The organism is Roseateles terrae (assembly GCF_014192155.1).
Lineage (GTDB): Bacteria > Pseudomonadota > Gammaproteobacteria > Burkholderiales > Burkholderiaceae_C > Roseateles > Roseateles terrae.
In genome coordinates, this window is sequence record NZ_JACHXO010000001.1 from 227,838 (window position 1) to 285,508 (window position 57,671).

At 65.7% G+C, this 57,671-nt stretch carries 45 protein-coding genes, 2 tRNA genes and 3 pseudogenes (2 of these 50 cut by a window edge); 33 read left to right on the forward strand and 17 right to left on the reverse strand.

What is annotated here, in order from left to right; genetic code table 11:
- The 3 genes in view from FHS28_RS01005 to FHS28_RS01015 are tightly spaced (each overlapping or abutting the next) and all read left to right on the forward strand, a layout consistent with a single transcriptional unit that may run on beyond the window.
- On the forward strand, nt 1–274 hold the 3' portion of the coding sequence (locus FHS28_RS01005; protein WP_088449490.1) for a LamB/YcsF family protein. Its footprint begins 491 nt before the window's first position; the window shows 274 of its 765 coding nt (coding positions 492–765); its start codon lies off the left edge, out of view; the stop codon is at nt 272–274.
- Nucleotides 271–1,920, forward strand: coding sequence for a 5-oxoprolinase subunit B/C family protein (locus FHS28_RS01010; protein WP_088449489.1), 1,650 nt, complete (start codon nt 271–273; stop codon nt 1,918–1,920). Before FHS28_RS01005 ends, FHS28_RS01010 begins: the two co-directional genes overlap by 4 nt.
- Nucleotides 1,917–3,683 (forward strand): acetyl/propionyl/methylcrotonyl-CoA carboxylase subunit alpha, encoded by a 1,767-nt coding sequence (locus FHS28_RS01015; RefSeq protein WP_088449762.1) that lies wholly within the window; start codon nt 1,917–1,919, stop codon nt 3,681–3,683. The genes FHS28_RS01010 and FHS28_RS01015 overlap by 4 nt, the downstream gene beginning before the upstream one ends.
- Nucleotides 3,684–3,743: 60 nt before the next feature.
- Here the strand turns inward: FHS28_RS01015 and FHS28_RS01020 are convergent, their stop codons facing one another.
- The 5 genes from FHS28_RS01020 to FHS28_RS01040 form a co-directional block, all read right to left on the reverse strand.
- Nucleotides 3,744–4,157 (reverse strand): VOC family protein, encoded by a 414-nt coding sequence (locus FHS28_RS01020; protein WP_088449488.1) that lies wholly within the window; start codon nt 4,155–4,157, stop codon nt 3,744–3,746.
- Nucleotides 4,158–4,295: 138 nt separating this feature from the next.
- Nucleotides 4,296–5,594, reverse strand: a complete 1,299-nt coding sequence (locus FHS28_RS01025) for a TRAP transporter large permease (protein ID WP_088449487.1) — start codon at nt 5,592–5,594, stop codon at nt 4,296–4,298.
- A complete protein-coding gene (locus tag FHS28_RS01030; protein ID WP_221193654.1) occupies nt 5,585–6,085 on the reverse strand; it encodes a TRAP transporter small permease in 501 nt (166 codons plus the stop codon). Before FHS28_RS01030 ends, FHS28_RS01025 begins: the two co-directional genes overlap by 10 nt.
- A gap of 8 nt (nt 6,086–6,093) precedes the next feature.
- Entirely contained in the window at nt 6,094–7,014 is a 921-nt protein-coding gene (locus tag FHS28_RS01035; protein WP_221193741.1) for a TRAP transporter substrate-binding protein, read from the reverse strand.
- A gap of 195 nt (nt 7,015–7,209) precedes the next feature.
- Nucleotides 7,210–8,079: an NAD-dependent epimerase/dehydratase family protein gene (locus FHS28_RS01040; protein ID WP_088449484.1), complete on the reverse strand. Its 870-nt coding sequence runs from the start codon at nt 8,077–8,079 to the stop codon at nt 7,210–7,212.
- Between the two features lie 294 nt (nt 8,080–8,373).
- Between FHS28_RS01040 and FHS28_RS01045 the strand changes: the two genes are divergently transcribed.
- The 3 genes and pseudogenes from FHS28_RS01045 to FHS28_RS01055 all read left to right on the forward strand — a co-directional run.
- Nucleotides 8,374–10,359: an OPT family oligopeptide transporter gene (locus tag FHS28_RS01045; protein WP_088449483.1), complete on the forward strand. Its 1,986-nt coding sequence runs from the start codon at nt 8,374–8,376 to the stop codon at nt 10,357–10,359.
- Nucleotides 10,360–10,470: 111 nt separating this feature from the next.
- A tRNA-Arg gene (locus FHS28_RS01050) sits at nt 10,471–10,547 on the forward strand.
- 428 nt (nt 10,548–10,975) lie between these two features.
- Nucleotides 10,976–11,152, forward strand: a pseudogene (locus FHS28_RS01055) (IS3 family transposase); the annotation flags it as partial.
- A gap of 120 nt (nt 11,153–11,272) precedes the next feature.
- Here the strand turns inward: FHS28_RS01055 and FHS28_RS01060 are convergent.
- From FHS28_RS01060 to FHS28_RS01070, 3 genes are all read right to left on the reverse strand, one after another.
- A complete protein-coding gene (locus FHS28_RS01060) occupies nt 11,273–11,809 on the reverse strand; it encodes a hypothetical protein (RefSeq protein WP_184293962.1) in 537 nt (178 codons plus the stop codon).
- Nucleotides 11,810–12,437: 628 nt separating this feature from the next.
- Entirely contained in the window at nt 12,438–13,436 is a 999-nt protein-coding gene (locus FHS28_RS01065; protein ID WP_184293963.1) for a hypothetical protein, read from the reverse strand.
- Nucleotides 13,437–13,994 carry a hypothetical protein gene (locus FHS28_RS01070; protein WP_184293965.1) on the reverse strand — a complete coding sequence of 186 codons (558 nt, stop codon included), beginning with the start codon at nt 13,992–13,994 and terminating at the stop codon, nt 13,437–13,439. It abuts the gene before it with no gap.
- Between the two features lie 830 nt (nt 13,995–14,824).
- Here FHS28_RS01070 and FHS28_RS01075 point away from each other — a divergent pair.
- Nucleotides 14,825–17,056 (forward strand): type I secretion system permease/ATPase, encoded by a 2,232-nt coding sequence (locus tag FHS28_RS01075; RefSeq protein WP_088449482.1) that lies wholly within the window; start codon nt 14,825–14,827, stop codon nt 17,054–17,056.
- Nucleotides 17,053–18,555, forward strand: a complete 1,503-nt coding sequence (locus tag FHS28_RS01080; protein ID WP_246409391.1) for an HlyD family type I secretion periplasmic adaptor subunit — start codon at nt 17,053–17,055, stop codon at nt 18,553–18,555. Before FHS28_RS01075 ends, FHS28_RS01080 begins: the two co-directional genes overlap by 4 nt.
- A 44-nt stretch (nt 18,556–18,599) precedes the next feature.
- Here the strand turns inward: FHS28_RS01080 and FHS28_RS01085 are convergent.
- The 5 genes and pseudogenes from FHS28_RS01085 to FHS28_RS24515 all read right to left on the reverse strand — a co-directional run.
- A pseudogene (locus tag FHS28_RS01085) lies at nt 18,600–18,836 on the reverse strand (IS3 family transposase); the annotation flags it as partial.
- A gap of 68 nt (nt 18,837–18,904) precedes the next feature.
- Nucleotides 18,905–19,521 (reverse strand): annotated as a pseudogene (locus FHS28_RS01090) (integrase core domain-containing protein); the annotation flags it as partial.
- A 310-nt stretch (nt 19,522–19,831) separates the two neighbouring features.
- The gene (locus FHS28_RS01095) at nt 19,832–20,854 is read right to left on the reverse strand and encodes a tyrosine-type recombinase/integrase (protein ID WP_246409393.1); all 1,023 of its coding nucleotides are present in this window, start codon (nt 20,852–20,854) and stop codon (nt 19,832–19,834) included.
- 339 nt (nt 20,855–21,193) lie between these two features.
- Nucleotides 21,194–24,487, reverse strand: coding sequence for a di-heme oxidoredictase family protein (locus FHS28_RS01100; RefSeq protein WP_246409395.1), 3,294 nt, complete (start codon nt 24,485–24,487; stop codon nt 21,194–21,196).
- 483 nt (nt 24,488–24,970) lie between these two features.
- A complete protein-coding gene (locus tag FHS28_RS24515) occupies nt 24,971–26,821 on the reverse strand; it encodes a methyl-accepting chemotaxis protein (RefSeq protein WP_088449480.1) in 1,851 nt (616 codons plus the stop codon).
- A 233-nt stretch (nt 26,822–27,054) separates the two neighbouring features.
- On the opposite strand from FHS28_RS24515, the gene FHS28_RS01110 reads away from it, so the two are divergent.
- Nucleotides 27,055–27,879, forward strand: a complete 825-nt coding sequence (locus FHS28_RS01110) for an SOS response-associated peptidase family protein (protein ID WP_184293967.1) — start codon at nt 27,055–27,057, stop codon at nt 27,877–27,879.
- Here the strand turns inward: FHS28_RS01110 and FHS28_RS01115 are convergent.
- Complete coding sequence (locus FHS28_RS01115; protein ID WP_088449479.1) at nt 27,870–29,384, reverse strand: TIGR01777 family oxidoreductase; 1,515 nt, start codon at nt 29,382–29,384, stop codon at nt 27,870–27,872. The genes FHS28_RS01110 and FHS28_RS01115 overlap by 10 nt on opposite strands.
- 1 nt (nt 29,385) lies before the next feature.
- On the reverse strand, nt 29,386–30,030 hold the full coding sequence (locus tag FHS28_RS01120) for a DUF4166 domain-containing protein (protein WP_088449478.1): 645 nt from the start codon (nt 30,028–30,030) through the stop codon (nt 29,386–29,388).
- Between the two features lie 141 nt (nt 30,031–30,171).
- Here FHS28_RS01120 and FHS28_RS01125 point away from each other — a divergent pair, with 141 nt between their 5' ends.
- From FHS28_RS01125 to FHS28_RS01235, 23 genes are all read left to right on the forward strand, one after another.
- On the forward strand, nt 30,172–32,130 hold the full coding sequence (locus FHS28_RS01125; RefSeq protein ID WP_088449477.1) for a sensor histidine kinase: 1,959 nt from the start codon (nt 30,172–30,174) through the stop codon (nt 32,128–32,130).
- A 20-nt stretch (nt 32,131–32,150) separates the two neighbouring features.
- Entirely contained in the window at nt 32,151–33,566 is a 1,416-nt protein-coding gene (locus FHS28_RS01130; protein WP_246409397.1) for a sigma-54-dependent transcriptional regulator, read from the forward strand.
- Between the two features lie 310 nt (nt 33,567–33,876).
- Nucleotides 33,877–34,080, forward strand: coding sequence for a thiocillin family RiPP (locus FHS28_RS01135; protein ID WP_088449475.1), 204 nt, complete (start codon nt 33,877–33,879; stop codon nt 34,078–34,080).
- A 70-nt stretch (nt 34,081–34,150) separates the two neighbouring features.
- Nucleotides 34,151–34,366 carry a thiocillin family RiPP gene (locus FHS28_RS01140; RefSeq protein ID WP_088449474.1) on the forward strand — a complete coding sequence of 72 codons (216 nt, stop codon included), beginning with the start codon at nt 34,151–34,153 and terminating at the stop codon, nt 34,364–34,366.
- Nucleotides 34,367–34,456: 90 nt separating this feature from the next.
- Nucleotides 34,457–34,527 (forward strand) — tRNA-Gly (locus FHS28_RS01145).
- 34 nt (nt 34,528–34,561) lie between these two features.
- Nucleotides 34,562–35,278, forward strand: coding sequence for a hypothetical protein (locus tag FHS28_RS01150; RefSeq protein ID WP_088449473.1), 717 nt, complete (start codon nt 34,562–34,564; stop codon nt 35,276–35,278).
- Nucleotides 35,275–36,618, forward strand: coding sequence for a YcaO-like family protein (locus FHS28_RS01155; protein ID WP_088449472.1), 1,344 nt, complete (start codon nt 35,275–35,277; stop codon nt 36,616–36,618). The genes FHS28_RS01150 and FHS28_RS01155 overlap by 4 nt, the downstream gene beginning before the upstream one ends.
- A gap of 5 nt (nt 36,619–36,623) precedes the next feature.
- Nucleotides 36,624–37,541 (forward strand): TOMM precursor leader peptide-binding protein, encoded by a 918-nt coding sequence (locus FHS28_RS01160; protein WP_088449471.1) that lies wholly within the window; start codon nt 36,624–36,626, stop codon nt 37,539–37,541.
- Between the two features lie 2 nt (nt 37,542–37,543).
- Nucleotides 37,544–39,334 carry a nitroreductase family protein gene (locus tag FHS28_RS01165; RefSeq protein WP_088449470.1) on the forward strand — a complete coding sequence of 597 codons (1,791 nt, stop codon included), beginning with the start codon at nt 37,544–37,546 and terminating at the stop codon, nt 39,332–39,334.
- A gap of 47 nt (nt 39,335–39,381) precedes the next feature.
- Nucleotides 39,382–40,215: a SagB family peptide dehydrogenase gene (locus tag FHS28_RS01170; RefSeq protein ID WP_088449469.1), complete on the forward strand. Its 834-nt coding sequence runs from the start codon at nt 39,382–39,384 to the stop codon at nt 40,213–40,215.
- Nucleotides 40,212–41,450 (forward strand): site-2 protease family protein, encoded by a 1,239-nt coding sequence (locus FHS28_RS01175; RefSeq protein ID WP_088449468.1) that lies wholly within the window; start codon nt 40,212–40,214, stop codon nt 41,448–41,450. Before FHS28_RS01170 ends, FHS28_RS01175 begins: the two co-directional genes overlap by 4 nt.
- Before the next feature lie 19 nt (nt 41,451–41,469).
- Complete coding sequence (locus tag FHS28_RS01180) at nt 41,470–44,115, forward strand: lantibiotic dehydratase (protein WP_088449467.1); 2,646 nt, start codon at nt 41,470–41,472, stop codon at nt 44,113–44,115.
- Nucleotides 44,112–45,131 (forward strand): lantibiotic dehydratase C-terminal domain-containing protein, encoded by a 1,020-nt coding sequence (locus tag FHS28_RS01185; RefSeq protein WP_184293969.1) that lies wholly within the window; start codon nt 44,112–44,114, stop codon nt 45,129–45,131. The genes FHS28_RS01180 and FHS28_RS01185 overlap by 4 nt, the downstream gene beginning before the upstream one ends.
- Nucleotides 45,112–46,236 (forward strand): thiopeptide-type bacteriocin biosynthesis protein, encoded by a 1,125-nt coding sequence (locus FHS28_RS01190; RefSeq protein WP_184293971.1) that lies wholly within the window; start codon nt 45,112–45,114, stop codon nt 46,234–46,236. Before FHS28_RS01185 ends, FHS28_RS01190 begins: the two co-directional genes overlap by 20 nt.
- 9 nt (nt 46,237–46,245) lie before the next feature.
- Entirely contained in the window at nt 46,246–48,147 is a 1,902-nt protein-coding gene (locus FHS28_RS01195; protein WP_088449464.1) for a nitroreductase family protein, read from the forward strand.
- A gap of 91 nt (nt 48,148–48,238) precedes the next feature.
- The gene (locus FHS28_RS01200) at nt 48,239–49,264 is read left to right on the forward strand and encodes a lantibiotic dehydratase C-terminal domain-containing protein (protein ID WP_088449463.1); all 1,026 of its coding nucleotides are present in this window, start codon (nt 48,239–48,241) and stop codon (nt 49,262–49,264) included.
- Nucleotides 49,265–49,278: 14 nt separating this feature from the next.
- On the forward strand, nt 49,279–49,476 hold the full coding sequence (locus FHS28_RS01205) for a hypothetical protein (protein ID WP_088449462.1): 198 nt from the start codon (nt 49,279–49,281) through the stop codon (nt 49,474–49,476).
- Nucleotides 49,473–50,216: a YIP1 family protein gene (locus FHS28_RS01210; protein ID WP_088449461.1), complete on the forward strand. Its 744-nt coding sequence runs from the start codon at nt 49,473–49,475 to the stop codon at nt 50,214–50,216. Before FHS28_RS01205 ends, FHS28_RS01210 begins: the two co-directional genes overlap by 4 nt.
- On the forward strand, nt 50,213–51,469 hold the full coding sequence (locus FHS28_RS01215; protein WP_088449460.1) for an efflux RND transporter periplasmic adaptor subunit: 1,257 nt from the start codon (nt 50,213–50,215) through the stop codon (nt 51,467–51,469). The genes FHS28_RS01210 and FHS28_RS01215 overlap by 4 nt, the downstream gene beginning before the upstream one ends.
- Entirely contained in the window at nt 51,466–52,143 is a 678-nt protein-coding gene (locus FHS28_RS01220) for an ABC transporter ATP-binding protein (RefSeq protein WP_088449459.1), read from the forward strand. The genes FHS28_RS01215 and FHS28_RS01220 overlap by 4 nt, the downstream gene beginning before the upstream one ends.
- Complete coding sequence (locus tag FHS28_RS01225) at nt 52,140–53,360, forward strand: ABC transporter permease (protein ID WP_088449458.1); 1,221 nt, start codon at nt 52,140–52,142, stop codon at nt 53,358–53,360. The genes FHS28_RS01220 and FHS28_RS01225 overlap by 4 nt, the downstream gene beginning before the upstream one ends.
- Nucleotides 53,361–53,519: 159 nt before the next feature.
- Nucleotides 53,520–54,197 carry an acyl-homoserine-lactone synthase gene (locus FHS28_RS01230; protein ID WP_184293973.1) on the forward strand — a complete coding sequence of 226 codons (678 nt, stop codon included), beginning with the start codon at nt 53,520–53,522 and terminating at the stop codon, nt 54,195–54,197.
- Between the two features lie 91 nt (nt 54,198–54,288).
- Nucleotides 54,289–54,675 carry a DUF4902 domain-containing protein gene (locus tag FHS28_RS01235; RefSeq protein WP_184293975.1) on the forward strand — a complete coding sequence of 129 codons (387 nt, stop codon included), beginning with the start codon at nt 54,289–54,291 and terminating at the stop codon, nt 54,673–54,675.
- 3 nt (nt 54,676–54,678) lie between these two features.
- Here FHS28_RS01235 and FHS28_RS24520 read toward each other — a convergent pair whose 3' ends face one another.
- Entirely contained in the window at nt 54,679–55,374 is a 696-nt protein-coding gene (locus FHS28_RS24520; protein ID WP_088449455.1) for an autoinducer binding domain-containing protein, read from the reverse strand.
- 185 nt (nt 55,375–55,559) lie between these two features.
- Nucleotides 55,560–57,116, reverse strand: coding sequence for a methyl-accepting chemotaxis protein (locus tag FHS28_RS01245; protein ID WP_088449454.1), 1,557 nt, complete (start codon nt 57,114–57,116; stop codon nt 55,560–55,562).
- Between the two features lie 291 nt (nt 57,117–57,407).
- Here FHS28_RS01245 and FHS28_RS01250 point away from each other — a divergent pair, with 291 nt between their 5' ends.
- Nucleotides 57,408–57,671: the 5' portion of a hypothetical protein gene (locus FHS28_RS01250; RefSeq protein ID WP_088449453.1), read on the forward strand. The gene runs 141 nt beyond the window's last position; 264 of the gene's 405 nt are visible here — the first part of the coding sequence; it begins with the start codon at nt 57,408–57,410; the stop codon falls past the right edge of the window.

The window sequence follows — 57,671 nt, forward strand, 5'->3', positions numbered from 1 at the left end:
CTTTGCTGACCGGGGTTATCGTGCCGATGGCAGCCTCGTGCCGCGGAATCAACCGGGCGCTGTGCTGCACGACCCGGAGGCCGTGGCGGCCCGCATGCTGCAACTGGCCCGGGATGGCACGGTCACTGCAGTGGACGGCAGCGTGGTGCGCGTCGCTGCGGACTCCATCTGCGTCCACGGCGACAGCCCAGGCGCCGTCACCATGGCGCAGCGTGTGCGGGAACGGCTCACCGCCGATGGCATCACCATCCGCTCCTTCATGGACGCCGCATGACCTCGCCGCCGGACACGTTCCAGCCCCGACTGCTGCCCGCGGGAGAGGCGGTGCTGGTGGAGCTGGCGGATCTGCCGCAGACGCTGGCGCTGCTGGCCTCCCTGCAGGCGGAGCCCATCGTCGGCGTCCAGGAGATCGTGCCGGGCGCGCGCACCTTGCTGCTGACGCTCGACGAGCAGCAGCTCAGCCGCGAAGCGCTGGCGGACGCGCTGGCGGGGCGGTCGCTGACGCTGCGTCCCACTGAAGACGGTGCGAGGGTGGAGATCCCCGTTCACTACGACGGCGAAGACCTCGCCGAGGTGGCAGCGCTGCTGAAGATCACGCCGGATGAAGTGGTGCGCCGCCACACAGGCAGCGACTGGTTCGTCGCGTTTACCGGCTTCGCGCCGGGCTTTGCGTATCTGAGCGGGGGCGATGAGCTGCTGCGCACCTTGCCTCGACGCAGCGCGCCGCGGACCCGCATTCCACCCGGCGCGGTGGCAGCAGCTGGCGGCTTCAGCGGCGTGTATCCGAAAGCGAGCCCGGGCGGCTGGCAGTTGCTGGGCCAGACCTTGACGCCGATGTGGGACCTGCAGCGCGATCCGCCGGCGCTGTTGCAGCCCGGGCAGCGGGTGCGTTTTGTGGACGCGGGTCCGCGAGTTGCGACGGCTGCCAATGACGTGTCGGACGCGTCAGCGGTGGACGCAGCGCCACCTGCACGAGTCGATGCGAGCGCCGTCGAGATCCGCCATCCAGGCCTTCAGGCCTTGCTCCAGGATCTGGGGCGCCCAGGTCAGGCGGGGCAGGGCGTCTCCGCGTCTGGGGCCATGGACCGCGGCTCGCTCAAGCACGCCAACCGGCTGGTCGGCAATGACGACGCGCAGGCGTGTATCGAAGTGGTCCTCGGCGGCTTTGAACTCATCAGCCACGCGGACATCACCGTCGCGGTCACCGGTGCGGATGGCCCGCTCACCCTCATCGACCCGAACGGACGCGCGCACGCCGTAGACCGTGGCACGCCCCTCGCGCTGTCGGCCGGCGACTGCCTGCGCATCGGCGCACCGATCGCCGGCGTGCGCAGCTATGTGGCGCTGCGCGGCGGCGTGGACATTGCGCCCGTCCTCGGCAGCCGCTCTTACGATTCCCTCGCCGACGTGGGCCCCGCGCCGCTGAAGGCGGGTGATCGCCTGACGCTCCGTCCGGCCCGCACCGGCGCGGCGGTGGGCCATCCGCAGGCCTCGCCTGCACGCTGGCCTCAGCCGGGCGACGAAGTGATCCTCGACCTTCGCCTCGGTCCCCGCACCGATTGGTTCACCGCAGAGGCATTGACCACGCTCACCTCTCAGCCGTGGACCGTCACGCCCCAATCCAATCGCGTCGGCCTGCGCCTGCACGGCGAGGCGCCGCTGTCCCGGTCCATCACCGCGGAGCTGCCCAGCGAAGGAACCTCCCTCGGCGCGTTGCAGGTGCCGGCCAATGGCCAGCCCGTGCTGTTCCTCGCCGATCACCCACTCACGGGCGGATATCCCGTCGTTGCCTGCGTGGCGCCCTGGCACCTGGACCTTGCGGGTCAGTTGCCGGGCGGCACCCGGCTGCGTTTTCAGGTGGTCAGCGGTTTTGAGCCGCGGGTCGTCGACATGAATCAGGAGTCTCGTCCATGCCCATGAAGAAGGTTCTGATCGCCAACCGCGGTGAGATCGCGGTGCGCGTCATCCGTGCCTGCGCCGATTACGGCGTCCGTTCGGTGGCGGTGTATGCCGACCCGGACATGGACGCCTTGCATGCCCGTCTGGCGGATGAGGCCTACGGCCTGAACGGTCACCGTCCCGCCGACACCTACCTGAGCATCGACAAGCTGCTGGATGCGGCGCGCCGCAGTGGCGCCGATGCGGTGCATCCCGGCTACGGCTTCCTGTCGGAGAACGCGGCCTTTGCGCGTGCCGTGCTGGACGCGGGGCTCATCTGGATTGGCCCACCGCCGTCCGCCATCGAACAACTGGGCGACAAGGTCTCGGCCCGCCGACTGGCCATGGAAGCGGGCGCACCGCTGGTGGCGGGCACGCCCGGGCCGGTGGCCAGTGCGGAAGAAGTGCTGGCCTTTGCCCGTGAACATGGACTGCCCATCGCCATCAAGGCCGCATTTGGCGGGGGCGGCCGCGGCATGAAGGTCGTGTGGAAGATGGAGGATGTGGCGGAATCCTTTGATTCCGCGGTGCGCGAAGCCACTGCTGCCTTCGGGCGTGGCGAGTGTTTCGTCGAGCAGTTCCTGGACCGTCCGCGCCATGTGGAGGCGCAGGTCATGGCCGACACCCTCGGCCAGGTGGTCGTGCTGGGCACGCGGGACTGCTCGCTGCAGCGTCGCAACCAGAAGCTGGTGGAAGAAGCGCCCGCACCGTTCCTCAGCGATGAGCAGCGCGATCGCATCCACAGCGCGGCGCGCGATGTCTGCCAGCGCGCCGGATATGTTGGCGCGGGGACGGTGGAGTTTCTGCTGAGCAGCACCGGCGCCATCTCCTTCCTGGAGGTGAATACGCGGCTGCAGGTGGAGCATCCCGTGACCGAAGAGACCTGTGGATTGGACCTCGTGGTGGAGCAGCTGCGCGTGGCCGATGGCCTGCCGCTGACGCTGACGGAGACGCCAGTGCCGCGTGGACATGCCATCGAATTCCGCATCAATGCGGAAGATGTAGGGCGCGGCTTTCTGCCGGCGCCTGGGCCGGTGAAGGTGTTCGATGCGCCGTCCGGACCCGGTGTGCGGGTGGACAGCGGGGTGATGTCCGGCTCGGTGATCCCGCCCGCATTCGATTCGCTGATGGCCAAGCTGATCGTCACCGGGGCGACGCGGGGTCAAGCCGTGGCCCGCGCCCGACGCGCTCTGGCGGAGTTCCGGATTGAGGGCGTGCCGACGGTGTTGCCGTTCCACCGAGAGGTGCTGCGCCAAGCCGACTTCGCCGCGTCGAACGGCTTCAAGGTGCATACGCGCTGGATCGAGACCGACTTCGCGGCGGACCTGGCGGCGGCCACACGTGTTGAACCGGTGACCGCCCCGCCGCTGCAGCACCTGACCATTGAGCTCGACGGTCGACGTGTGCGGCTGGGGCTGCCGCCCGATCTGCTGCGCGGTCTGGCGGCCGGCGCTGCAGCGGGTGGGCTGGGCGGGGAAGGCTCGTCGCCGGGGGCGGGGGCGGATGCCTCGCCCGGTGCACCGCCTGCAGCCGACCCCGCCGTTGTCGAATCCCCCATGAGCGGCCTGCTGCAGGCCTGGAAGGTGGAGGAGGGCGCCGAGGTGGAAGCGGGGCAGCTGATCGCCATCCTGGAGGCGATGAAGATGGAAACGCAGGTGCTGGCACACCGCAGTGGGCGGGTGTCGCGGCTGGCCGCTACGGGCACCGCAGTGACGGCGCAGCAGGCGCTGGCGCGAATCGTCTGAATCGCCGGTCGCAGCTGCTGGCGCCGGCGGGCCTCTGCCGTGACGCCACCACGCTGGCATTCACTGCGGCGCGTCGACGTTGACCATCCAAGGCACGCCGAACTTGTCGACGAGCGTGCCAAAGCCTGGGCTCCAGAAGGTCGATTGGAAGGGCATGCGCACTTCGCCGCCCTCGCTCAAGGCCTTGAAAACGGCTTCGCCGGAAGCCAGGTCCTTGGGGCTGAGGCTCAGGCTCACGCCTTTGTAGCCCTGGAAGGGTTCCGGTCCCCCATCGGAGCCCATCAGCATGCCGCCGTCCGGAAAGCCCACCCGGCCATGCATGACCCAATGCGGCGGCACGGTCGGCACGCCGACGGTGGACGGCGCATCACTGTAGAGCGCCATCATGAGCACTTTGCCCCCCAGCGCCTGTGCGTAGAAGGTCAAGGCTTCGGCGCATCGGCCGTCGAACTGCAGGTAAGAGATCGGGGTCATCGGGGCTCCTGGGTCAAAGACAACGCGTTGGATGGGACATGTGGCTGCCATCATCCATGGGTGGCAGCGCGTCGCCACCCCTAGTTCCCCTGGTTCCGTTCCCGCGCCGTATCGAGCGAGTTGGCGGCTCGAGCCGCTTCAGGAGGCCGGGTTGAACAGACTCGGCAACCAGAGCGAGAGCGCCGGCACGTAAGTCACCAGCATCAGGGTCGCCCCCAGCGCGCCGTAGAACGGCAGGATGGACCGCATCACCTGCCCGACGGAGACCCCGCCGATGGCACACCCGACGAACTGAGTCACACCCACCGGCGGGGTGTTAAGCCCCAGTGCGCAGTTGATCAACATGACGATGCCGAACTGCACCGGGTCCATCCCGAACTGCGCCGCAATCGGCAGGAAGATCGGTGTGCAGATCAGGATGGTGGCCGCCATGTCCAGGAAGGTGCCCAGCACAAACAGCAGCACGTTGATCATCAGGAAGATCACCCACGGCTCGCTGCTTACCGCCTTCATCAGCTCGCCGGTCTTCTGCGGCACCTCGTACAGCGCCATGAAGTAACCAAAGGCGGATGAGATGCCGATGAGGAACAGCACCACCCCCGTCGTCTTGCAGGCTTTGGCGCAGGCCTTCAGAAAGTCCGGCCAGTTGAGGCTGCGATACGCCAGCACGGTCACCAGCAGCGCCCAGAACACCGCGGTGGCGGCGGACTCGGTGGCCGTGAAGATGCCGGAGAGGATGCCGGCCAGGATGATCACCACCACCAGCAACCCGGGCAGCGCGCCCAGCAGGGCCACCAGCACTTCCCGCCAGCCGGGAAAGCGGCCATGCGTGCTGTAGCCGCGCTTGACCGCCACGTAATAGGCGGCGGCCAGATTGCAGATCGTCAGCAACAGGGCGGGAATCACGCCGGCCAAAATCAGGCTGAAGACGCTGACCGAGGCAATGCCGGTGGTCGCCAGCGTGAAGATGATCAGGTTGTGGGAGGTGGGCATCAACGCGCCCACCAGCGCGGCATGGGTGGTGACGTTGACCGCATAGTCCGCGTCGTAGCCTTCCTTCTTCATCAGCGGAATCATCACCGAGCCCATCGCCGACACATCGGCCAGCGGCGATCCGGCCACGCCGCCGAACAGCGTGCAGCCCACCACGTTGCTCATGCCCAGTCCGCCGCGCACATGGCCCACCAACGAATTGGCGAAGCGCACGATGCGGTCGGCAATGCCGCCATACAGCATCAGCTCCCCGGCGAAGACAAAGAACGGAATCGCCAGGAAGGAGAAGATCTGCATGCCGCCGACCATCTTCTGGAACACCACCGCCACGGGAAGGCCGGCGTAGAGGATGGTGGCGATGGACGAGAGGCCGATGGAGAAGGCCACCGGCACACCCAGCAGCAGCAGCACCGAAAAACTCACCAGCAGGACGGTCAGTTCCATGATGGGATCACTTCCTCATGACGGATCAGCGCCACGATGTGTTCAATCGAGAACAGCACGATGAGCACGCCGGCAATCACCAGCGCCAGATAGTCCAGGCCGACCGGCAGGCCCAGCATCGGATCCCGCTCGTCCCACTTGAGCCGGGTCCAGAGCCATCCGCTCCAGGTCATCATGCCGCCGAAGAGGGCCACCAGCGCGTGGATCAGCACCTCCAGCTTCATGCGCCAGGCATCCGGCAGCAAGGCCACCAGCGATTCCAGGCCGATGTGACCGGCGTCCCGCACCCCCACGGCGACACCCAGCGCGGTGACATACAGCACCAGCTGCAGCGCCAGACCCTCGGCCCAGGTGGGCGTGTCGTTGAAGACGTAGCGCCCCACGACCTGGACCTGCACCGCCACGATGATGGCGATGAGCATGGCCACTGCCGCCATGAGGCTCAAGCGCGAGAGCCGGGCGCAGATGCGCGTATAGAGATGGGCTTGCATGGCCAGGCTCATTGGGTGTCCTGCACGGCCTTCACCAGGCGCTGCAGGTCGGGCGTATTGATGAAGCGCGCATACACCGGGGACATCGCCGCCTTGAACGCGGCCTTATCGACATCGGTCACGATCTGCGAGCCGGCCTTGACCACCATGTCGCGGTCTTTGGCCTCCTGATCGTCCCACTTCTTGCGCTGGAAGGCGACCGAGTCGCGCGCCGCGGCGCGGAACAGGTCCTGGTCGGCCTTGGAGAGCTTGTCCCAGACCAGCTTGGACATCAGCAGCACCTCGGGCGCCATCGAGTGCTCGGTCAGGGAGAAGACCTTCACCGCTTCATAGTGCTTGAAGCCGGCGTAGGAGGGGATGTTGTTTTCCGCAGCGTCGATCAGGCCGGTCTTGAGCGCGGTGTAGATCTCGCTGGTGGGCATTGGCGTGGCATTGGCGCCGATGGCCGAGACAATCGCCACCCACAGCTCAGACTGCTGCACCCGGATCTTCAAACCTTTGGCGTCCGCCGGCGACCGCACCGGCTTCTTGGCATAGATCGAGCGCGAGCCGCTGTCATAGAAGGCCAGGCCGATCATGCCCTGGGACTCGCAGCCCTTGAGAATCTCTTCGCCCACCGGGCCGTCCAGCACCTTGCGCATGTGGCTGACCGAGTGGAAGAGGAAGGGCATGGTGGGCACCAGGCTCTTCGGGCAGAGTGAATTCAGCGAGCTGATGTTGACCCGGTTCATCTCCAGCGCGCCGATCTTGAGCTGGTCCAGCGTTTCCTTCTCGGTGCCCAGGGCGCTTTTGTTGAAGACCTTGATCTTGTACTTGCCGCCGCTGCGCTGGGCCAGCAGGTCACTCATGTGCCGGACGGCCGCGACGGTGGGGTAGTCGTCGCTGTTGTGCACGTCTGCGGAGCGGAACTCCACCGCCAGTGCGGGCATGGCTGCCGTGCAGGCCAGGGCCAGGGTCAGGCCGCCGCGCCACAGGCGCTTCAGCGGGGTACTTGGCGGGGTAGCTAGCAGGGCGGGGCGGCGGTCGGTTCCAGTCGAATGCATCGTGCTTGTCTCCACAGGGTCTTGTCAGTTGTCAGGAATGCGGGATGCGGGATCGAGCCCTCTGGCCGAGGACCGGCGCAGTCAATCCGGTGGGTCGGAGGGGACAATCGGGCCAGGCGAGCCAAGGGCACCAGGCGCGCCGAACGGGCCCATGCCAAGGAAGCTGCCCCCTTGCAGGCGGGCCATCGGGCTGCCTTCGGGGAAGACGCGGTCACCGACCTGGTCGCGCCAGGGCTCGGCGCTGTCCTGCGGCTGGTAGCCGAGCTGGGCCCAGCCGCTGTCGCTCCACCACCGTGCCGGGTTGTCGGAGACGGCGTAGGTGATGAGACACCCCACCTCCGGTGTCTTCAAGGAGGCGGCGACGAGGCTGAACAGGTCCCGCGGGCTGATCCAGGTGGACAGGGCGCGACGGTCCGGCGGCTCCGGCGTGCAGGTGCCAATGCGCAGGCAGACCGACTCGACGCCATAGCGATACCAATACAGCTGCGCCATGCCTTCGCCGAAGAGCTTGGTGACGCCGTAGTAGCCGTCCGGCCGCGCGGGGTCGGTCGGTTCCAGCCATTGACCTTGTGGATAGCAGCCGGTGACGTGGTTGGAGCTGGCAAACACCACCCGGCGGGTGCCGGCGAGCCGCGCGGCTTCATAGAGGTGAAAGACGCCATCGAGATTTGCCCGGGCCAACTGCTCGAACGGCGCCTCGACCGAATAGGCCCCCAGGTGCACCACCGCATCGACCCCTTCGAGCAGGCGCTGCACGGCGCTTCGATCGGTGAGGTCACACGGCCGGTCCTCTTCGTTCGCCGCCAACGGTCCGGCCGTCGCCTTCAAATCGCTCAGGATCAATCGACGGCAGAGGCTGCCCAGCGGGCCCCGCAGCATGCGCCCGACGGTGCCGGCGGCGCCGGTGAGCAGCAAGGTGTCCACCCGGGGGGAGTCGATCGCAGATGACATGACGAATCGTTTTCGAAACAGCGTTTCGGGAAAGTGTCGTGCATTTTGCGGATGGGGTCCAGCACGATCGGGGGTCACGTGTGAACAAACGTGGCCGGCCCGTGTCGACGGGTGAGCCGACCTCCCGTCCTCGCACATGGAGGCGATGAACGCTCTGTTTTTAAGGGGAAACCCTCGCTGTGGGGCGATGTCAGGCGGATGACGGACTGGGACAATGCGCGCTGTTTTTTTGTTTCGAAAGAGCGTCCTATCTGGTCACGAGCCTGACATGGGGCGCAACGAAGGATCCAGCAGATGGCGCTACAGCACTTGACCGACGAGCAGGTTCGCACCTGGACGCGGGCCCAAAAAGACGAGTGGTGGTTCAAGAACGTCTTCCGGGGGGACATGGCACAGCTGACGCTGCGGTCCGGCCTCACCGGTTTCATCCTCGGCGGCATTCTGGCGGCCACCTCCCTCTACATCGGCGCCAAGACCGGCATCAGCGTGGGCGTGGGGCTCACCTCGGTGATCCTGGCCTTTGCGATGTTCCGTCTGCTCAACCAGATGGGCTGGGCCGATGACTACACCATTCTGGAAAACAACTGCACCCAGTCGATCGCCACGGCGGCCGGTTATGTGGTCACGCCGCTGATCTCCAGCCTGGTGGCCTACATGCTGGTGGTGGACCGCATCATCCCGTGGTGGCAGATGATGATCTGGATGATCCTGATCTCGATCACCGGCGTGCTGGTGGCCTTCCCGATGAAGCGCCGCTTCATCAATGAAGACCAGCTGCCATTCCCCGAAGGCCGCGCCTGCGGCGTGGTGCTGGATTCGCTCTACACGGGGCAGGGCGGCGAGGGTCTGTACAAGGCGGCGCTGCTGGCCAAGGTGGCCGGTTTTGCCGCGTTCTACCAGGCCATCGTCAGCGATGGCTGGATGAAGCTGATCCAGTTCAAGCTGCTGCGCATGGACAAGTGGGCCGGCATGACCGAGCCCTGGGTCTTCCATGACCGCCTGGACGAGTACTACTACAGCTGGGCGGTGAAGGCCGATGCCTGGATCCCGAAGATCATGGGCGTGGACTTCCGCGTGCTGGGCCTGCGCCTGACGCTGGACGTGGCCATGCTGGGTGTGGGCGGCCTGATGGGCATCGCCGTGGCCACCAGCTGCCTGCTGGGCGCCTTTGTGAACTTCGCGGTGCTGGCGCCGATCATGATCAACGCGGGCGACATCGTCCAGCGCGTGGGTCCGAACGGCAACATGATCCCGATCTCGCGTGTGGAGATCGTGAACCAGTGGTCGATGTGGTGGGGCGTGGCCATGATGGTGGCCGGTTCGGTGACCAGCCTGCTGGCCAAGCCGGACATCTTCACCAGCGCATTCAAGTCGATCACCAATCGCAAGAAAAATCAGGACAAGGGTCCGGACCTGCTGGCGCACATTGAAGTGCCGCTGTGGGTGTCCTACATCGGCGTGCCGGTGTTCGGTTTCCTGTCGGCCTGGACGGGTCACCTGTTCTTCGGCGTGCCGATGATGCTGGCGCTGGTGTCGCTGCCGCTGATCTTTGTGCTGACGGTGATCTGCACCAATTCGATGGCGCTGACCTCGTGGACGCCGACGGGTGCGCTGTCCAAGATCACCCAGTTCACGATGGGCGCGATCGACCGCAGCAACCCGGCGTCCAACCTGGTGCCGGCGGGCATGACGGCGGAGATTGCCTCGAATGCAGCCAACCTGCTGTCGGACATCAAGCCGGGCTACATGCTGGGCGGCAAGCCGCGTCACCAGGCCGTGGGTCACGTGATCGGCATCCTGGCCGGCGTGCTGGCCTGCGTGCCGCTGTTCTTCCTGCTGTTTGTGCCGAAGAATGCCGATGGCGTGCGCACGACGGCCAGCATCATTTCCGACCAGTTCGCCATGCCGGCGGCGGTGCAGTGGAAGGGTGTGGCGGAGATCATTGCGAACGGTCTGCACAGCCTGCCGGCGTCGGCGCTGATCACGATGGGTCTGGCGGCTGCGGCGGCCGTGATCATCGAGGTGCTGCGTCTGGTGACGCGTGGCAAGTTCCCGCTGTCGTCGGTGTCGATCGGCCTGGGCGTGGTGCTGCCGCCGGAATCGACCTTTGCGATGTGGGTGGGCGCGATGATCTTCTTCGTGGCCGCCAAGGTCTACAAGACGCCGGGTTCGGCCGGCTGGCGCCGGTGGGTGGATGGCTGCGAGCCGATCTGCGCGGGACTGATCTCCGGCGCGGCGCTGATGGGCATCGGCAACGCGATCGTCAATGTGCTGATCTGATGTCCGGCCGCCCCAGCGGCGGCATGGCACAATTCGGGCCCTCTGTGGACATGGGAATGTCGGCAGAGGGCCCGCTGCTTTGGCGGGGTGTTTGAGAGTTTCTGAGATTGTCTGCCCGTAGCTCAACTGGATAGAGCAGCTGCCTTCTAAGCAGCAGGTCGGGGGTTCGAGTCCCTCCGGGCAGGCCAAGAAGTTCATTTGAAAACAAGGACTTAGTAGAATAAATCATTTGGCGAGCTTTGGTCGGTGTTGGTGGGATTTGGTGCGATGACTGCACCAAGGCTGCACCAGTTTTCGAGGCGGAAGTGGCCACAACGTTTGGTACATTGACATTGGCCCTTAATGCCACTCGGCCAAAGGATTTGATAGACTTTGGTTCGGTTGGACCGTTCGTACGAACTCGACGGTTGATGCAGGCCCAAGGGCCATAGGTCCAACGTAGCTGCCCCGAAGGGCATCGAGTTCGCGAAGTCAGGGTGGAAGCAGCCATCGGCCGGTTTACTCCAAACGGCCGACCTCCCGACGGAAGACGCACAGCACATTGGCAGCGTGAGAGCCCTAGGAATAGCCTGGGGCGGGACGGTAGCCCGGTCCCACACCCAGCAGGCAATTCTGTCTGCATCGCCGGGCTCCGTGGAAGACCAAGGAGTCTGTGGAGTTCGCGACGCTCGAGTGGGTCTCCTGGTTTAACCACCATCGCCTGCTTGCGCCCATCGGCCACATCCCGCCCGCTGAGGCCGAGGCAAACTACTATCGGCAACTCGCCAGTCAGAACTCCGCCGTAATGGCCTGACTTAAACCAAACAGCCTCCGCGGAAACCGGGTTGATTCACCTCCGGTTTCATCTTCCACCTTAACAGCGTGTCTTTGAAACCGGCAGCAGCCCAAGCCGCCCGATGCCTGGAGCAGAGAGCTAGACGCGGAGTTCGCGCTCGGCGCTGTACCTCAAGTCCTTCAGGTACGTGTACGCGACCGGGTTCAGCAGGTGCTCGTCGTTGGCCTTGTGATTAGCCCAGTCGATGTAGCTCACGACGCCATAGTTCACCGAGAAGAACTGCTGACACCTCATGCTTCCGTACATGAGCGTCGCCCTAGCCGGTTCCAGCGTCTGGTTGAGGTGCGCGCGTAGCCGTCCGAAATGGAACACCAAACAAACCTTGCCGTGCTCGCTGCCGTTGGCGTACTCCGACCAGATGTGGTCGGAGTTATCCAGCGAGAAGCAGCACGCGTATGTTCGCCGGCGCGCCCGGTCGTAATAGTCTGCTGCTGAGAAGTGGGGCGTCTTCTGAAATCGGGCACCCGCGTTACCGGGCCTGTCGTGTTGGAGTTGAGCGCCATCGTTGGCGTCCGCGCCTGGAAAGTCTGCGTACCGGTCGACGCGGTTGAAGTGCAAATAGCTGCCATCGATGGAGGCCAGCAGGTGCTCGACCTTCATCACCTTGAACAGCATTTGGTCCGCAGGCGGCGCCGTCAACATAGCGGCGTGCGGCTCAATGGCGCCGAGAGGCGTGGGCGCAGCGCCCACACCGGAGCCAGTCGCACCGTCAGCGACATGACATCTGGCCCAGCCGGCGAGTCTGCTAAGAATTCGGTGCATAGATAACTGGAATTATCTATGCGCGAAAAACCGCCGCTTCTCAAGCGGCTCCCGGCAAGTAGTTGATTTGCAAGCGTCCGAGAGTCCCATCTTTGCGCCTCCGCGCGTCAAATCACCGGCACTGCTTTGTGATGGAGGCGGGTGATGCTGTCGGCTTGCAGTCCCTGTGGGTCCGGGGTCTTTCAACTAGCGCTCATATTGCGCTCATATTCATCACGAACGATATGCGGGTCGTCTCGAGGGCGTTCTCCGTCCCCTTGCGCCGGTCTTCCACCTAACTCCCAATCTCTGATAGGTGTAGGTCATAGGCTGGCTCGGCAGGCCTCGGAAACGCTGGTGCTGTTCTGGATGACATCCAACGGTACCGCCGTCTTGCTCGAGGCCGTCCGACGCTTGGTTTTCTCGCCATCGTACGCATCCGTGCTAGCACTTAGGAGCAGGGGGGCAGCTCATTGGATGCAAGGAGGTGCAAGGTACTCGGTCAGACCGAATCGAATACTAAGAAACTATTCGAAGTCGTTGAGCTTCTCGCCACCAATCCTCCAGTGTCAGCTTGAGCAGAAAAACCTGACATCGCTTGAATGAGACGCGTTGATGCCGCCTCTACAGAATCAAACCCTGTGGCGGTGTTAAGCGTTAAATAATCGCTGGAATCAATGGGAGGGGTGCTAGTCAAATAGCTGTTGTATCGAGGCAGGCCGCCTCCGCCAGCATTCGCAACGAAGACGTCGCCTGTAACGGAGTTAAAGCTAAATCCGTATGATTGAAGGCTGGAACGAATCATTGCGTCCATCGTGATCTGTGTAGAGAGAAACGCTTCTGTCCACGCCGGCGATCCGGTAAGCACCCGTATCGTTGCGGCAAATTCGTCCATCGACATTGTGTCGATCCCTGCAGGCGCTGAGGGGGCCTTGCAATTTCGGACATAGTCATCCCCCGTTGACGCTCTTGAAAGTTCACTCGAGTAGAGAGTGATCATCTGATTAAACGTTTGATTGCCAGCCTCCATTATGGAGAACTGCGTGGTCCAATCATTGCCATTGGTCGCATACTGGCCGCCCGGGCCAAACGTCATAATGTTGCCACCCGCTGCTTGCACATCTTTTGCCACGAGGTAGGAGAAGTAGCCGGCTTGTCCCTCTCTAAGGAGGCAAGCTTGAGTGTAAGCTTGGCCTTTGAGGCCGGCCAGCTCTTTCACATTTGTACTATTCCAAAGGGCATGGCCGAGTTCATGCACGAAGACGCTGAGTCGCAGATCGTTTGATAATCCCGGATCCAACGTAATTCTGCCTGCATCTTTTGTGCTTCCATTAAAGAAGCTTCCAGCACCTGCGGTTCCCGACGCGACTACCCCATTAGCTCCGATGAACCATGTAAGGGTTCCCTTAAGGTTTTCCGAGCGGTTTATATTTGCAAGGTCGGCGGCCGTGAAGCTCGAGTTAATTTTTTGTAACTGTGCTAACGTGAGTTCATTTGCCATTTAGTTGCTCCGGCCATCAATGGTTAACTGCTTCAAACAATTTCTGTCTTGCGCCGCCCGCGCGAAGACTTCATAACCCTCGTCCGCGTCGGGCAGCATTCCGCGATATGTCGTCAGCTGAGTTTCGCAAACAAAGTTTGGTACACAATGTGCAACGGGTTGTGGAATAAGAAAAGTGAATTTTGTCACCAAGTCGGATTCAAGTTGTCTGATCGTGTAGCACTCTTCGGATTTATTATCAATAGTTAAACCCGCACGACCTAAAATTCGTTTTTCTTTGTCCATAGTAAGACGTAGTGAGATTTCTCCCCGGCCCTTCGGAGCGTTGTCGCTATGATTCGAGGTGAACTCACAACCGGCGCCTCTACAATCCCATAGACCTTCAACGCCTAAAGATTCTGGCAATGTTGCTAACCGTCGCTGGCCAACAGCAGTCCGCACTTTTTCGATCATTTCACCCCAGCCGTTCAGCGGCCTTGCTACTGCGCTGGTAAATGGCGATATCGCCGAAAAGCAGCAGATCGTCGTGAGGAAAAAACGCAGCGGTAAACGTTTCATGGATTTTCCGTCGCCTCAAGTTATAACGAGCGCAATAGTTGTGTTTTGCCATTGTACTGTTGCCGGCCAGTAAGCACCTTTTGGCTGAAAGGGTTCGGGCGCGACTGAGCGAATCCTTGGCAAGAACTCATTTGACGATATTAATTCAGTACAACGCTGGACGTTGGCGATATTTCATCCGGCGCCTTGCACTAAGCAATCCGCTGCTACTTGACTGCCGGAATGCGATTCCAATCTAAAAGCGTTAACGCGCCTTGCGGGTAAACCATAGTTTACAAGCCGTGCTGCGGCACTCGTCGACTCCTAAGGTGTTCTCCGGCACTGCAAGCGAATGCCCGGCGTTGCGAGTAACCGACAACGTTGGCTATCTGTTGGCTCCGAGTAGAACCGCTATTCGCACTAAAGTAAATAGATGTCACCTAGTGGCGCGACGATGGACGATTCAATGCAACCACGTGAACTGTCGCCCCGCCCTTGGAAAGGGTCGAACTACCGTCGCGAGTGCGCGGACATTCAATCGATCGGCCGTCACCTTGTGGATGCCCATCTCGCACCTGCACGGCCGGCTGAACACGCCGCGGCAGCAACTCCTAAGAGCTTAAGACGGAGGCAACGGCATCATCTTGTCAGCGCGGCCCGCTAACACCCGAATAAGAACGAGTCTGCAGGTCCCGGCATCGCACGTTTCTCGACGCGTTTAACTGTGATGAAGCTCTGTTCTCCACTTGCCCTCCAAATTTCTTGGATACCACTCGGAGGTGGGGTATCGCGTCCTGTTGCACGCCCGTAGCATCACGTCAACTTAACAAAGCCGCGAAGTTGCCAACAACATGTCTAGACACGAGGGAGTGGTGGACGCGCTAAAGCAAGCGTCCGATCCGGCCGCTGTATCGGTGACCGGTGAAGGGGGTAAACCACTCCCTACTGTTGATCTCGACGGGTCGTTGCGAGCGTTATGCGTCGTGGCTCGCATGCACCACGTGCCGGCTGATGCGCCGTCGCTGCGACATAGTCTCGGCCTCGGTGCAAGCGATGCGCCGTCGACGCAGGACTTGCTAATGGCCGCGAAGCGGCTTGGTTTGAAGGCCAAACAGTCGCTGACAAGTATTGATCGGCTAGGCCGCGCGGCTCTTCCCGCCCTAGCGCAGTTGCGCAACGGGCGGACGGTGGTGCTGGCTCAGTTCGACGGTAAGCGCGTGCTGTTCTTGGATCCCACCGGAGATGAGCAGAACGCCCGTCCCACCATCCAACCTGTCGAAAAGTTCGCCGCGGAATGGACCGGCATGCTAATGCTAGTCACCAGCCGCGCGAGTCTGGCCGGCGAATTGGCAAGATTCGACTTCTCGTGGTTTATACCGAGCATGGTTAAGTATCGCCGGCTGTTGGGCGAGGTGTTGGCGATCTCGCTGTTTTTGCAATTGTTTGCGCTCGTCAGTCCGCTGTTCTTCCAGGTGGTTATGGACAAGGTGCTGGTGCACCGCGGCCTCACGACGCTCGACGTGCTGGTAGTTGGATTGGTAATAATTATGGCTTTCGAAAGCGCGCTGAACATCCTGCGCTCCTATGTCTTTGGGCACACCACCAGCAGAATCGACGTCGAGCTAGGCTCACGTCTCTTCCGGCATCTGCTAAGCCTCCCGCTGGCCTACTTTCAGGCAAGGCGTGTGGGCGACTCAGTGGCACGGGTGCGCGAACTTGAGAATATTCGCCAATTTTTAACCGGCAATGCTTTGACGCTCTTGCTTGACGTGCTGTTCTCGGTCATTTTTATCGCGGTCATGTTCACCTACAGCGCGGTGCTTACGCTAATCGTGCTGGCCTCGTTACCGCTTTACGTGGTCCTGAGCCTGTCCATAGTGCCAGTACTACGCGGGCGGCTCAACGAAAAGTTCGCTCGCGGCGCGGAAAACCAAAGCCTACTTGTGGAAACCGTGACCGGCATCCAGACCGTGAAAGCTAGCGCGCTGGAACCACAGATGGCGCGCAAGTGGGACGAGCAGTTGGCGGCTTATGTATCGGCGTCCTTCCGGACACAGACGCTGGCACAGTATGGCAACGAGTGCGTCAACCTAATCGGCAAGCTAGTGAATGGCGCGACGCTGTGGTGGGGTGCGCAACTCGTGATAGGGGGCGACTTAAGTGTCGGCCAGTTTATCGCTTTTAACATGTTTGCCAGTAGGGTGGCGCTGCCCATTATGCGGATCGCGCAGATGTGGACGGAATTCCAGCAGACGGCCATCTCGATGGCGCGACTAGGCGACGTGCTTAACACGCGCACTGAGCTACGCTCGCAGAGCGGAACCACCATGCCTCGCGTAAGAGGCGATGTGACGCTGGAGAACGTTACCTTCCGGTATCGACCCGACGCGCAACCGGTGTTACACGGTGTGGACCTTTCGGTACAAGCTGGGGAGGTGATCGGTATCGTCGGGCGCAGTGGATCGGGCAAGAGTACACTGACCAAGTTGTTACAGCGGCTGTACGTTCCAGAGGCGGGCCGAGTGCTAGTCGACGGGCAAGACATTGCAATTTACGACGCAACGCAGCTCCGTCGGCAGGTGGGAGTAGTGCTTCAGGAAAACCTACTGTTCAACCGCTCTGTGCGCGAAAACATCGCCATCGCCGATCCAGCCGCCCCTTTAGAGGCAGTAATGCTAGCGGCTAACCTCGCGGGCGCTCACGACTTTATTGCGCAGCTGCCCGAGGGTTACGACACGATGGTCGGGGAGCAGGGCGCGAGTCTGTCGGGGGGGCAGCGACAGCGCATCGCGATAGCGCGGGCACTGTTCGGGCAGCCGCGAGTGTTGATCTTTGACGAGGCGACGAGTGCGCTCGACTACGAAAGCGAGTCCGTCATTCAAAAGAACATGCGGGCGATCTGCCAGGGGCGCACGGTATTCATCATCGCTCACCGGCTGAGTGCTGTACGCAATGCCGATCGGATCATTGTGATGGAGAAGGGGCGTATCGCCGAGATGGGTTGTCACGAAGAGCTAATCGCGATGCCGCAAGGGCTGTACGCGCATCTTTGGCGTATGCAGGGCAAAGGAGTCGCGGAATGAGCGCCAAAGTGGTTGAGGAGCCGAGAATGGCGGAGATGCGGGGGGCTGCGAGCCGGGAGTCGCAACAACCCGTCTACGTGCCACATCATCCGGTGCGTGAGCTGCTGGATCGATATGCTGCGGTGTTCGTGGCAGCCTGGGAACGACGCAAGGAACTGGCCGGACCCAACCGCACGGCAGACGAGCTGGCCTTCCTACCTGCCGCGCTGGAACTGCAGGATACGCCGCCTCATCCGGCTCCGCGCCGCGCTGCAATCGCGATCTGCGCCCTTTTCGTAATCGTTTTGCTGTGGGCCTCCATCGGGAAGATCGACGTTGTTGCGGTGGCGCAGGGGCGAGTGATCGTCAGCGGCCGCAGCAAGACCCTCCAGCCGTTGGAGACCAGCGTGGTGCGCGAGGTCTTCGTCAAGGAAGGCGACAAAGTGAAGGCGGGACAGCTACTAATCGCGCTGGACTCGACAATGACGGAGGCGGACATCCACCGCGTTGAAACGGAGCGAGTGGCTGCGCTGTCGGAGGTCCTGCGAGCGAGGGCTCTCCTGCAGGCATTGATAGGAGGTGGCGTACCGCAGTTTACGGAGGGTGCTGTGAACTCTTTGCCGCGGGGAGATGCTAGCAGCGCGCGCTTCCTGCTGCAGAGCGAATGGGCGGACATTTCCGCGAAGCTGGCGAAGCTGCAGGCGGAGCTTGAGCGCCGTACCGCGGAGATTGCAACGGCCAAGCAGGTGGTCGAGAAATTGCAGAGCACAGTACCGATTGCGCAGCAGCGCGAGCGAGACTACAAGACACTGAGCGACCAGGGCTTCGTTGCGGGCCATGCGGGGCAGGACCGCACGCGAGAGCGTATCGAGCAGGAGAAGGACTTGAGCACGGCGATTGCGCGCGAGCGCGAGGCGCAGGCAGCGCTTGCAGAATCGCGTGGGGAGACGGCATCGTTTCGTGCATCTACGCTGAAGATGTTGCGGGATCGGGAAGCGCAGGCGGATCTGAAGCTCAAGCAACTCGCCGATGAAAGTGCGAAGTCAAACAAGCGCAATCAGCTGACGAAGTTGACCGCCCCATTGGATGGCACGGTGCAGCAGCTAGTCGTGCACACTGCGGGCGGTGTCGTGACAGAAGCGCAGGTGCTACTAGTGCTGGTTCCCGATGAGGCCGACGTGACCGCCGAGGTTGTGCTAGAGAATAAGGACATCGGCTTCGTTCGAGTTGGTCAGCAGGCGGAGATCAAGCTCGAGACCTTTCCATACACGCGCTACGGCACGGTGGCTGCGACGGTGAAGAGCATCAGCGCGGATGCTGTCAATGACGAGAAGCGCGGAGCGATATTTCCTGCGACACTAGTGCTAGGGAAAGGCGTTATCGATGTGGATGGAAAGCTGGTGCGTTTGGCTCCTGGAATGAATATCACGGCTGAGATCAAGACCTCTCAACGCCGCGTAATTCGGTATCTGTTTGATCCTGTGAAGCGGCGTCTGGACGAAAGTATGAAGGAGAGGTGACATAACGGATCAGGTCACACGAACGGGTGTTCGATGTGGTCACTGCCATCGTGGCGACGACTCGACGCCCTTCGTTTCGGTGCTTTGGGGAGAGGCAAGGCGCGTTCAGCCATCACCCGGTACACGCGCTTGGCGTTGACCCGCACAAGCGACGCAACCTTGCGTTGCCGATTCACCAGAGCGCATGCCCGCCGGTATCCATAAATCGGAAGATCTGCAATCTGCGCCTTGATCTCACTGCCCAACGCCTCGTCCTCTCTCGGCATACGGCCGTTACGGCCGCCTTCTACAAGTGCGGCCGGCTACGCGGCGCTTGAACATGTGACTTGCGTACGTAATTTGTAGCCGCTCAGGCGGTGAGTCTCGGGGTGATGTTATCGATGTCGGACCATTCGCGGCGAACCGCGGCGGGCGGACGGCCTCGATCAGTACCTTGGCCTCGGCCAGTGTGCGGAACTACTCTCGGTTGAGCAACTCGTCGCGCAGCTTGCCGTTGAAGCTTTCCACAAAGCCGTTCTGCTAGGGCTTGCCCGGCGCGATGAAGGCTGGGCCAATGCCTTCGTCGCGCACGGAGCACGCGTTGAACTCCGCGCCGTTGTCGCTGCGGATGTGCTCGGGCTTACCGTACAGGCGCATCAGCCTCGCCAGCGTCAGGATCACATCCTGCGAGCGCAGTCGGCTGGCCGGCACGATGGCCCGACACTCCCGCGTGTGCTCTTCCGGGACGCACAGCATCTTCAGGACGCGCCCGTCCACGAACTGGTCGTGCACGAAGTCGTAGCTCCAGACGCTGTTGGGTCGCACCGCACCGGGCAGGCGCATCTCGCAGCCGCTGCGCCGCCGGCGCGGACGCTTGCGCGGCTGATGCAGACCCGGGCTTCGCCACAGCCGCCGCACCCGGGGCTCGCCCACGTCCAGCCAGGCCGCCATGCGGCGGTAGCCGAAGCGCGGAACGTCTTGGATGGCGCCTCGAAACTACGGCTGGCCGCGGCACATAGCTCTGCTCTTGGCGCGGTGGATGTCGGGGGTATTACCAGTTCATCGCTTTGGCGGAAACCATCGTGTCCGCCTCAGCGCGCCGGTTCAAGGGGAGTTCGCCGACCGCGTACGGTGGTATGTCTTACTTTTTTCGATCACTTGTAAGGGTGAGGCGTGCGGCCGAGCTTGGCAATGGTTTATGGTGTCGATGAACTCATCGACTTTGACGTTGTATCGGTGTCGGCGACCGCCCAATTTATCCCAACTTGGCAGCGACCCTCGACGCCTCCACGTGCGTTTATCGCTTGAGCATCTGCATGCTCTTGTGACCTGTCATGGAAGCGACCTCCATCGGGTTTAGGCCCTTCTCGAACAGCCGACTTGTAGCCTCGTGCCGCAGGTCGTGGAAGCGGACGTCGGCGAGGAACCCGGCCAGGGGCCTCATGTTGCCCTCGACACAATCAGCCTTGTAGAGGGCGATGGCACGCTTCACACAGCGGCGGAAGGGATGCGACACACTGTCGCTTCGCGTCCAGTCGAACACTTTGCCGTCGAGCGTCTGGACCTTTTTTCCGTTTCTTAGCGCCTGCAACGCCGCAGCGGCCTTCGATGACAAAGCCACAGTTCGTGCCTCGCCGTTCTTTGTTTTCGGCAGATGCGCCGTGCGATTCTTGAAGTCGACGTGCTTCCAGTCGAGGCCAATAAGTTCGCCCAACCGCATACTGCTCTCCACAGCTAGAGTGATGAGCGAAGAAAGTCCGCGAGCCGGCGCCTCGTCCGGCCGGTCAGGCGGGGTGTAGGTGGACGCGTGCAACAGGTACTCGAGCTCAAGCTCGGCAATTCGGCGGTCGCGCCCTTTGGCGGTTACGGGCTTCTTCACATCGCGGACGACGTTTCGCAGGCCTTCGACGCCCCATTCGCTCACGGCGTGTCCCAACAGCTTCGACAGCGTGTTTAGGTCATGCCGCACGGTGCCAACCGACGCACCTTCCTTCAGGCGCGCATCCCGCCACTTGGCAACGTCCTGGGCGGTGAGCATCGGCACCGTCAGCTTGCCGAGCGCGTCTTTGATGCGCGCCAGACGCGGTTTTTCGCTCTTGGCCTGACCGCGAGAGGGCAGAACGTCGATCACGTACTTGTCGACCAGGTCGGCGATGGAGCCGCCAAGTTTGTCTCCAGTAGCTGTAAGGCGACGAACTTCGGCTAGGTCGCGGCGTCCAATGGCGGCCTCGACGTCCGTCGCCCAAGCCTGCGCGTCGCGCTGGCGCTCGAAGGTGCGGCTGTAGGTTGGGAACCCCTGCGGCGGACCATGGCGCGCCATTGGTATTCGCCGCGATTCTGAATCATTGCCATGTATGCTCCCAGGGGACTCAAACCGCCGACTTTGCCACCGTCTCAAAAGCATATTGTACCAAGTCGGTACCATAAACTAGCCGTGGCATTGAGGGCGCTAGTGCTCATGGGAGCTTGCGGTCGACTTGCATTTGCCTTCTAAGCAGCAGGTCGGGGGTTCGAGTCCCTCCGGGCAGGCCAAGCCGTTTCATTGGCGTGTTGTCCGCCGTCGATCCCGAGCCTTATCGCTTTTTCCATCCTCCGCAGCCGCCGACAGCGCTGTGACCCAGGATGAAAAAAGGGGCGCCTCGCGCCCCTGTTCACCTCATCACAAGGTCCTCAACCACGCCAGCAGCGCCTCCCGGTCCGCCTTGGACAGCTGCTCAAACCGCTGACGCGACTTCTCGCCTTCGCCGCCGTGCCACAGGATGGCTTCCGTCAGCGTCCGCGCGCGGCCGTCGTGCAGGTAGCCCACCGCCTGACCCTGGGCCACCTTCTCGGTATACCCAATGCCCCACAGCGGCGTCGTCCGCCACATCGCGCCAGTCGCCTGGCCTTCCGGCAGCGTATCTGCCAACGCAGCACCCATGTCGTGCAGCAGCAGGTCGGTGAACGGACGGATCGTCTGTTCACGCAGTTCTGCAAACGGGTGGTTCTTGCCCGTCTTCATCTCCGCCGTGTGGCAGGCCGCGCAGCGCAGCGCATCAAACACCTTGCGGCCATTGGCCACCTGGGCGGCGTCCACGCGATGCTCATCCAGCGGTGCCACGCCCTTCGGGAATCCGCTCGGGATGCTCCGCTGTGCGGGCACTGCCAGCAGCTGCATGTACTGCGTCAGCGCCGTCAGATCGCTTTCCTGGATGCCCTTTTGCGCCGGCGCCGTGCGGCACCCTTGCGGGTCGCTCGCGCAGCTGCGGTTCGGATACACCGGCGAGGTCACCGACATGTCATTGAGCAGCGCATTGGCCACCTGATGACGGATGCTCACCTTGCTGCCCTTCGCGCCGAAGCGGCCCAGGCGCGTGGCGCCCGTCTCCGGATCGAAGGCGAAGTTGGCCTTGCCCAGCACCCCGTCCTGGTCCGGCGTGGTGCGAACGCGGGCGAGGATGTCGGCTTCTGGCACGGCTTCGAGCAGACCCACCCCCAGCAGTGGCAGGGCGGCGCGGGCCGACCACAGTTGCGGCGTCGGGCCGTCAAACCCGAAGGTGGGCTTGCGCAGTTCCACCTTGGTGCCGTCACCCAGCGTCACGCTGGACGTCTCGAAGCCCATCACCTTCACCGCGTTGCCCCAATCCTGAGGCGCGCCGGTCGCCGACGTCGAATTCATCTGGATGGTGGATCCATACCGCGGATCCGGGCGGATCGACCCATCCGACGCCTTCATCGCCACATGGAAGGCCATCCGGTCCAGACGCTGGCCCACCGCGAATGGCGCCGGACTGCGGCCATTGTTGGTGTGGCACTGGACACAGGACGTCGCATTGAATCGCGTCCCCACCAGCCCCTGAATCGAGGTCATCGGATCATTGCCCGGCTCGGCGTGTACCCCTGTCACGAAGCTGCTGTGCACCGTGCGGCGGCCCTCCACAAAGCGCTGCAGGTTCTGCATGCCGGTGTTGTTGAAGGGTTGCTGGAACATGCGCCAGCCTTCGTCCGTGTAGTTGTAGGACACCGACCCCAGACCACCCGACAGCACCGAATCCGGCAGCGGCGCGCTGTTCAGTCGGGGCTGGACGCCATACCACGGACGCAGGCCCGTGCCCATGACGTAGACCACCTCGGTGGTGTAGTACCGATAAGCGCCCGGATCGCCGATCGCATCCATCGCGGCCCGGCTGGAGAAGAACGAGCCGGTGAACTCGATGGCTTCGCCCAGTTGCAGCGCCCGCGCCGGCACATTGACGCCATTGGGCACCAGCACGCCGTTGGCATTGGGCGACAGATCCTGATGGCCTGGCATGTTGTCCAGCACCACGGAGCAGCCGTCATTGGCGCCGATCACGTTGTTGTAGCCGGAATTCGGTCGGGCCAGCGCATTCTGCGGCGGCTTCGGGATGACGGGGCACGAGGTCTTGTCGATGAATCCATCCGTATAGGTGGTCGGATCCAGCAATTGCCCCGGCGACATCCATCCATAACCGGTGACCTTCGGATCATCAATGCGGCGGAAGAACGAATGGCCGCCGCCGCGCTGCGCCTGCGGGAAATACTGGTTCACGACCAGGCGCGGTTTGGTGACTCCGGGCACGCGGCTGTTGTCGATGAATTCGACACCCCAGACGCGGTTCTTGAAGTAGTTCTCGACGAAGTTCAGGTAGTTGCCCGGGCCTTTGTCCTGCGGATTCCCATTGGCATCGACCGTTTCATTCGGACCGAATCCGATTTCGTTCCAGTCCTCGCCGCGCTCACGGCCGTGGCGGCCAATGCCGCGCTGACCGAAGCGGGTGACCAGCGTGCCGTCCGGCAGCGTGAACTGGATCTGCTCGATCGGCGCCTGCGGCTGATAGAGGGCGCCGAGCGCGGCGCCATTGACCGGGAAGGGGAAGGGCGTGGTGGCGGTCGGGGGGATGCTGTTGTCGCTGCCGACCGTCTTGAACTCGACCTCGAAGAGCGAATAGCCGTAGTTCGTCGCGCGTGTCACACCCTGGATGCGCACAAAACGCGTCTTCACGCCCAGGTTGAAATACTCCTCGGTGCCGCCCTTGCCAGCCAACTGGCTGCGCAGGCGCTTCCAGTCCTGGCCGTTGTCGGAGACCTGGATCTCGTAGGCCTTGCCGTAGGCGTTTTCCCACACGAGCTTCATGTAGCCCAGCGGCTGCGCAGTGCCGAAGTCGTACTGGATCCACGCACCGTCTTCGGGCTTGGAAGCCCAGCGGGTGCTGAGGTTGCCGTCGATGGTGTTCTTCGCCGACATGCCGTCGTTTTCGGGCGTCGACGAAATGGCAACTGCCGGCTTGATCGCGACGCCGGGTTTGCTGGTGTCGCCAACGGGATCCTGGGGCTGCGCAGGCGTCGTCGGATCGGTGGGCGTGACCGGTGGCACCTCGGTGCCGGTGAAGGCCTGGATCTCGAAGATCGAATAGCCATAACCGGTGGAGCGGGTCACACCTTGCACGCGCAAATAGCGGCCTTGACCGCCCAGGCCGGTGAGGTCTTCAACGCCACCAGCGCTGTTCTCCACCGTCTTGATGGTGGTCCAGGTCTTGTTGTCTTCGGACGTCTGAAGCAGGTACTTTTTAGCGTGAGCGTTTTCCCATTGGATGCGCACGCGGGAGATGGACACGCTGCTGCCGTAGTCCAGCGTCAGCCATTCGTTGTCGGTGAAGGCAGAGCCCCAGCGGCTGTTGTCATCTTTGTCGATGGCCTTCGCGCCGCTGAGGTCGCCGCGCTCCATGGAACTGGCGGTGGCGGAAACGGGCGTCAGGGCCGTTTCGGTGCCGCTGTCGCCGGAGAGGCGCTTGGCACGGGCGGCGCTGTCGGCGGTGCCGCCGTCGCCCGAGGTGATCTGCGCGTCGGTGGAAGCGCCGGTGCTGCCGCCGCCGCAGGCGGCGAGCAGTGCGCTGCCGAGCAGGGCAGGGGCCAAGGCCCTGCCCATCCAAAGACCCAGTTGCTTCAATTTCATGGTGTCTACCTCCCGTGCCTGTGTGGGTGCGATGAGTCGTCTCTTGAAGGGAGGCTCGGCAGGGTCCCCGGCGCTGGTGTGAGTGGCGCGCGGGAGCGGTGCAAGGTCCCTAGAAGGCGTGAATGGCGCGCAGTGTCTGCGTTCGGTTTCCCGGGCGGCAAGTTTTAATGTGTGTCGAATTGATGGTCTTGATGCCAATGCGACGGCATTGATACCCGAGCATCAAGCGGGGCATACGCAATTGCACGGCCAGCGCCAATGCGGAGCCCGGAGACGAAGCAGACCGTTATGAAGCAGCCGCTGAACACCGATTCATTCCCTCGTGGGAATGACTATGGCAGGCGCGCTTGATGCGCGTCCAGGAGCCGCTGGCATGCCCAGGCGAAGGAATGCTCCGGCATGCGAAGCGCGCAATCCAGGGCACCCAGCCTCCCGGCTGGGCCCCCATTGGCATGGAGCTTTGAGCGCAGGCCCCTCAGTCGCTCAGAACGATGCCCACTGGTCATCGGCCCCCGGGGCACTCGCGGCGAGTTGCATCGGCGGCTGGGCCGATGTGGAGAGGCCTGTAGAACCCGTCGCGGCCGTGCGCGGCGCCGTGACCGGCTTCAATGCGGCCTTCGGGGATGTCGCACGCGCGGACCCTGCAACCGTGGCTGTTCTGGAGATCGCGGCGGACTTGCCCGAAAGCTTGTAGCCACTGCGGTTGCCAGCGCCGGCGCCACTTCCAGACTTGGCGGCAGTCTCAGCACCCGCCGACTTCGATGTGGTGGCCGAGGCGATGGCCTGCCCCTGCGCAGAACCGGACAATTTGAAGAAGTCCACCGCTTCCAGCAGCTGCTGGGCCTGGGTCTTGAGACTTTCCGCCGCTGCCGCGCTTTCTTCCACCAGTGCGGCGTTCTGCTGCGTCACCATATCCATCTGGCCCACGGCCTCGCCGACCTGGTGAATGCCATTGCTTTGCTCGACCGTCGCAGCGGTGATCTCACTGACGATGTCGCTGACCCGTTTGATGGCGCCAACGATTTCCTCCATCGTCTTGCCCGCACCGTCCACCAGTGCGTTGCCTTGCTCCACCTGTTCCACATTGCTGGTGATCAGCGTCTTGATCTCTCTGGCGGCCTGCGCGCTGCGCTGGGCCAGGGTGCGCACCTCGCCGGCGACGACGGCAAAGCCGCGGCCTTGCTCACCCGCGCGGGCCGCTTCGACCGCCGCATTCAACGCCAGGATGTTCGTCTGGAAGGCGATGCCATCGATCACGCCAATGATGTCGCCGATCTTGCGGCTGCTGTCGCTGATGCCCTGCATGGTGGACACCACCTGACCGACCATCTCACCGCCCCGGGATGCAATCTCCGCCGCATTGCGGGACAGGCCGTCCGCCTGGCGTGCATTGTCCGCATTGCTTTGAACGGTACTGCCCAGCTCTTCCATGGTGGCGGCGGTCTGCTCCAACGCGCTGGCCTGTTCTTCGGTGCGTTGGCTCAGATCCTGATTGCCTTGCGCAATCTGGGCGCTGGCTGTGGCGACACTCTCCGAATTCGAGCGGACGATGCGTACGGTGGTCACCAGCGCCTCCTGCAGGCGGTGCAGACCCTTCTGCAATTGACCGACTTCATCTTCCCGGTCCATCACCACTTCGGTCGACAGGTCACCGCCGGCCAGCGTGTCCAGGGAGGCGACGAGGCGCCGGATCGGCTTGACGATGCTGCCGGTCACCAGCAGCGCTGCGAAGACCGCCAGCGCCAGTCCAAGGGTGGCCGTCACGCCGATGGTCCATTGCGCCTGATCCACAGAAGCCTGGCTCGCCTTCGCATCGGTTTCCATCAGATTCGCCTGGAACTTGGAAAGGGCGGCCAGATTCTTTTCATACGCCAGTTGTGCCGGACGGACGTCCGACAGCAGGGTCTCACGCATTGTCGGGTCGTTGGCCTCGGCCTGCGCCACGAATGTGTCCAGCGCCTTCTTGTAGGCCTCGCGCGCGCTCAGCGCTTGCGCCATCAGCGCCTTGCCATCTTCACTCTTGATCAGATCGGCCAGCTTGTCATAGAGCTGGCGCGCCTCCTTGCGAGATGTCGCCAGCTGCTCCAGCTGCGTCTTGCGCTGCTGCACATCATCAAAGATGACGATGTTGCGGGTGAGCCGTGCCTGCTGATTCAGCTCCCCATCGATGTCCCGAACCATCATCACCTTCACATAGCGGTCTTCGACGATCAGGTCGACCATGGTGTCGACCTTGACCAGCGACATCCATGCGGAGACGGCCAGCAGCAACAGGAGCAGGCCCACCGCGCCAAAGCCCAGTCCCAGTTTCCAAGCCACCCGAAGATTCTTCATGATTCCGTTCCTTCCTGTTGAATCGATCGATCATGTGATGCAAACCTGCGCGGCTGCCCAAGCCTGGCGATCCGTGCCCATGACCTTAATGAGTTTGGCTTGGCAGTTCAAATGCAAGGGCCGGAAATAATGCGCAATGGCCCGGCATCTGTAGGTCCTTGAGGCCGGTGCATGATGGAACTTGATCAGATCGACCCATCCGACGGAGTGCTCCGATGTGCAATCTCTATCACATGACCCCCAAGAATGACCTGGAGGTCTATGTGCGCCGCCATCTGGCCCGACTCTGGCTGCCGGAGTACGACCCGCCCAAGCCGTTTGTCGGCCCCTTCGACACCGGGCTCTTCCTGCGCGCTGCCACCCCTGGGGTGAGATCGCAGAAGGCGGACGCGGGGCGGGGCGAAAGACTGGATGGACAGGACGAGACCCCGGCTGACTCAGCGCAAGAGGCGACGAACGCCGCGCTGGAAGGCGTTTTTGGTCAATGGGGGCTGATCCGTCCCGGGTCCCCCGCCCGCAAGGACATGATGCAGCCCCGCGGGGTGCCGGGACGCAAGCCGCCGGCTCCGCGGGCGCGCACGACCAACAATGCGCGCATCGAGACGGTCACCACCACGCCGACGTTTCGCGCCGCCTGGAATGAAGGGCGGCGTTGCCTGATTCCCGCGAGCTGGTATCAGGAGCCCAATTGGGAGACTGGCAAGAACATCTGGTGGCAGCTGCGTCGTGCAGACGGTGACCCGTGGATGCTGGCCGGCATCTGGAATGAATGGGTGGACCCGGCCACCGGCGAGGTGGTGCCCAATTACTCGATGCTCACCTGCAATTGCGACGGTCATCCCCTGCTGGGTCGATTGCACAAGCCGGATCCGTCATTGCCGCCGGATGCCCAGGACAAGCGAGCCGTCATCGCCATCGAACCCCAGGATTGGGCGTCCTGGTTGTTCGGCTCGATGAGTGAGGCGCAGGCGCTGCTCCGGCCTGCGGCGGTGGGCGTGTTCGATCCGGCTGATGCCATCGCTACGGATCAGGCGCTGAGCCAGCCAGGTCAACCCTGACGCGCGCGGCTCGAGGTGTCCAGCGTCACTGGGGTGTGGCCCTGGTGATGAGACAAGGCCACACCCCGTGGCGCGTTCGCCAGATCCTGCAAGGCGGCATCCAGCTGATGCCAGCGGAAGCTGTAGCCCCCCGCCAATGCGCGCGCCGGCCATACGCGCTGTCCATCCAGCAGCAGGGTGCTCATCTCCCCCGCCAGGGCACGCAAAATCACGCCGGGCATCCACAGGCGTGCACGTCGTCCCACGGAAGCCGCAAGCGCCTGGGTGAAACTCCACTGGCTGTGCAGGTCGGGTGCCACGCCATTGACGGCGCCCCGGACGTCGTTGCGCCGCAGCGCCCACATGACCATGCCGACGGCATCGTCCAGGTGAATCCATGGCAGTCCCTGGCGGCCATGGCCCAGCCGGGCGGCGAGGCCGAGTCGAGCGGCCAGCGCCTGCATGGGCAGCGCACCGTCATCCCGCCCGAGGATCACCCCGAAACGCATGCGCACCACACGCAGGCCCAAGCCTTCCAGCCGTAGCGCCTCATGTTCAATGGCGGCGCACAGGTCCGATTGGAAGGTGCCCGGCATCGGGCCCTGGCGCTCATCACACAGCACATCGTCCGCTGGCGCACCGTAAAAGCCCACCGCGGAGGCTGCGACCAGCACGGCGGGGCGATGTTCCAGACGCTGCACCAACGCGCGCAGCGATTCTGTCAGCCCGGTGCGGCTCTCCCGCAGCACCTCGCGACGCCCGGTCGTCCAGGGGCGGCCAAGCACCCGTGCCCCGGCCAGATGCACGATGGCGTGGAGACGGGTTTCCGGCAGGATCTCGTCCAGCGTGTGGATGACGCTCACCCCGTCCCCCAGCTGCGCACGGGCCTGCTTCACATCGCGGCTCAGCACCAGAATGCGCCGTCCTTCCGCTCGCAGCTGCCGCACCAGGGTCCGCCCCACGAAGCCGGTGCCCCCTGTGACCAGCACGGTCTCGGCCCCACGGGGCAGGGCCGGGGCAGCTTCCGCCGGGACGCCGCCCAGGCGCAGCACGGCCAGGACGTTTCGGACGCTCCACATCCACACCCCCACCGCAAAGAGCGTGTAGAGCACCGACACCCAGCCTCGGCCGGCCGGCGCCAGGCCGGTGGGGTGTTCCCACCAGTCCAGCAGTACCGGGCCGAAGAGACCGATGAAGCAACCGTACGAGACGGTGAGCACCGTATGCAGCCAGCGCTCGAACGGAGGCAGGGTGCGGGTGCGGTCTTCCTCCAGGAAGTCGCTGAGGGTGATCGCCACCTCCATGGCCAGCACGGCCGCCACCAGCACGGCCCATGCGCCCTGCCATGCCCACCAGCCCAAACCCAGGAAGAGGGCGCCATACAGGGCCTCGCGTGCGGCGTGCAGGGCCAGTTCCCGTCGGGCGCCTCGTTGCTGCGGCAGTCTCGCGGCCCATTCGTGGTGCCACAGATTGTCGAAGGCGCCCAGCAGGGCTTGTGCGATCAGTACGGTATCGATCATCAGCATGTCAGTTCTCCTGCACCGGGTCTTCAAAAACGCCGGTCTGTTCAAAGGTCAGGCCCCAACGGGGGTGGGTCATCGAAAGGGTGAAGCGGAAATGGCCCTGGCCCAGATCGCGGTGCTCCACCCGACAGGTCCCGGGGCTCAGCCAGTCCGGCAGCCGCAGCCGCCACGGGCCCAGGCACCACAGGTAATGCCGGCTTTGAAACACCAGCGCACCGTGGTCTTCCAGTACATCCAGCGCCATGGCGAGGCCACCGACGGTCCGCTCCAGCACGCCGTGGTCGGGGTGCATCTGCTTTACCGATCGGACGGTGCGGCGTCCGAGATGGCGGGTCCACATCACGCCGCCTTCGCCATCCGGTGCCACTTCCACGGCCACCGGAACGCCGGTGGCGCACTGCGGCACCAATGGCCCGCGAAACGGCACACTGAGCCAGGCCAGCAGCCGCCCCAGCCGGGAGCAGCGAAGGTCCAGCAGGCCTTCGTAGCGGACCGGTTGCACATGGGTGCCAAAGCGGCGCTGAACGGCGGGATGCAGCCGGGACCAGGCCGGGGCGCCCATCAGCGCGGCCAGGTCCAGTACGGGGGCAGGGCAGTCCGCCGGAGCGCGGCGCGCGGCGGAGGGGAGGCGGGCGTGGAAGAGGTTCATGCTTCTTCCATTGCGAGAAGCGGGCCAGCCCGGCGCGCATTCGCAAGCCATTGATTCGAATGAAGAAATTCAAAAGAACCGGTCGCTGCTGTTCCTCTCGTATACAGTCGCGCACCGGAGAACTGTCAACGACGTATACACATGCTGCTGCGCATCACGATGGGGGTATCGCTGCTGGAAACGCTGCTTCTCGTGGGCGTGTTGCTGGCCTGGGCGGACCGTGTGGCGGGCGGACGTGTGCTGGCAGCATTTCTCGCAGCGTTTGGCCTGTGGGTGGTGGGCAATGAGCTGCCCAACTGGTGGGGCCCGTCGTCGGAAACGCTGGCGCTGCACCTGCTCGCCACGGCCCCGCTGACCTCGGCGGTGTTCTTCCATTTTTGCGTCGTCTTCTGCCGTGCCCCGCTGGACCGGCGCTGGATCGGCGCTGGTTATGCACTGGGCGCCGTGGCGGTGGTCGCCTCGCAGGTGCTTCTGCCTGCCCGGTTTCTGGACCATCCCGACATTGGTCGCCTCGCGGTGGCCCAGCCTGCCGCCATCATTCCGAGTGCGTCCTGGGTCATTCTGGGGACGGCGGGCGTGGCGGTTCTGATTCACGCCCTGATGCGCCGGCGCCGGGAGGAGGGCGGTCCTGCGCGGGCCCAGGTGGCGGCCGTGACGGCGTCCTGCCTGTGGGGGCTGATCTGCATTGGCGGCTATGCCATTGCGCTGCTGGACTGGCCGATCTATCCGTTTCCGCTGCTGGCACTGCCGCTCTACCCCTTGATGCTGGTCTACGGCATCTTGCGATACGGGGTGTTTGTGGCCAATGCCTGGGCGGGTCGCGCGCTGGTCTGGACCTTGCTCCTTGCGGTAGGCGTGGCGATTGTGGGGCTGATGCCTTTGCTGCTGCCGTTTGAATCGCGCTGGCTGAATGGATTGGCCGTGGCGGCGGGGTGTCTCGCCCTGAATGGCCCCGTCCGTCGATTCGTTCAGCGGCTCATTTACCCTGGCGGCGAAGTCAGTGCCCAGGACATCGCGGCATGGCGAGTGGAACTCGCCAGGAGCGACAGCTTCGACACGCTCTCCGCCACTGCCAGCCAATTGCTGACGGCGCGTGTCGGGGTTCCCACGCGCGTGTGGATCGATGACACCGACATCGACACCGACACCGACACCGACGCCAGCAGCCGTACTCGCGCGACCCCCAGCCCAGGCCCGAGCACTCGCCTCAGCAGCGCCGCCGAGTCCGAGAATGCCGCCTCTGCAGCGCGTGTGCCGTCGCCCTCGTGGCAGACCTTTGAGTCGGCCCCCCCACCGCACCCTGCGCAGGAGCAGCAACCTGAACTGAGATTGCATCGCCACCACGGCCTCTGGACGTCCACCTGGACCGGCTGGGAAGCGGCGCCTCCGGGTCCTCGCCAGGCTGCAGAGCTGTTCGCCAGCGCCCTCATCGACGCCGCTCGCGATGTTGCCCAGGCCCAGGCCGCCGCCATCCGTGAGCGGGAGCGGCAGGTGCAGGCCCGCCTCGCGGAATTGGGCGCACTGGCCGCCACCGTGGCGCACGACATCCGCAACCCGCTGAACATCATCGGCATGGCGGTGGCGATGGCGCCTGCGGACACCCGCCAGGAGGTCGGCACTCAGGTCGCCCGCATCGCGCATCTGGCCAGCGACCTGCTTGACTACGCCAAACCCTGGAAGCTCCAGCCCGGCCGTTTTGACCTCACTGCGCTGGCCCGCACGCTGGCGCGACGGGAGCCCGGCGTGCGCCTGTCACCGGCGTGGCCGGACACCCTCTGGGTGGAGCGCCTCGACCCACGACGGCTTGAACAGGCGCTGGTCAACCTCATCGAGAACGCCCGTGGGGCGTCCGCCGAGGGCTGTGTCATCGACATCGACATCGACGCTTCTCATGTGCACCTCCACGTCTGCGACAACGGCAGCGGCGTCCCGCAGGATCTGCGCGACCGCCTTTTCGAACCCTTCGCTTCCCGCAGCAGTGGCGGCACGGGTCTCGGGCTGGCCATCGTCGCCCGGGTCGCCCAGGCCCATCAAGGGCGTGTCGCCCTGACTGACCGCGCGCCCTGGCGCACCTGCTTCTCGCTGGAGCTTCCACGATGACCGTCCCGACGACTGCCTCGATGAGCCCCTCGACCCTGCCCGCGCTTGCGACCGAATCACCTGGCCGCGTGCTGCTCGTCGACGACGAACCCGCCTTCCAGCGACTGGGGGGAGCCTTCCTGCGCAACCTCGGTCAGGAGGTCACCGTGGCCGGCGACGCCGATCAGGCGCTCGAAGCCTTCGCCACGGTCCGACCCGAGCTCGTCCTGCTGGACCTCGCCATGCCTCCCAGCATGGATCCCGAGCAGGGCCTCGCGCTGATTGCACGCTTCGCCGGCGTGCCGGTGGTGGTCCTTACCGGCCACGCCGACCACGAACTCGCCCTGCGCGCCGCCGACCTGGGCGCCTGGGACTTTCTCCCCAAGCCCATCGATCCGGATCTGCTCCGCTTCGTGGTCACCCGCGCGCTGCGCAAACACCGGCTGGACCAGGAACTCCAGCAGCTCCGCCAGCAGCAGGGCGAGGAAGCCATGGGGCTGCTCGGCCAGGCGCCGGTCATGCAATCGCTGCGTGCCATGATCCGCCGCGTGGCGCCGACGCAGGTCAACGTCCTGGTGCTCGGCCCGACCGGCACCGGCAAGGAACTGGTGGCCCGCGCGCTGCATGAGCATGGCCGCCAGCCGACGGCGCCCTTTGTGCCGGTGCACTGCGGCGCGCTCTCGGCCGAGCTGTTGGAAAGCGAGCTCTTCGGCCATCTCAAGGGCAGCTTCACAGGCGCCTATCGCGACCAGCCGGGGCTGGTTGAAGTGGCGCGCGGCGGAACGCTCTTCCTGGACGAAGTGGGCGAGATGCCCGCAGCCATGCAGGTCAAACTGCTCCGCTTCCTGCAGGAAGGCAGCTTCATGCCGGTCGGTGGACGCGCTCTGCGCACCAGCGAGGTCCGGGTGGTGGCCGCGACCCATCGTGACCTCGAAGCGATGGTGCGGACGGGTGACTTCCGCGAAGACCTCTACTACCGCTTGAAAGGCGTGGTGCTGCGCACGCCGGCGCTCGCCGAACGTCGTCCGGATGTGCCGCTGCTGGCGGCACGCTTTGCGCAGATGCGCGGGGTGGGCATCTCGAGCAGCGCCATGGCCTGGCTCGGTGCCTGCGACTGGCCGGGCAATGTGCGAGAACTCAAGGCGGTCGTCGAAGCCGCGGCGGCCCTGCTGCTGCCCGGGCAGAGCGACCTGGATGCGGAGGTGCTGGCCCTGGCGGCCGGTGTGGACCTTGGCCCGGCATCGGCGCTCCCAGGACATGGGAGCGGGGCAGGCAGTGCAGTCGGCGCGGTCGGCGAGCCGGGTGGCCTGCTCGACGCCGCGCTGACGGAACTGGAACGTCGCCTCATCAGCGAAGCGATGCAGGCCAGCGGCGGCAACCAGTCCGAGGCCGCGCGGCGGCTGGGGGTCTCGCGCGTGGGCCTGATCAAGAAGCTGGGTCGCCTCGGCTTGAAGTAAATCGCCGCCACGGCTTGAGGGGATGCTCCGCCGCGCGGCTTGAGGTGGCAGGCCACCCTGGCCATCCATCACCGGCCGCCACGGTCGGTGGCAGTCGCCCGACTGCAGCTTCTGACAGGCTGCAGGGTTTGACAGTTGAGCACGCGGGACGCGTTGCCAAGAATGACTTCACCGACAGCACGAATCCCCAGCGTGGCCGGCACGCCGGGGGATCGCAGCCGTCAGTCACCGGCGCGCCGCTTTGAAGTCTTGGGTATGTGCAAGCGCGCGCCAAGTGCCCCATCCCGCACATGCCATTCAAGGACTGTCAATGCAATCCGACATCACTCCGAAGGAAGAGTCCTGGGACGAAGAACCGGCGCTCGACCTGTTCACCGAAGAGCTGGATCCGAAGCTGAACGCCATGCAGGCGGTGGCGGCGTCCGCGTCGACCATCGGCAGCAGCACGTCGTTCTCGACGGCCGGTGCCTGCCTGTGCTCGTTCGGCACGATCGGCAGCGCCTGCACGGCCTGATCCGTCCGCATTGAACGGCCGCCCTCGCGGCGGCTGACCTCTCACACACCATCATCCCTGGAGTCACACCATGACCAACCCCCAGATCACCCCTGTCTCCACCGTCGCCACCGACACCGACGACCTGGCCCACATGGACCTGTTCGCCGACGAACTCGACGACCGTGTGAATGCCATGCAGGCTTCGGGCTCCGTCTCGTCGGCCACCTGCATCAGCTCGGCCTCCTGCGCCGGGACGTCGAGCGCGTCCTGTGCCTGCAGCGCCAGCACGCTCTGCTCGGCCTGAAGGCACGGTCCAGGACACCACCTCGGACCGTGTCGTCACGCACGACACCCACCACACCGAGCGCGGCCGCCTCGTGGCCGCGCTCATCCCCAGCCCTTCGTCCAACGGCAGGACGCTGGTCGGCCACGACCGGAGACGCGGGTTCGACCCCCGCAGGGCAGCTCAGGACCGGGTTGAAACCGGTGAGGGACCCTCATGGACACGCTTCTTCCGGGAGCCGATGCTCCCCTGCGCCTGACCCTGTTGCATGGCCGCCGTGACCTTCCATTGGCACAGGCGCTGGCCGCGCCAGGCCCTCAGAGTGATCTGCCTGCCGCCAGCGCTGCTGCCGCCCGCTTCGTGATCGACACGGTCGAGGTGAACGCGGACGACGCCCTGGTCGTGGCCCGGCAACTGGCCGAGGATCATCAGCTGGCGCTCTTCATCGACCGCGACGGCCAGCGCGATGGCTGCGGCGAGACCGCCCTGCGCATCAACCAGCTGTGGCAGCAGCGGCAACATCCCGGACTGTTCCTGCTGCGCAGTGGTCGCGGTGACGAGCTGGTGGCCGTGCGCCATCCCGGGCAGTCCTCCTGCCTTCAGTGCTGGCATGCCCAGTTGCAGAACTTCCCATGGCTGCAGGGCGATAGTGCCGCTGACGACGCTGACGACGCTCACGACCCTCACGCGGCATTCGACACCGCCGCGTCGGGTCTCCACGCCACGACGGCAGACCTGGCCGCAGCCCTGCGCCGCGCGCTGCAGACGCTGTGGCAGTCCCCGACCGCCCTGGAAGGCGAAGTCCTGCGCCTGGGGCCTGACGGCATGCCGCGCCGCATCCGCATGCTGCGCGACCCGATCTGCCCGCACTGCACCGACTGGTCGCGCCGACCGACCCAGGCGTTCTACGTTCAATCCACGGAGGCCGCATGAGCAGCACCGGCTATCTCAGCGCCGAGGAGCTTCTGACGCGCGTTGCCCCGCTGGTCGACGGCCGCACCGGGCTGATCGGTCCCACCAGCGAGGTCTATCTGGAGCCTGGCAATCCCGAGATCATCGTCTACAGCTCGATGCTGTCCGATCTCACCCAGGCGCTGCCCCACATCACGTTGAAGAACGAGGACGGTCTGCCGATGGCCGGCTCAGGATCTTCCACCACCCGGGACTATGCGCAGGCCAAGGCCCTGTGCGAAGGGCTGGAGCGCTACTGCAACATCTCCTTCGACCCGGCCTCGGTGATCACCGCCAGCCGTGACGAGCTGGGCGACGAGGCCATCGACCTCGACCTCTTCGCCTGCGGCCACGACGAGGAATACGCGGCCCCGTTCACCACCCAGACCCGCGCTCGCGCCGACCAGCCGATGCGCTGGGTCAAGGGGTATTCGCTGACGCAGGGGCGGCCGCTGTACCTGCCGTTCTCCACCGTCTACATCAGCTCGCCCTATGAATGGGCGGCCGAGGCTTTCAGCATTCCCATTTCCACTGGCAGCGCGCTGGCCGCCAACTATGAGCGGGCAGTGGTCAGTGCGGCGCTGGAGGTGATGGAGCGGGATGCGCTGTCGCTCACCTGGCTGCAGAAGCTGCCGCTGCGCCGCATCGACGTCTCCCGGAGCCGCAACCGGGAGCTGCTGGACCGCATGGCGCTGATCGAAAAGACCGGCATCCAGCAGTACTTCTTCGATGCCACCACCGACCTGGGCTTTCCCACCGCCTACCTGCTGCAATGGGCGCCGGACCGCGACCTGGCGATGCTGGTGATGGCGGCCAGCCGTTACGACATCGAGAGCGCCATGATCCGCGTGATGGACGAAGCCTCGTCCTCCCGCAGCGCGCTCACCCGCCTGGCCCGGCAGCCGCCGCTGTATGACCCGAACGACTTCCGCAGCTTCACTCGGCTGACCGACGGCGCTGTCTATTACGCCGATCCGGCCCGCAAGCACGCCTTCGACTTCCTGATGGAAGGGACCGGACGCGTGCATGTGGATGAGATTCCCTCGCTGCCGGCGACGGATGCGCGGGTGATGCTGGACGAGCTCGTGCGCCGGTTCCGCGAGCGAGGGCTGGAACTGAGCGTGGTGGACATCACGGCCCCCCCGATCGCCGACTGCGGCCTGCGCGCCGTACGGGTGATCGCCCCGCAGCTGCTGCCGCTCTCGGTTAACTACAACCTGAAGTACGGGGGCACGCCGCGCCTGTATGACGCACCACGCCGCATGGGGCATCCCTCCCATGCGTTCGACCAGCTCAACCCCTGGCCTCAACCATTTGCGTGACTGCCATGAACCTGTTCGACACCCAACAGTCTGAAGCCCACGAGGCATTTGTCCGGACGCTGGACGCCGCAGCCGCCGCAGCGGCGGCTTCCTCCGATGCCTCCAGGAACGGCGATGGATCCGCCGCCATCGACCCCGCGGTGCCGGGTGTCGGCCCCCGCGAGCGACGGCTTGGCGCCACCCGGCTGCTGCTGCTGGCCGGTGGCGAGACCGGTCGTCAGGCGGTCCTGGCACTGCGTCGGCTGCCGCTGAGGCACCTGAGCGTCTGGCCGCTGCGCAAGCAGGACGTGGCCCTGCTGAGCCCCCTGGTCGCCGACCCCGGCGCCATCGGCCGGCTGCAGGTGCTGCCCAAGCCCTTCACCCCGTATGCCGCGGCCACCGCGTTCCAGGCGCATCAGGCAGTGGCCTTCGCCAGCTCCCGCCCGCATCCGCAGAAGCAGCGCGACATCAACGACCTGTGCGTCCGCCATGGTCTGCCGTGGACCCAGCTGAGCCTGAATGCCCACGAGATCTATCTCGGCCCGACAGTGCTGCCCGGTGTCACCGCCTGCCAGGCCTGTCACGAGGTGCGCGCCATGGCCAGCGCGCCCAAGCCGGATGTGCATCGCGCGCAGATCGAGTACTTCGACCGCAATCCTGATTTCGAGTTCAAGGGCCAGTTGCAGAGCCTGGACCGCATGGCGGCGGCCTATCTGTGCAGCGAGATCGAGCGCCTGCTCACCAACGTGCAGCCACCGATCGCCCTGAGTCGGCTGGTGCGGCTGGACGGTCTTTATCTCTCGCAGGACCGGCACTTCATTCCCTACTACGAATGGTGCCCGGTGTGTCGCAAGGGCGCCGGCCCCGCTTCGGGGCTGCGCCGCGGTGATGCGGTGGCGCGTCCGAGCTTTGCGGACTTCATCCAGTCCTGCGAGGAGCGCTGATCATGTTCCGCGCACACGGACTGTCCCAACGGTTCTCGGCGAACCGCAACCTGGCGCTGCCGCAGCGCCCGGCCTTTGCCGACGACCTGATCGGCCTGCGCCTGCCGCAGGGCTCGATGGCGTTTGTCGGCGGCACTGCCCCGATCCTGCTCAATGGCCGGTCCGTGACCGAGCTGCTGCCGAGCCTGCTGCCGTTGCTGCGGCGAGGGCGGGATCTGCCGTCGCTGGGCCGCAGCGCGGGTCCGTCCCTGCGGCCGGTGGTGGATGACCTGATGCACTTCCTCTTTGCCCGCGGCCTGCTGGTGGAACAGCCGGACCTGCAGGCGTTGCCCGATGCCCGCAGTCGGCGGCAGGGCCAGTTCTTCGAGCGCTATTGCACCGAGCTGTCGCTGAGCAGTGGCGTTGCACCGGCCGCGCGGCTGGCGCAGGGGGTGATTCTTCTGGTGGACGAGGGCGGGGCGGCTGAGGACGGCGCGGATGCAGCCGTGACGGTTGGACGGTCCGTGACCGGCATGGCGGCGCTGCATGAAGCGATCGCCTCCCTGGGGCTCACCGTGCGCCGCGTGACGCCCACTTCCGATCTTCTGGCGGAAGTCGCAATGACCCCAGCCTCAGCGCCGGTGCTGGTGGTGCTCACCGCCCACTCGCTGAGCCGTCTGACGGCCAGGCAGCAGCGGGCCCTGACGGACCGCGGCTGCCGGTGGGTCCCGTTGCAGTCCCGCGACAGCGTGCTGGTGGTCGGTCCTGTGGTGCCCGAAGGCGTTGCGCCGTGTGCCGCCTGCCTGCGTCTGGCCGCTGCCGACACCTCGGTGGATGGGCTGGATGCCACCACCGGGTCCACCGCAGCCCATGCGGTGCAGATGCTGCTGGCCGACGCGCTGACCAGCCACTGGCGCCTCAACCGCCTGCGCATCGACCCCCGACGCCTGGCATGGCAGACCGAGGGCTGGACGGCCCGGTCCTGCTGCCCGACCTGCGGCTGTGCGGCACAGGATGCGCCGGAACAGTCTGGCGCCGGCTTCGTGGCGGCCTACCACCGCCACACGCAGGACCTGCCGGTGCGGGGCACCAGCCGGGCCCATCTGCTCAGCTATGAGCCCGCGCAGGAAGAAAAGGTCCGGGGCGCAAGCAAGCCCTACAACGGTCCGCACTGGCGCTGGGACCTGCAGGCCTGGTTGGGGCGGCCACCGCGCCATGAGGCGCTGCAGCGGGCGCTGTTCTGGGCCACGCAGAGTGTGTTGTGGCAGAGCGCGGCAGCGGACGAGGCCCTGGAGGTCCCGCAGGGACGCATGGGCAACGGTGCCTCCGCCGACTCTGCCTCCGCCATCCACGGCCGCACCCGTGCGATGCCCTCTGCCGGCAGCCTCGCGTCCCAGTCGCTCTACGTGGTGGACCTGAACACCGACCGCCCCACCGCCGGCGTGCACTACCTGCATCCCGATGGGCGAGCCTTTTGCGTCGCTACCGCGCAGGCCGCGCAGAAGGCCGGCCTACTTGAATGGCTGGACGGCGCCGAGGTGGGTTTTGTCGCCACCGCCGCGCTGGCCCGCCTCGAATCGAAGTATGGCCGCAAGGCCTACCGCTTCGCCCACTACGACGCTGGCGTGATGCTGGCGTCCCTCCAGGCGCTGGCGCGCGAGGACGACCGCCTGCTGCGCTGCCGCGCGGACCTGAACGATGCAGCCCTGGACAACCTGCTGGGGCTGGACGGTCGCACCGAGATCGTCTGCTGGATCGCTGCGTGGACTGAACAGCTCCCGTCCGCCCCCGCGGCGGGGCCTGCCACCCCCTGACCCCCACCCTGACACCAACCCTGACACCAACCCGAGGACCGGATGCCATGAGCAATTTCTTCTTCCGACAAGGGGTAGGCGCAAGCGCCGGCCTCTGGGTGCATGAGGCCACGCGCAACCAGCCCGGGCTGCGCCAGTTCCGTCGCGAGGGGCCCGCCACCCCACCGGCGGCGTGGGTGGAGCAGGCCGTGCCCGGCCTGTCCGAGGCAACACCCATCGAGCTGCGGGACCGTGGCCACGCACTGCAGCCCTTCACCATGGCGCAGACCTTCATGCGCCGCCGCAGCGTGCGCACCTACGCACCGCAGCCACTGACCCTGGACGAACTCGCCGCCTTCCTGCGCCTGAGCTATCCCGCCGAGGTCAGCGACCCCGACTATCAGCCGCTGGCTCGGCCCCATCAGGACCTGGCGGCCTGGAACGGCCACGTCACGCTGTGCCGCCTGGTGCTGCTGGTGCAGCGCGTGGAGGGCCTGACCCCTGGGGCCTACGTCTACGACGAGCGAGCCCAGACCCTGCGCCTGGTCCGTGCGGATGACGGCCAGGCCCTGACGGCGCTGCTGGAAGCGCACTGCTTCCAGGCGGAGTTCCGGGCGGCACCCGTGCTGGCCCTTCAGATCGGGTCGCTGCAGGACGCCATCGAACGCTATGGCGAACGGGGCTACCGCTACATGCTGATCGAGGACGGCGTGCAGGTGCAGCGCATGTACCTCTCGGCTACCTCGCTCAACATGGCCAGTTGCGTCACCGGGTCACTGGTGCAGGGGGAGATCGAACACTGGTTGGGACTGGATGGCTTCCATGCCAGCGTCCTCAACGCCTTTGCGCTGGGGCACTACACCCAGGAATGTCTGGCGGTGCTGCATGAGGTGACGTCATGAGCGCCGTTTTGCCTGCCCAGTCCGCCGGAGTTCCGGAGGCGGTGGATGCCGTCGAGGCGGACGCCAGCCTGGACGAGCGCCAGCGGCAGCGTCCGCGCGCCGCTGCTGGCAGCCTGCACAGCCTGTACGGCCAGGTGACTGGCGCCCGGGCCCGTTATGTCCTGCGGGACGCCGACCAGACCTGCTACCTGGTCACCGGACTGGCCGGCGTGCGGCTCTTCGAGCTGCTGGATGGCGAGCGCACCCCGGCCGAACTGCAGGCGGCCCTGCGGCAGCGCTGGCAGCTGGACTTCAGCCTCGACAAGCTGTGCCAGTTCATCGACATGTGCGCCCACAACCGTCTGATCGAGACCGGTACCTGGGTGGCGGGTCCACAGCGGGAGGCCGCCACGATGCGGGAGCGGCTGGGCCTGTATGGCGCACCGCTGAGTGCGGATGGTCTGCTGGACTGGCTGCAGGGGCATCGCCGCTGGTGGCTCAATCCGGCAACAAAAACGCTGGCGCTGCTGCTGATGCTGTCCGCCGTGGTTCACCTGTTCATGATCCCGCCCGGTGGGGGCCTGCTGGCGCCGCTCAAGCAGCTGACCTTCACCATGGCCGACGTGATCTTCGTGCTGCTGCCCGCCGTGCTGCTGGTGGAGATGTCGCTGCATGAGCTGGCCCATGCGCTGGCGTGCCGCGCGATGGGCGCCCGCACGCGAGGTTTCGGCATCGGCCTGATGTGGGGCGTGCTGCCCATCGTCTACACCGACACGACGGACGCCTACACCATCCCCAGCCGCTACCGCCGCATGTTCGTCTCCTTTGCCGGGCCGATGGTCAACATCATGTCCTTCGGCCTGAGCATGGCGGTGTATCCGCTGCTGGAGCCGGGCGGCTGGCCGGCGCGGGTGGTGCTGGCGTATTCCGGCCTGTCGCTCTCGCTGTTCCTGGTCAGCCTGAATCCCTTCCTCGTCCGCATGGACGGCTACTGGATCATGGCCGACTGGCTGGAGCAGCCCAACCTGCGCCGCCATGCCTTCCGCTACCTCCTGGGCGGCTGGACCCAACGCTCCCGCGACGCCGAAGCCCAGGGCATGGCCGCCCCGCTGGCCCGGACCGCTGCCCGGCGCGCCCAGTACATCGCCTACGCCGTGGTCGCCCTGGGCTGGACCACCACCTACATCGCCGTGATGGTGCGCGAGTTCTGGCTGGTCACCCAGCAGATCGTCCGCCACTTCGGCATCGAGATCTGACGCTGAGAGGAGAGGAATCATGTCGATGCAATGGCAATTTAGCGCGCCGGTCCTGGTGCGCCTGGCCGGGCAAGGCAGCCACGGTCACGAGGCCCTGCGTTTTCAGCGGACGCTGCGCGCCCTGGACCGCTTTGCCGCGGTGCAGCGCTGGCTGGAGGCCCATCGGGACGAGGTCTGCGACCGGGTGCTCTTCCAGGCGGCCGCAGGCGTCGATGGGCCGCTGCGCAGCCAGCTGGTGGCCCTCAAGCGCAAGTACTTCAATGCCGCCGCACCGCGCGCCGGGGAGCTGGCCTGCCTGAGTGAAATCGCGGACGAGACCCAGCGCCGGCTGGCCCTGCGGTATGCCCGGCGCCTGCAGCGCATCAAGCAGTTGCGGGAGCGCGCCACCCAGGTCTTCGACCGGGAGCTGGAGCATCAGCGGGATGCGCTGCGGGGTTATTTGCGCCGTGACGACTTCGTCAAGGCGGTGCAACTGAACTCGCCGACGCTGGCACGCAATGTGCGCTCGCTGGTGAGCAAGCCGGCGCGGGAGTGGGCCAAGTCCGAGCGGCAGACCGAGGCCACTGCCATGCGGTATTACTCACGCATGGTGGCCAAGACCAGTCCGTTCGGCCGCTGGGGCCTGGTGGCCGCGGGACGGGTGAATCCCCAGCGCCGCGAGCGCATGAACGTCCGGCTGAAGGCGCCGCGCCTCACCGCCAAGTCCCATCTCAACCTGGCCCTGTGTGCCCGGATCATGCATTCGGTCAGTGAAGTGCCGGAGGTGGCCGCCAGCCTGCCGCTGCGGCTCAATCCCACCGCATTCATCGAGGGGCCGCAGTTGTGCTTCTACGACCCGTCGGGTCGAGATGGCAGCACGCCCTACACCCGGCTGCGGCGCGGTCCGCTGCTGCCTTGGATGGCGCAGATCGTCGAGTATCTGAAGGACCATCCCGCGCCGCTGCCGCATGCGGCGCTGGTGGCGGCGGTCGCCGATGCCCACGGTCTGGATGAGGCCGCGCGCCGCAAGCTCAGCCAGGGCGTGACCAGCCTTACCGGCTCGGGTCTGCTGGTGCGGGAACTGGGGCAGCCTACCGACCGGCTGTCGCAGCTCAGTGCCGCCGCCGATGCACTGGGCCGGCACCTGGGCCATGGCCACGAACGCTGGAGCCAGCCGCTGCGCCAGCTGGAGCAGTGGGGCCAGGCGTTCGCGGACCAGGGCGTGGAGGGCCGTCGCCAGATCCTGGAGCAGGTGCAGGCGCAGAGCAGTGCGCTGGGGGCCGATGCCCATGCGCCACTGCCCGCGCTGGTGGTGGAAGACAGTGGCCTGGCCGGCCTGGAAGTGGAGCTGGGGCAGGAGTGGGTGCAGGAGGTGGGGACGCAGCTCAACCTGCTGCTGCAGCTGTTTGCCGTGCGGGACCGCGAAGGCGTCAACCTCCAGCTGTTCAAGGACATCTTCGTGCATCTGCACGGGGTGGGCGGACGCTGCGCCAACCTCCATCAGCTGGCCTCGTCCTATGCCAGGACGCTGTTCGGCGTCCCGCTGACCGACACTGCGATCTTCAGCCGCGCGGCCAAGGCCAATGCCCTGGGCCAGCGCTACATGGACCGGTTGCTGGCGCGCATGGAAGGGGCGGGACGCGAGCTGGTGATCCCGCAGGAGGAGCTGCAGCAGTGGGTGGACGAATTCAGTGCCGAGGCCGGCGGCCCCGCCACACCGGCGGCCCGGTCTGCGGCCGTGCACCTGCAGCTGGCGGCGACTGACGCCGAGGCCATGGATCGAGGCGACTATCTCGCGGTGCTGAACTACACGCTGCCCGGCTTTGGACGCTTCTTTACCCGCTACTGCGACCTGTTGCCGGATGCTGGCTGGGACCGTGACATTCACGAGCAGCTGCAGCGGTTGCAGGAACAGGCCGGCGCGCCTGTGGTGGAGCTGCAATCGGTGCTGGCCCACAACGCCCAGGTCCATCCGCCGCTCACCGACCGCGTGCTGGTGCTGGCGGGTGAGCGCAGCGACCGGCCGCTCGCGCTGGACGCCAGCGACGTCAGCCTGGAGCACGACCCCGACACGGACGAGCTGATCTACCGCCATCACGGCGAACGTGTCATCCCGATGTACATGGGCTTCTTCCACTCGCTGGCGCTGCCAATGACGCACCGGGTGCTGGTTGATGGCGTGCCCTTCACGTACCACGCGGAGCGCAACCGCCCCGTGGATTACCGCGAAGGCCTGCTGGCCGCCGGCAAGGACGAGGCGCTGAAGGCGCAGGTGCGTCACTATCCGCGCCTGCGTTTTGGCCGCATCGTGGTGCAGCGCGAGAGCTGGGCCATGGGGACGATGCACCTGCCCGCCGTGCGGCGCAGCGAAGGCGACTTCGCGCTCTTTTCCGCCTTCCGGGACTGGCGCGCGCAACACGGCCTGCCGGCGCGGATGTTCGTTCGGGTCAAGCGGCCGGCGGGGCAGGGCGGGCGTTCCAGCGATCACAAGCCGATCTATGTCGACTTCGACAACCACCTCTCCCTGCGCAGCTGGCACAGCGCGCTGGATACCGATCACCTGGAGACGTTGATCTTCGAAGAGGCGCTGCCGGACCTGGGCTGCAGCCCGATCGATCTCGGCGATGGGCCGCTGGCCTTCGAGCTGCAGGTGGAACTGACGCAATGGCGGGGGGGCGCAGCATGAGCACCGATCTGCACGGCAGCGCCTCCGGTGCCGCGCCGGGCGCGGAAGCCGAGGCGCACTGGGGCCGGCAGGGCTGGCTGCTCAGCTGCCTCTACTACGAGCGGGATGCCGACGACCCCTGGTTCGATGCGCACTTTGAGCGCTTCGCTGCCGAGCTGCTGCCGCCCCTGGTGGCGTCGCTGCATGCCGAGGACCCCGACTGGCGGATCCACTGGATGCGCTACAGCGAACGCGGCTCGCATCTGCGCCTGCATGTCTGGGGGGACCAGGAGGCGCTGACCCGTCGGGCACAACCGATGATCGAGCAGGCCGTCGCAGCGCTGCACCGGCAGCAGCCGGACCGGCTCGGGCACCGGATGCGGCTGACCGAAATGGGTCGGCGGCTCAATGCGCGCACCGGCACGCTGGCCGACACCCGCGCCGCCGGCACCCACGACATCGGCTGGGCCGGGCGGGAGGGCGAGGCTTCGGTCTATGCCACCCAGCGGCCGTTCGACCTCGTGCAGGGCCAATTGCAGCGCGAGGCCGCCGACAGCCTGGCGGTGATCGTCCGGCAGGCCCCGATGGGCTGGCGGCTGCGCTACTGGCAACTGTATGCCGAGCGCCTGCCGCAGCGGCTCGGCCTGGATGATGCACAGCGCGCCATCGGCCTGGCCTTCCTGGCCCGGACCTGGCAGGACACCTTTGGCATCAGCCCGCTGGATGTCATCGCGGTGAAGGTGCCGTTCGAGGCCGATGCGCAGGGGGACGCCACCCCTCCGATGCCGCCCGACGGTGCGGACATCCAGACCTGGCGTGCCCAGCCGACGGCGCAGTGGGCGATGCAGCTGCTGGGCCTGCTGCACCTGTGCGCCAACCGGCTGGGGGTGTCGATCATCGACGAGATCCGCTGGTGCCAGCAGCTCGCCCGTGACAGTTTCAAACGTCTGGATGATCCGACGCAGCAACGGGTCCGCCAGGACATCGAGGCCGCGCTGGCGCATTGGAGGAATGTCCATGTTCACGTTCAACACTGAGGCGACCGACACGGTGGTCATCGATGGTGCGGTCGTCGATGCTGTCACCGGTCAGGCTGCCGGGGAGGTTGCCGGCACCAAGGCCGACGCCCTGTCCGACAACGATGGGCCGCGCGCCCGCGACCCGTCCCACTGGGTGTTCGCCAAGCTCTTCATCGGCCATGACGGCGAGCCCGCCACGCAGCGCTCCGACCGGGCGGACGATCTGCTGAGCCGCCGCTTTGCACCGCTGTTCGCGCAGTGGGAGGCGCAGGGACTGCGCAGCTTCTTCATCCGCTACCACGAGGATGGCTATCACCTGCGGCTGCGTGTCTTTGCCGCGGACGACGGGCCGCGGCAGCAGGCACGTCAGCAGCTCCTGCGGCTGCTTCGGGCCCTGCGGCCTGCCGGCACCCGCTGGAAGCTCGCCGCCTATGCGCCGGAACTGGAGAAGTACGGCGGCCCGCTGGGCAACTACTGGGCCGAGCAGCATTTCCACGCCAGCTCGGCGCTGGTGCTGCAGCTGCTGCAACGGCTGGCCGCGCTGCCCGCAGCGGAACGTGGGGCCATGCGGTCGCAACTCGCCATCGTGCTGATGCACGCCACCCTGGCCGGCGCGGGGCTCAATGAGCAGGACACCAGCAGCCTGTGCAGCGGCTACTACCGCTATTGGTGGCGCAATGCCAGTGGGGGTCAGGCGCCGGTGGATGCGCTGGAGCCGCTGTACCAGCGTCACAAGGCTTTACTGCTGCACTGCCTCGGGGATGGGCAGGCCGAGGCGGTCGCGGACAGCGCCTGGGCCCGGCAGCATCCGTCGTGGCGGGCCCTGGTGGCCGCCTGGACGGCGCAGATCCAGGCGGATGTGATGACCTTGTCCGCGCTGGAGGAAACCGGCCGTCTGCTGGTGCCGGGCTGGCTGCGCCAGGCCTCGCCCGATGTGCTGGGCGGCATGGCCTCGCGGCCCTGCACCCTGCTGGAGATTCTGCCCAACTACCTGCACATGCTGAACAACCGGCTGGGGGTGCATGTGGGCAATGAAGGCCGCCTGGCCTATTGCCTGATGCGCCACCTGGAAGACCAGCGCGGGCTGCGTGCCCATCCGCTGGACCTGCTGCTGCAACCTTGAGGACGAGCCATGAGTGAAGCCACCACCCTGGAGCCCCGCGCCGCGTCGCGGAACGACAGTCACGGCGCGGCCGCCCCGGCGCCCGGCGCCACGCTCACCATCAGCCAGACCCTGGCGCTGGACCCGCAGATGGGCCTGCCGCTGCGGCCCAAGCTGCCGCAGGCGCTGACCCCGCTGTGGTACAGCCAGCAGATGCTGGTGTTGATCGGCGGGGCCCAACCGGTGACCCTGCGCGGACCGGCCGTCAGCCGTGTGCTGCCCGACCTGCTGCCGCTGCTCGATGGCAGCCACACCCTGGAGCAGTTGCACGAAGATCTGCCGCATCTTCCGCCCCGGGTGATCGACGATGCGGTGTCGCTGCTCTTCATGCGCGGCGTCATCGAGGAGGGCGCAATGCCCGCGTTGCCTCTGCCGTTGCGTCAACGGCCGCAGGCCCGCGAGGTGGGGCACTGGCTCAGCCGCTATATCGACGTGACCCGCGTCTATGCGCATCGTCAGGCGCTGATGGCCCACATGCAGGCGCAGCGGCTGCTGTTGCTGGGAGACAGCCCGCAGGTGCCCATGCTGGTGCAGGGGCTGAAGGCGCTGGGACTGGGCGCTGTGCACGTCGTGTCGCCGTCCGCTGCACTGCGGGCCCAGGTGAAGGCTTTGGCGGACGAGGGGCTGCGTGTGCAGGTGGAGGACGCCTTCCCCGGGGCATGGCTGGCGGAACAGCCCGACTCCGCCGTCCATGAGGTGGACCTCGCCGTGCTGCTGCAACACACGGCGGAACGGGCCCCGGTGCTCGCGCTCAATGCCCATGCGCTGGGGCGGAACGCGTTTTATGCGGTGCTCGGCGCGGGCGTGCGGCTGGGCCCCGGCGTCGTACGGGCGCACTCGTCCTGCGCGGCCTGTGCGGACCGGAGCGGCCTGCTGCAGGTCGACGGCGCGATGGACGACACCCTGGTGCAGATCGCGACCGAACGCGCCATCACCATGATCTTCAGCATGCTCAGCAAGTTCGTGCCGATGCAGTGCGTGGAGCAGGTTGAGCATCTGGACGCCGCCAGCCTCCGGTTCCACGCACTCGCCAGCTATCGGCACCATGCCTGCCCGCAGTGCGAGCGTGCCCGTCCGGCGCTGGACGATGGCGCCTGGCTGCCCTGGTTCTATCACGCGCACACCGTGCATCAACCGTTCCAGATGGTGCCCAAGGGCCATCGACTGCACTATGCGGACGCCAACCGCCGCACCGTGGCTGGGGCCTTCAAGACGCTCAGCGGCGGCGCCGCGCGCAAGCTGGACGACATCACCCAGTGGCCGCAGCCGATGCTGAAACCGGCGGGCCAGGCCGTGGGCGAGGGGCCCGCATCCGTGGGCCAGGCGGTCACGCAGCTCATCCAGCTGGCCGCGGGTCGACGCACCAGTCGGGTCGCGGAGCAGTGGGAGATGGGCTTTCGCTTCACCCCGTCCGCGGGTGGCATGGCGTCACAGAACCTGTACCTGCTCAACCGCCGCCTGGACACGCTCGCACCCGGCGTCTACCTGTTCAATCCGAATGGTGAGCTGCAATTCCAGTCGGAGCTGACACCCGCCCTGGAAGCGCTGTGGCAGGACCGTCCGGAGGTCACTGGCACCGCCGGCGGGCGCAGCGACGAGTCCGCCAGCGACGGGCCCGCCGCAGTGGTGGTGATCAGTGCAGCCCACGCCCGCCTCGAATCGAAGTACATGAACACGGCCTACCGCTACGTGCACTTCGACGCCGGTGCCCTGCTGGCCAGCCTGCAGTGGCTGGCGCCGTCCCTGGGCCTGCAGGTGCGCCCGTGGTCCGACTTCAACGACGAGGTGCTGGAGACCGCCTGCGGCATGCAGCAGAGCACCGAGTTCCCGGCGGTGATGGTGGCGGTGGACGCGCTGGCGTCCCGGCACTGACCGGCGTGGCAAGGCACCGCCCTCCACGTCGAGCCAGACCCGCAACGGCCACCCCCGCCACAACCGCCTACCCGTCTACCCGGAGAGTCTCATGGACATGCATCAAGCCTTTCTTGAATGGCGTCTGCACTACGGCGCCGCGCCTGGAGAAATCGAGTCCGGTGACCTGCCGCTGCGCACCCGGATCGTGCCGGTGGTGGAGCAGCTGCGGAGGCAGGGACTGTTCGAGCGCTGCGAGCTGATGCGGTATTCGCTGCAGGGCTATCACTGGCGCGTCAAGCTGCGACTCGCGGCCGGGGGTGACCTGAACGCCCTCAGCGCTGGCCTTGAAGAAGCGCTGCGCGCACAAGGCGATGCGGGTGCGGCCCCCGGCGGCGAGCTGCCGCTGGGCGGCTTCGCACTGCGTCTGCATGAGCGCATCAGCCAGCAGCCGGATGCGATGCCCTCCGGCCACCAGCACTGGCTGCGCCGCGAGGAGGAGGTCTCACTCTTCGAGGATGCCGAGGCCTACGACGACTGGACCGCCTGGGCCGATGGGTCCAGCGCTCTGTTGATGGCGGTGAAGGCGCTGCGCCCATCCCTACGGGTGGAACGCCAGTTTTGGCGGCTCTACCTCTTCGAACTGCTGCGCGGCGCAGGTCTGCGCCCGGTGGAGCTGCATTACGCCAGCTGCTTCATCGAACGACAGTGGGTGCGGTTCTTCAGCGTCGACGACGCGATGCAGGAGGACTGCCGCCGCACCGCCGACACCCTTGCACCGCGTCTGCTCGACTTCCTCCTGAGCCATGACCGCGTGGAGGAGGTGGCCGCGTCGCTGCCGCCCAGCCTGGCGCAGCTGTTCGCGGGGGCGATGCCCGGCCACCGCCAGCAGCTGGCGGGCCAGATGCGCCGGGATGAACGTGGCGAACTGACCAATCCCAGCGCCCTGCGACTGGGGGCGGTGATCCATCTGGTGCACAACCGCGCAGGCCTGGGCATCGACCAGGAGCTGGTGTTCTGCCGGCTCGGGCAGCACTTCTGGGGCAGCCAGCTGGCCGCCGATGCGGTGAGCAACAACGAGCGCTGGGCGCCGCGCAATCTTGACGCCTATTTCAACAGCCAATCCGTCGTGATCTGACCAAGGAGAACCTCATGGACCACAAGCGCGCAAAAGCCTTTGCCCTGATGGGCGGTGTCGGACTCAGCATCGTGCTGGCCCTGCATCTGCTCATGTACCTGCTGGGCGTCCTGCAACTGGGGGCCGCCTGGACCGGCTTCTATGCCCCCTGGCTGGTGTTTCTCATCATCGGGCTGATCGGCCTGAAGCAACGTCGGGGAGATTCAGCATGAACACCGCCTCCCTGCCTCAGGGCGGTCCAGCCGCGGGCGCCAGCGCGCCCAGCCTGTTCCTGGACACGCTCTTCTCACCGCAACGCGCCATGCCGGTGATCGCCCAGCGGCGACGCACCCTCTGGGTGCCGCTGCTGGCCTATCTCGTGCTCTTCACCCTGCTGTGGGCCTGGTACTACCAGCATGTGGACTTCGGCTGGATGCTGGAGCAGATGGTGCAGGACACGCTGCGCCGCAACCCCGGTGCCAAGGCCGATGGCGTGCGGATGGGCCTGGGCCAGATGACCCCCGGCATCATGACCGCTTCGGTGGTGGTGGGCGGGCTGCTGATGATGCTGGCCATCGAATTCATCCGTGCGCTCTACCATCACCTCAGCGCCCGGCTGATCGAGCAGGGGGACGTGCCGCTGCTCACCTGGATGGCCGTTCAGCTCTGGTCCATGTTGCCCTCGGTGCTCAGCCTGGGCGTGTCGCTGATCTACTTCAGCGTCACCGATGTCTCCCATCTGATGCCGCAGGCGGTGAGCCTGACCTCCCTGAACGCGCTGCTGCATCTGCCGCCGGACCATCCCTACGCCACCTGGGCCGGCGCGCTCGACCTGATGTTGCTGTGGACCATTGCCATCACCGCGGTGGCCTGCCGCCAGCTCAAGGGGGTGGGCCCCGTGGCGGCCACCCTGTGGGCCGCCGGTCCGTTCCTGTTCATCTACGGGGCCTGGGCACTGGCCATCGCATCATGAACCGCCGCAGCCTGCAGATCGCGGTCCTGGCCGCACTCACCCTCGGCACCATCGGCCTGCGGGTCAGCGGGTCGAGTCCGGCGCGGACGGTCCAGGCCGAGACGGTGGCCGAGCGGGTCGTCCAGCCGATGATCCTGTCCAGCGGGCAACTCGCCTATGTGCGGGAGGTGCCGCTGTCGAGCGAGGTGATCGGCCGCGTGGCCCAGGTGCTGGTGCATGAAGGCGAGCATGTGCAGCAGGGGCAGTTGCTGCTGACGCTGGATGCCAGCGCACTCCGCGCCGAGGTGGAGCAGAACCAGGCACGCCTCAGCGCCAGCGACATCCAGATCGAGCAAATGCAGCTCAAGGTGGAGACGCTGACCCGGGAATTTGGCCGCACCGAAGAACTGGCGCGTTCGCAGTTTGTCGGCCCTGCGGCACTGGACGAAGCCCGCCACAAGCTGCGCAGCGCTCAGGTGGACCTGCGGGCCAGCCACGAGAACCGCCGGCAGGCGCTGGCCCAGCTCAGCATTGCGCAGCAGCACCTGGGCAAGACGGAGGTGCGCTCCCCGCTGACCGGGACGGTGGTGGCGGTGCCCATTCGTGTCGGCGAGACCGCCATTCCCAGCACCGGCGGCATCCCGGGGTCGCAGCTGATGAGCATCGCCGACACCTCGGCCATGGTGGCGGAAGTGCAGGTGGATGAGTCGGAGATCAGCAGTGTCAGCGTCGGGCAGCGGGCCCGTGTGCATCCGGCCGCGAAGAGCAGCGCAGGGCTGGAGGGCCGGGTGCTCAGCGTGGGCCTGGCGCCCAAGGCTGGCGCTCAGCAGCGCAGCTACCTGGTGCGTGTGCAGCTGGCGGGCAACGCGGATGCGCTGCGCACCGGCATGACCTGCCGGGTGGAGCTGTTCAGCAGCGGCCTGGCGCCGACGCTCGCCATTCCGCTGCAGGCCGTGCTCACCGATGGCAGCAGCGCTTCCGAGGCGGGTGCCGCACGCGAGGCCGGGCGTGGCGCCGCCGACGGTGCAGGGCAGGTGTGGGTCGTCAACGGCGGCCGGGTGGAACGGCGGGATGTGCGACTGGGCCTGAGTGACGACACCTACCAGCAGGTGCTGAGCGGCCTCAGGCCGCAGGACCGGGTGGTGACGGGGCCGTCACGTCTGCTGCGCGAGCTGGTCAATGGCGACAGCGTGCGGGAGGATGGCGGGAAAGCGGGCACCAGGGACACCGCGCGGGGCGATGCACAAGGCCAGGCCGGGGAGGCGCGATCATGATCGAGCTGCAGGACATCACCAAGGCGTATCGCGTCGGCGACCAGGACGTACAGGCGCTGCGCGGCATCTCCGTGCGCATCGAGCGGGGCGAGTCGGTGGCCATCATGGGCACCTCGGGCTCGGGCAAGAGCACGCTGCTGTCCATCCTGGGCTGCCTGGACCGGCCCAGCGCGGGGCGGTATGTGCTGGCGGGTCGCGAAGTGCAGGGTCTGGGCGGAGACGACGCCGCCCTGGTGCGCAACCGGGACATCGGCTTCGTCTTCCAGAGCTTCCACCTCATGCCACGGCTGCGCGCCTGGGAAAACGTCGCTTATCCGCTGATCTTCCGCGGCGTGCCGGCCGGTGAGCGGCGGGACCGTGCCCTGGCGGCGCTGGCGCGCGTCGGCATGAGCAACCGGGCGGACCACCATCCCAACCAGCTGTCCGGCGGCCAGCGGCAGCGGGTGGCGATCGCCCGGGCGCTGGTCGGCGAGCCGGCCATCCTGTTGGCCGATGAACCCACCGGCAACCTCGACTCGTCCACCGGTGAGGAAATCCTGACACTGTTCGATGGCCTCCATGAACAAGGCGCCACCGTGGTCATGGTCACCCATGAACTGGATGTGGCCCAGCGTTGCCGACGCATGGTCCGCTTGATGGATGGGCGGGTCACTGCCGATGAGGTGCTGTCATGACCGCCACCCTGGAAACCCTGCGCCTGGCCGTGGCCGCCCTGCAGGCGCATCGCATGCGCAGCCTGCTGACGATGCTGGGCATCATCATCGGCGTGGCGTCGGTGATTGCCACCGTGGCGCTGGTGGAGGCGATGGGCCGCAGCGTCACGCAGCAGTTCGAGGGGCTGGGCAGTCAGGCACTGACCGTGCGGGCGCGCAATGCCTATGAAGACCATCTGCGCGGCGAGCTCAAGCGACTGCCGTTCGAGGACGTGGCCCAGCTCAACGCCCATGTGGAGATGCTGCGGGACATCAGCCCGCTGTTCGTGGCCGCGTCCACCGATGTGGAGGCGGGTCCGCGCAAGCGCTTTGCCCACGTCATTGCCACCACCGCGAGCTATCAGGACGTGCATCAGCGGTATGTGCAGCACGGCCGCTTCCTCAGTCCCGGGGACGACCAGCAGGCGAGGGCCGTGGCGGTCATTGGCGTCAAGTTGCTCGAGAGCCTGCGGCTGCCCGGCGATGGCATCGGCAGCTTCGTCAAGGTGCGCGACCAATGGTTCAAGGTGATCGGCGTGATGGAGCGGCGCGGCGAGCTGTTCGGTATGTCCCAGGACGACTTCCTGCTGGTGCCCTATCGCACCGGCCAGGCGCTGCTCGGGCGCGATCAGGAAGTGGACCTGTCCCTGCACCTGTCGCTCAAGCCGGGGGTGGACATGGCCAGTGCCAAGGAACGGGTGCGCCAGGTGCTGCGCCATGCGCACCGCCTCGCCCCCGGCACGCCGGATGACTTTGATGTCGATGCCTCCGACCAGCTGGCCAAGAGCCTCAAGGGCGTCTCCCGGACGATCAGCCTGGTGATGGGCGGCGTCGTGGGCGTGTCGTTGCTGGTGGGGGGCATCGGCATCATGAACATCATGCTGGTGTCGGTGACCGAGCGCACGCGCGAGATCGGCATCAGCAAGGCCCTGGGCGCACGACGCCGCGACATCCTCCTGCAGTTCCTGCTGGAGGCGCTGCTGCTGGGCGTGATGGGCGGCCTGCTGGGCATTGCGCTCGGCGGAGCGCTGGCGCATCTGCTTGGACTTGTGATGCCCGGATTGCCGGCCATCACCATGCCGTGGTGGGCGGCCGGCGGGTCCGGGGCGCTGGCCGCGGCCATCGGCGTCACCTTCGGGGTGGTTCCCGCCAGCAAGGCGGCGGCGCTGGAGCCGGTCGAGGCGCTCCGGTGGGAATGAAGCGCCCTCTGTCCGGGGATCAGGGTTGGACCCGAGGGGGCTCTGCAGAGTTTGACAGTTGAGGGGGAGCGCGCCTGGCGAGAGGATGGCTCCACCTTCCAAGCTTCCCCCATCCTTGTGGAGCCCCTCATGCACTACCGCTGTCAGTCTGCGAGCGAAATGAGCCCCCAACAACTGTGGGCACTGGCACGCTACCGTCATCAGGTTTTCGTCCAGCGATTGGGCTGGCAACTGGGCGACGACCAGGCGCAGGTGGAACTGGACCAGTTCGATCATCCGGAAACGGTGCATCTGGTGGCGGAGGACGACAGCGGCCGCGTGGCCGGCTGCGCCCGCCTGCTGCCCACGACCGGTGCCTATCTGCTCGGTGAGGTCTTCGCCGAACTGCTCAATGGTGTGGCGGTGCCCAACAGTGCGCAGATCTGGGAGCTGTCACGATTCGCCTGCGGCATTCCGAATGAAACGGACCGTACAGGCACGGTGAAGCGATTGGCTGAGCAATTGCTGCTTCAGGCGCTGCAGTTCTGCAAAACCTGCGGCGTGCATCAGCTGCTGGCGGTGACCACCCCGGCGGTCGAGCGTATTATGCGCAGGGCCCAGGTGGAAGTGCAGCGTCTGGGCCCGCCTGTGATTCATGAGGGAGAGGCGATTCTGGCGTGCGTCATTGCCGTCAATGAACGGTCCATGCAGGCACTGGCCGCCTGCGCAGGCCTGACGGGTGGCTCGGCCGCCGACGTGCAAACCCCCGATGCAACGTCCGCATCAGGGTCCGCGGCGGAGGTGCCGGGCGACATGACACCGCGCCATTGCGCCGCGGCTCTGGCCCATGCAGCATGACCGCCCGGGGCCGAGCGGCATGACCTGAGGCATGACCTGAGAAATGACGGACGTGAACAACCAACAGATGACCCATCAACCGGAACCGGGAATGACTCGGATCGATCCCTGGGTGCGACTGCATTACAACGAGCTGCTGTTGCTGCAGCCGACGCACCTCTACTCCTCCTTTGATGACGACGTGGCCGAGGAATTCTCGGTGCGCGAGCCCTCCAGCGCAGGCGTGACCGAATGGGCCGTGGACGGCAACCGCAAACTGTCATTCGGCTGGGATTGGTATTGGGATGCCAATTCCCGCCTCATGCTGGCCAATTGGCGGCAATTGCGCACCAATGTGCTGCTGGTGGATGACAGCGGTCGCGACCTGTCTGCGGAGGAGACCTACCCCTATGTCGAGCAGTTGATGTCGCGCTGCCAGTGGCAGCAGGCCACCTGTCAGGTGCTGGGGCTGGTCGGACCCGGTCACGACGGCCCCTGACCGTCACCAGATCAGGCCAAGCAGGGCGGCCCGCACGGCGGCATTGGTCTTGTTACTGGCGTCGAGCTTGGCCACGACGCTGTTGACGTGGAAATTCACCGTGCGCTCGGAGACGTCCAGGATGGTCGCAATCTCCGACGCGGTCTTGCCTTCTGCGGTCCAGCGCAACACTTCGATTTCGCGCGGCGAGAGCACGACGCTTTGCGGTTTCATGCCGGTGTCGTCACAGACCGCCTTCATGGTGGTGTGAGCCCAATGCACCAGCCATTGCATGCGCTGCTCATTGGCGGCGAGTTCATCCGCATCAATCGGCGGATCGGTGCGGGCCAGCACCAGCATGCTGAAAATACCTTCAGGGTCGCGCCGCGATTGCGCCCAGCCATGGCGCAAGCCGTGCGATTGCGCTTCTTCCCACAACTGCGGGACCTCGGCAAAGACGGCATCACTCCAGACAATCGGCGTCGAGGACCGCATGCCGTGATGCACCGTTGGGTCCACCTCCAGATAGCCGGCTTCGTGATAGCGCGCCTGCCAGGCTTGCGGGTAATTGCTGTAATACACCGTACGCGGCTGCGTGATGGGCAATGGCAGGCGCAGTCCGAAGGTGCAGTAAGAGAACCCCAGCGATTGCGCATGTTCAGCAATGACGCCGAAACAGCTTTCCGGGGTCGTGGGCTGAGTGAAAGTCGGTGTGTTCACCTGGGCCTCTCCCTGTTGAGGCGCCGCCTGACAGCTGGCGGCGCGGGTCCTTCTTGGCGAGGAAGGGCCGGTATTGCTACAACGTGTCGGGACTGTAATGGGGCCAAGCGTAACGGATCACTGGGTAAACCCGGCTGGTGACGCGTTGTGAAATTAGGGACGCGGCGCGGGTCCGCCCGGCCGTGTCAGAGCCGGAAGGCCTCCACCGTTTTGAGCAGGCTGCGTGCCTGATCATCGAGGCTCTGCGCCGCGGCGGCGCTTTCCTCGACCAATGCCGCGTTCTGCTGTGTGGCCTGGTCCATGTGGCCGACGGCAGTATTGACCTGCCCAATGCCGGCGCTCTGTTCGGTCGCCGCGGAGGAGATGTCCCGAATCAATTGCGACACACGGTCCACTTGCGACACGATCTCCTGCATCGTCGTGCCGGCCAGCGAGGCGTGATGGGCACCGGCCTCCACCCGTTCAATCGAATTGCCGATCAGGCCATTGATTTCCTTGGCAGCCTGGGCCGAACGCTGCGCCAGCGTGCGCACCTCCGCAGCGACGACGGCAAAGCCTCGCCCATGCTCGCCGGCACGTGCCGCTTCCACGGCGGCATTCAGCGCGAGGATGTTGGTCTGGAACGCAATGCCATCAATCACGCTGGTGATGCTGCCGATCTTGCGGCTCGCCTCGGTGATGTCATTCATGGTGGTGACGACATCGGCCACCACCGTGCCGCCCTTGCCGGCCGATGCACTGGCCGCCTGCGCCAGGTCGGCAGCCAGACGGGCCGACGTGGCGCTGTCAGAGACCGTGCTGGTGAGCTGCTCCATCGATGATGCGGTCTGCTGCAGCGCGCTGGCCTGCTGTTCGGTGCGGCCGGACAGATCCAGGTTGCCGGCGGCGATTTCACCCGCAGCGGTGGACACCGAGTCCACACCCTGTCGGACCGAGCTCACCACCTGCCGCAGCGAATGCGTGGTCGCGTCCACGGCGCGCAGCAGCTCGCCCATTTCATCCTGACGCTCGATCACGGTGGTGCCGCCGGCATCCGCGGTGAGGTCGCCCGCCGCCAGACGCTTGAGCGCCTGCACGGCGGTCTGCACCGGGCGGGTGATCGAGCGGCTGATCAGCACGCCGGCCGCGACGGCAAACAGCACCGCCAGCAGGCTGCCGCCAACGATGTAGCGGGCGGCAGTGGCCATGGCGCGGTCGGCGTCATCGCCGGCATGGTCCATGCGTTCCTCTTCGTGCAGGGTGAAGGCTTCCAGCGCCTTCATGTAGTCCAGCTGCGGGCCGCGCACCTTTTCCAGCAGGGCGACCTTGGCGCCTTCGATGTCGTTGGCCTGAACCTTGGCCACGAACACATAAAGCTCTTCCCGGTACACCTTGCGCTTGTCCATCAGCCCGGCCAGCATCGCCTTGCCAGCGTCGCTGCTCATCATCGGCGTGAGCTTGCGGAACGCTTCGTCCACCACTGGCGTCTGTTCAGTGATCTTGCGCAGCTCATCGGCGCGCTGCGCGGGGGTGTCGATCAGCATCAGGTTGCGGGCGGAGCGGGCCTGCTGATTGACCGCGCGCGTCATCACCGCCGCCTGCTTCACCTTCGGATAGACATCGTCGGTGATGGTGTCCAGCTGCGCGCCGACACCGACCAGGCCCACATAGGCCAACGCCCCCACGGCCATCAGCAAGGCACACACACCGGCAAAGGCCAGCAGCAGTCGTTTCCCAATCTTGATGTTGTCGATGGCGAGCATGGAGGAGGTGCGGGGTCGCAATGGCGTTTGGAATGGCCGCGACTCTAGGTGGTACCGCAACCGGCGTCAGTCCGGACGAGGGCCGTCCTGGCGTGAGGCATTGACGCCGTCCGCTGTGAGGGATTTCCCTACGTGGAATTGAACGCGCTCAGTGCAACGCCGGTGAGAGGGCGAGGAGGTGGAGAAGGGCGGCCCCCACGACAAAAGGGGGAAACGCGGGTGATTGGCAAAAACACTGTATGCGTATACAGTTGTCGCATGGCTCCCGTGAACGGGAACAAAGGAACGAACATGCTGCTCGACCTGAACGACCCCAAAAGCATCGTTGCGTGGTGGGAAGTCTTTCCCGAACGCCATGGTCCGTTGCTGGCCCACTGGGCGCAGCGGCGTCCGGACGTGCGCGGCGCCATCGCGCTCGCATCGCAGATGATCCGGGCCAATCCGCGCACCGCGACGCTGATGCGCGAAGCCGAGTTGCGACGCGCCGCGTCCGAGGTCATCCAGGTGCCGCCCTCGCACGACGAGCAGCTGGCGCAGGAGGAGGGGCTGGAGACC

What these genes read in the sequence shown, in the direction of transcription:
- FHS28_RS01200 (WP_088449463.1), top strand. Translation starts at nt 48,239, where the DNA reads ATGGACATGCATCAAGCCTTTCTTGAATGGCGTCTGCACTACGGCGCC.
- FHS28_RS01195 (WP_088449464.1), top strand. Translation starts at nt 46,246, where the DNA reads ATGAGTGAAGCCACCACCCTGGAGCCCCGCGCCGCGTCGCGGAACGAC.
- FHS28_RS01125 (WP_088449477.1), top strand. Translation starts at nt 30,172, where the DNA reads ATGCTGCTGCGCATCACGATGGGGGTATCGCTGCTGGAAACGCTGCTT.
- FHS28_RS01205 (WP_088449462.1), top strand. Translation starts at nt 49,279, where the DNA reads ATGGACCACAAGCGCGCAAAAGCCTTTGCCCTGATGGGCGGTGTCGGA.
- FHS28_RS01160 (WP_088449471.1), top strand. Translation starts at nt 36,624, where the DNA reads ATGAACCTGTTCGACACCCAACAGTCTGAAGCCCACGAGGCATTTGTC.
- FHS28_RS01140 (WP_088449474.1), top strand. Translation starts at nt 34,151, where the DNA reads ATGACCAACCCCCAGATCACCCCTGTCTCCACCGTCGCCACCGACACC.
- FHS28_RS01025 (WP_088449487.1), bottom strand. Translation starts at nt 5,594, where the DNA reads ATGGAACTGACCGTCCTGCTGGTGAGTTTTTCGGTGCTGCTGCTGCTG.
- FHS28_RS01060 (WP_184293962.1), bottom strand. Translation starts at nt 11,809, where the DNA reads ATGCTGTTCAAGGTGATGAAGGTCGAGCACCTGCTGGCCTCCATCGAT.
- FHS28_RS01080 (WP_246409391.1), top strand. Translation starts at nt 17,053, where the DNA reads ATGAGCGCCAAAGTGGTTGAGGAGCCGAGAATGGCGGAGATGCGGGGG.
- FHS28_RS01010 (WP_088449489.1), top strand. Translation starts at nt 271, where the DNA reads ATGACCTCGCCGCCGGACACGTTCCAGCCCCGACTGCTGCCCGCGGGA.
- FHS28_RS01065 (WP_184293963.1), bottom strand. Translation starts at nt 13,436, where the DNA reads ATGGCAAATGAACTCACGTTAGCACAGTTACAAAAAATTAACTCGAGC.
- FHS28_RS01040 (WP_088449484.1), bottom strand. Translation starts at nt 8,079, where the DNA reads ATGTCATCTGCGATCGACTCCCCCCGGGTGGACACCTTGCTGCTCACC.
- FHS28_RS01045 (WP_088449483.1), top strand. Translation starts at nt 8,374, where the DNA reads ATGGCGCTACAGCACTTGACCGACGAGCAGGTTCGCACCTGGACGCGG.
- FHS28_RS01180 (WP_088449467.1), top strand. Translation starts at nt 41,470, where the DNA reads ATGTCGATGCAATGGCAATTTAGCGCGCCGGTCCTGGTGCGCCTGGCC.
- FHS28_RS01155 (WP_088449472.1), top strand. Translation starts at nt 35,275, where the DNA reads ATGAGCAGCACCGGCTATCTCAGCGCCGAGGAGCTTCTGACGCGCGTT.
- FHS28_RS01235 (WP_184293975.1), top strand. Translation starts at nt 54,289, where the DNA reads ATGACTCGGATCGATCCCTGGGTGCGACTGCATTACAACGAGCTGCTG.
- FHS28_RS01075 (WP_088449482.1), top strand. Translation starts at nt 14,825, where the DNA reads ATGTCTAGACACGAGGGAGTGGTGGACGCGCTAAAGCAAGCGTCCGAT.
- FHS28_RS01245 (WP_088449454.1), bottom strand. Translation starts at nt 57,116, where the DNA reads ATGCTCGCCATCGACAACATCAAGATTGGGAAACGACTGCTGCTGGCC.
- FHS28_RS24515 (WP_088449480.1), bottom strand. Translation starts at nt 26,821, where the DNA reads ATGAAGAATCTTCGGGTGGCTTGGAAACTGGGACTGGGCTTTGGCGCG.
- FHS28_RS01035 (WP_221193741.1), bottom strand. Translation starts at nt 7,014, where the DNA reads ATGCCCGCACTGGCGGTGGAGTTCCGCTCCGCAGACGTGCACAACAGC.
- FHS28_RS01165 (WP_088449470.1), top strand. Translation starts at nt 37,544, where the DNA reads ATGTTCCGCGCACACGGACTGTCCCAACGGTTCTCGGCGAACCGCAAC.
- FHS28_RS01170 (WP_088449469.1), top strand. Translation starts at nt 39,382, where the DNA reads ATGAGCAATTTCTTCTTCCGACAAGGGGTAGGCGCAAGCGCCGGCCTC.
- FHS28_RS01215 (WP_088449460.1), top strand. Translation starts at nt 50,213, where the DNA reads ATGAACCGCCGCAGCCTGCAGATCGCGGTCCTGGCCGCACTCACCCTC.
- FHS28_RS01175 (WP_088449468.1), top strand. Translation starts at nt 40,212, where the DNA reads ATGAGCGCCGTTTTGCCTGCCCAGTCCGCCGGAGTTCCGGAGGCGGTG.
- FHS28_RS01210 (WP_088449461.1), top strand. Translation starts at nt 49,473, where the DNA reads ATGAACACCGCCTCCCTGCCTCAGGGCGGTCCAGCCGCGGGCGCCAGC.
- FHS28_RS01100 (WP_246409395.1), bottom strand. Translation starts at nt 24,487, where the DNA reads ATGAAATTGAAGCAACTGGGTCTTTGGATGGGCAGGGCCTTGGCCCCT.
- FHS28_RS01015 (WP_088449762.1), top strand. Translation starts at nt 1,917, where the DNA reads ATGAAGAAGGTTCTGATCGCCAACCGCGGTGAGATCGCGGTGCGCGTC.
- FHS28_RS01220 (WP_088449459.1), top strand. Translation starts at nt 51,466, where the DNA reads ATGATCGAGCTGCAGGACATCACCAAGGCGTATCGCGTCGGCGACCAG.
- FHS28_RS01095 (WP_246409393.1), bottom strand. Translation starts at nt 20,854, where the DNA reads ATGGCGCGCCATGGTCCGCCGCAGGGGTTCCCAACCTACAGCCGCACC.
- FHS28_RS01225 (WP_088449458.1), top strand. Translation starts at nt 52,140, where the DNA reads ATGACCGCCACCCTGGAAACCCTGCGCCTGGCCGTGGCCGCCCTGCAG.
- FHS28_RS01130 (WP_246409397.1), top strand. Translation starts at nt 32,151, where the DNA reads ATGAGCCCCTCGACCCTGCCCGCGCTTGCGACCGAATCACCTGGCCGC.
- FHS28_RS01135 (WP_088449475.1), top strand. Translation starts at nt 33,877, where the DNA reads ATGCAATCCGACATCACTCCGAAGGAAGAGTCCTGGGACGAAGAACCG.
- FHS28_RS01115 (WP_088449479.1), bottom strand. Translation starts at nt 29,384, where the DNA reads ATGCTGATGATCGATACCGTACTGATCGCACAAGCCCTGCTGGGCGCC.
- FHS28_RS01070 (WP_184293965.1), bottom strand. Translation starts at nt 13,994, where the DNA reads ATGAAACGTTTACCGCTGCGTTTTTTCCTCACGACGATCTGCTGCTTT.
- FHS28_RS01020 (WP_088449488.1), bottom strand. Translation starts at nt 4,157, where the DNA reads ATGACCCCGATCTCTTACCTGCAGTTCGACGGCCGATGCGCCGAAGCC.
- FHS28_RS01120 (WP_088449478.1), bottom strand. Translation starts at nt 30,030, where the DNA reads ATGAACCTCTTCCACGCCCGCCTCCCCTCCGCCGCGCGCCGCGCTCCG.
- FHS28_RS01185 (WP_184293969.1), top strand. Translation starts at nt 44,112, where the DNA reads ATGAGCACCGATCTGCACGGCAGCGCCTCCGGTGCCGCGCCGGGCGCG.
- FHS28_RS01150 (WP_088449473.1), top strand. Translation starts at nt 34,562, where the DNA reads ATGGACACGCTTCTTCCGGGAGCCGATGCTCCCCTGCGCCTGACCCTG.
- FHS28_RS01030 (WP_221193654.1), bottom strand. Translation starts at nt 6,085, where the DNA reads ATGCAAGCCCATCTCTATACGCGCATCTGCGCCCGGCTCTCGCGCTTG.
- FHS28_RS01110 (WP_184293967.1), top strand. Translation starts at nt 27,055, where the DNA reads ATGACCCCCAAGAATGACCTGGAGGTCTATGTGCGCCGCCATCTGGCC.
- FHS28_RS01190 (WP_184293971.1), top strand. Translation starts at nt 45,112, where the DNA reads ATGTTCACGTTCAACACTGAGGCGACCGACACGGTGGTCATCGATGGT.
- FHS28_RS01230 (WP_184293973.1), top strand. Translation starts at nt 53,520, where the DNA reads ATGAGCCCCCAACAACTGTGGGCACTGGCACGCTACCGTCATCAGGTT.